Annotated in this window: 53 protein-coding genes and 2 pseudogenes (2 of these 55 cut by a window edge); 25 read left to right on the forward strand and 30 right to left on the reverse strand. The window is 70.4% G+C overall.

What is annotated here, in order from left to right; genetic code table 11:
- On the reverse strand, positions 1–463 hold the beginning of the coding sequence (locus EV668_RS21660) for a phosphoserine transaminase (RefSeq protein ID WP_133774235.1). Its footprint begins 716 nt before the window's first position; 463 of the gene's 1,179 nt are visible here — the first part of the coding sequence; the start codon lies at positions 461–463; its stop codon lies off the left edge, out of view.
- 184 nt (positions 464–647) lie between these two features.
- Here EV668_RS21660 and EV668_RS21665 point away from each other — a divergent pair, with 184 nt between their 5' ends.
- On the forward strand, positions 648–1,238 hold the full coding sequence (locus EV668_RS21665) for an NADPH-dependent FMN reductase (RefSeq protein ID WP_133774089.1): 591 nt from the start codon (positions 648–650) through the stop codon (positions 1,236–1,238).
- Positions 1,239–1,322: 84 nt separating this feature from the next.
- On the opposite strand, the gene EV668_RS21670 is transcribed toward EV668_RS21665, so the two are convergent.
- Together EV668_RS21670 and EV668_RS21675 are read right to left on the reverse strand one after the other, a co-directional pair.
- A complete protein-coding gene (locus EV668_RS21670) occupies positions 1,323–1,586 on the reverse strand; it encodes a hypothetical protein (protein WP_133774091.1) in 264 nt (87 codons plus the stop codon).
- Between the two features lie 156 nt (positions 1,587–1,742).
- Positions 1,743–2,672, reverse strand: coding sequence for an NAD(P)-dependent oxidoreductase (locus EV668_RS21675; RefSeq protein WP_133774093.1), 930 nt, complete (start codon positions 2,670–2,672; stop codon positions 1,743–1,745).
- 185 nt (positions 2,673–2,857) lie between these two features.
- On the opposite strand from EV668_RS21675, the gene EV668_RS21680 reads away from it, so the two are divergent.
- Positions 2,858–3,340 carry an MmcB family DNA repair protein gene (locus EV668_RS21680; RefSeq protein WP_133774095.1) on the forward strand — a complete coding sequence of 161 codons (483 nt, stop codon included), beginning with the start codon at positions 2,858–2,860 and terminating at the stop codon, positions 3,338–3,340.
- A gap of 89 nt (positions 3,341–3,429) precedes the next feature.
- Positions 3,430–4,308: a beta-keto acid cleavage family enzyme gene (locus tag EV668_RS21685; protein ID WP_133774097.1), complete on the forward strand. Its 879-nt coding sequence runs from the start codon at positions 3,430–3,432 to the stop codon at positions 4,306–4,308.
- A 13-nt stretch (positions 4,309–4,321) separates the two neighbouring features.
- On the opposite strand, the gene EV668_RS21690 is transcribed toward EV668_RS21685, so the two are convergent.
- The 4 genes from EV668_RS21690 to EV668_RS21705 form a co-directional block, all read right to left on the reverse strand.
- Complete coding sequence (locus EV668_RS21690) at positions 4,322–5,263, reverse strand: hydroxymethylglutaryl-CoA lyase (RefSeq protein WP_133774098.1); 942 nt, start codon at positions 5,261–5,263, stop codon at positions 4,322–4,324.
- On the reverse strand, positions 5,263–6,495 hold the full coding sequence (locus EV668_RS21695; RefSeq protein WP_133774100.1) for a CaiB/BaiF CoA transferase family protein: 1,233 nt from the start codon (positions 6,493–6,495) through the stop codon (positions 5,263–5,265). Before EV668_RS21695 ends, EV668_RS21690 begins: the two co-directional genes overlap by 1 nt.
- Position 6,496: 1 nt before the next feature.
- Positions 6,497–7,951: a sensor histidine kinase gene (locus EV668_RS21700; RefSeq protein ID WP_166652585.1), complete on the reverse strand. Its 1,455-nt coding sequence runs from the start codon at positions 7,949–7,951 to the stop codon at positions 6,497–6,499.
- 200 nt (positions 7,952–8,151) lie between these two features.
- Positions 8,152–8,622, reverse strand: coding sequence for an NUDIX domain-containing protein (locus EV668_RS21705; RefSeq protein ID WP_245513344.1), 471 nt, complete (start codon positions 8,620–8,622; stop codon positions 8,152–8,154).
- Positions 8,623–8,698: 76 nt separating this feature from the next.
- Here EV668_RS21705 and EV668_RS21710 point away from each other — a divergent pair, with 76 nt between their 5' ends.
- Positions 8,699–9,661 (forward strand): metallophosphoesterase family protein, encoded by a 963-nt coding sequence (locus tag EV668_RS21710; RefSeq protein ID WP_133774106.1) that lies wholly within the window; start codon positions 8,699–8,701, stop codon positions 9,659–9,661.
- Positions 9,662–9,757: 96 nt separating this feature from the next.
- Complete coding sequence (locus EV668_RS21715) at positions 9,758–10,150, forward strand: RidA family protein (protein ID WP_133774108.1); 393 nt, start codon at positions 9,758–9,760, stop codon at positions 10,148–10,150.
- A 127-nt stretch (positions 10,151–10,277) separates the two neighbouring features.
- On the opposite strand, the gene EV668_RS21720 is transcribed toward EV668_RS21715, so the two are convergent.
- Entirely contained in the window at positions 10,278–11,723 is a 1,446-nt protein-coding gene (locus EV668_RS21720) for an aldehyde dehydrogenase family protein (RefSeq protein ID WP_133774110.1), read from the reverse strand.
- A 344-nt stretch (positions 11,724–12,067) separates the two neighbouring features.
- Here EV668_RS21720 and crcB point away from each other — a divergent pair, with 344 nt between their 5' ends.
- Complete coding sequence (crcB, locus tag EV668_RS21725) at positions 12,068–12,499, forward strand: fluoride efflux transporter CrcB (RefSeq protein ID WP_133774112.1); 432 nt, start codon at positions 12,068–12,070, stop codon at positions 12,497–12,499.
- A 208-nt stretch (positions 12,500–12,707) separates the two neighbouring features.
- Here the strand turns inward: crcB and EV668_RS21730 are convergent, their stop codons facing one another.
- Complete coding sequence (locus EV668_RS21730) at positions 12,708–14,624, reverse strand: propionyl-CoA synthetase (protein WP_133774114.1); 1,917 nt, start codon at positions 14,622–14,624, stop codon at positions 12,708–12,710.
- A gap of 269 nt (positions 14,625–14,893) precedes the next feature.
- On the opposite strand from EV668_RS21730, the gene EV668_RS21735 reads away from it, so the two are divergent.
- A complete protein-coding gene (locus EV668_RS21735) occupies positions 14,894–15,214 on the forward strand; it encodes a hypothetical protein (protein WP_133774116.1) in 321 nt (106 codons plus the stop codon).
- Here the strand turns inward: EV668_RS21735 and mutM are convergent.
- Genes mutM through EV668_RS21750 form a run of 3 tightly spaced genes read right to left on the reverse strand, consistent with a single transcriptional unit; the run spans position 15,192 to position 17,816 of the window.
- Positions 15,192–16,103 carry a bifunctional DNA-formamidopyrimidine glycosylase/DNA-(apurinic or apyrimidinic site) lyase gene (gene mutM, locus EV668_RS21740; RefSeq protein ID WP_133774118.1) on the reverse strand — a complete coding sequence of 304 codons (912 nt, stop codon included), beginning with the start codon at positions 16,101–16,103 and terminating at the stop codon, positions 15,192–15,194. The two genes, EV668_RS21735 and mutM, sit on opposite strands and share 23 nt — an antisense overlap.
- Positions 16,096–16,815 carry a hypothetical protein gene (locus EV668_RS21745; protein WP_133774120.1) on the reverse strand — a complete coding sequence of 240 codons (720 nt, stop codon included), beginning with the start codon at positions 16,813–16,815 and terminating at the stop codon, positions 16,096–16,098. The genes mutM and EV668_RS21745 overlap by 8 nt, the downstream gene beginning before the upstream one ends.
- Positions 16,816–16,841: 26 nt before the next feature.
- On the reverse strand, positions 16,842–17,816 hold the full coding sequence (locus EV668_RS21750) for a Bug family tripartite tricarboxylate transporter substrate binding protein (protein ID WP_133774122.1): 975 nt from the start codon (positions 17,814–17,816) through the stop codon (positions 16,842–16,844).
- A 139-nt stretch (positions 17,817–17,955) separates the two neighbouring features.
- On the opposite strand from EV668_RS21750, the gene cobT reads away from it, so the two are divergent.
- From cobT to EV668_RS21785, 7 genes are all read left to right on the forward strand, one after another.
- Positions 17,956–19,002 (forward strand): nicotinate-nucleotide--dimethylbenzimidazole phosphoribosyltransferase, encoded by a 1,047-nt coding sequence (gene cobT / locus EV668_RS21755; RefSeq protein WP_133774124.1) that lies wholly within the window; start codon positions 17,956–17,958, stop codon positions 19,000–19,002.
- Positions 18,992–19,750 carry an adenosylcobinamide-GDP ribazoletransferase gene (gene cobS / locus EV668_RS21760; protein WP_133774126.1) on the forward strand — a complete coding sequence of 253 codons (759 nt, stop codon included), beginning with the start codon at positions 18,992–18,994 and terminating at the stop codon, positions 19,748–19,750. Before cobT ends, cobS begins: the two co-directional genes overlap by 11 nt.
- The gene (locus EV668_RS21765; RefSeq protein WP_133774128.1) at positions 19,747–20,250 is read left to right on the forward strand and encodes a tyrosine phosphatase family protein; all 504 of its coding nucleotides are present in this window, start codon (positions 19,747–19,749) and stop codon (positions 20,248–20,250) included. The genes cobS and EV668_RS21765 overlap by 4 nt, the downstream gene beginning before the upstream one ends.
- Before the next feature lie 97 nt (positions 20,251–20,347).
- Positions 20,348–21,394 carry a tryptophan--tRNA ligase gene (gene trpS / locus EV668_RS21770; RefSeq protein WP_133774130.1) on the forward strand — a complete coding sequence of 349 codons (1,047 nt, stop codon included), beginning with the start codon at positions 20,348–20,350 and terminating at the stop codon, positions 21,392–21,394.
- Positions 21,395–21,435: 41 nt separating this feature from the next.
- Positions 21,436–22,272, forward strand: a complete 837-nt coding sequence (locus tag EV668_RS21775) for an MBL fold metallo-hydrolase (protein WP_166652586.1) — start codon at positions 21,436–21,438, stop codon at positions 22,270–22,272.
- 12 nt (positions 22,273–22,284) lie between these two features.
- A complete protein-coding gene (locus EV668_RS21780) occupies positions 22,285–23,001 on the forward strand; it encodes an MgtC/SapB family protein (protein ID WP_133774134.1) in 717 nt (238 codons plus the stop codon).
- A gap of 70 nt (positions 23,002–23,071) precedes the next feature.
- Complete coding sequence (locus EV668_RS21785) at positions 23,072–24,343, forward strand: FAD-dependent oxidoreductase (RefSeq protein WP_245513345.1); 1,272 nt, start codon at positions 23,072–23,074, stop codon at positions 24,341–24,343.
- 49 nt (positions 24,344–24,392) lie between these two features.
- Here the strand turns inward: EV668_RS21785 and EV668_RS21790 are convergent, their stop codons facing one another.
- The 9 genes from EV668_RS21790 to exbB all read right to left on the reverse strand — a co-directional run bounded on the left by EV668_RS21790 (position 24,393) and on the right by exbB (position 33,027).
- Positions 24,393–25,304: a sugar kinase gene (locus EV668_RS21790; protein ID WP_133774136.1), complete on the reverse strand. Its 912-nt coding sequence runs from the start codon at positions 25,302–25,304 to the stop codon at positions 24,393–24,395.
- 92 nt (positions 25,305–25,396) lie between these two features.
- Entirely contained in the window at positions 25,397–25,969 is a 573-nt protein-coding gene (locus EV668_RS21795) for a Uma2 family endonuclease (RefSeq protein ID WP_133774137.1), read from the reverse strand.
- A gap of 36 nt (positions 25,970–26,005) precedes the next feature.
- Positions 26,006–27,454, reverse strand: a complete 1,449-nt coding sequence (locus tag EV668_RS21800; protein WP_133774139.1) for a homospermidine synthase — start codon at positions 27,452–27,454, stop codon at positions 26,006–26,008.
- A 333-nt stretch (positions 27,455–27,787) separates the two neighbouring features.
- Entirely contained in the window at positions 27,788–28,720 is a 933-nt protein-coding gene (locus EV668_RS21805; RefSeq protein ID WP_133774141.1) for a metallophosphoesterase, read from the reverse strand.
- A gap of 87 nt (positions 28,721–28,807) precedes the next feature.
- Positions 28,808–29,905, reverse strand: coding sequence for a TRAP transporter substrate-binding protein (locus tag EV668_RS21810; protein WP_133774143.1), 1,098 nt, complete (start codon positions 29,903–29,905; stop codon positions 28,808–28,810).
- Between the two features lie 90 nt (positions 29,906–29,995).
- Positions 29,996–30,907 carry a peptidylprolyl isomerase gene (locus EV668_RS21815; protein ID WP_133774145.1) on the reverse strand — a complete coding sequence of 304 codons (912 nt, stop codon included), beginning with the start codon at positions 30,905–30,907 and terminating at the stop codon, positions 29,996–29,998.
- A 117-nt stretch (positions 30,908–31,024) separates the two neighbouring features.
- Complete coding sequence (locus tag EV668_RS21820) at positions 31,025–31,831, reverse strand: energy transducer TonB family protein (RefSeq protein ID WP_133774147.1); 807 nt, start codon at positions 31,829–31,831, stop codon at positions 31,025–31,027.
- An 11-nt stretch (positions 31,832–31,842) separates the two neighbouring features.
- On the reverse strand, positions 31,843–32,337 hold the full coding sequence (gene exbD / locus EV668_RS21825) for a TonB system transport protein ExbD (protein WP_133774149.1): 495 nt from the start codon (positions 32,335–32,337) through the stop codon (positions 31,843–31,845).
- Between the two features lie 3 nt (positions 32,338–32,340).
- A complete protein-coding gene (gene exbB / locus EV668_RS21830; RefSeq protein WP_342636848.1) occupies positions 32,341–33,027 on the reverse strand; it encodes a tonB-system energizer ExbB in 687 nt (228 codons plus the stop codon).
- Positions 33,028–33,975: 948 nt separating this feature from the next.
- Here exbB and EV668_RS21835 point away from each other — a divergent pair.
- Positions 33,976–34,674, forward strand: a complete 699-nt coding sequence (locus EV668_RS21835; protein WP_166652587.1) for a Crp/Fnr family transcriptional regulator — start codon at positions 33,976–33,978, stop codon at positions 34,672–34,674.
- A gap of 79 nt (positions 34,675–34,753) precedes the next feature.
- Here EV668_RS21835 and EV668_RS25630 read toward each other — a convergent pair whose 3' ends face one another.
- Positions 34,754–36,685, reverse strand: a complete 1,932-nt coding sequence (locus EV668_RS25630; protein ID WP_133774153.1) for an OmpA family protein — start codon at positions 36,683–36,685, stop codon at positions 34,754–34,756.
- Positions 36,686–36,954: 269 nt separating this feature from the next.
- Here EV668_RS25630 and rfbC point away from each other — a divergent pair, with 269 nt between their 5' ends.
- The 3 genes from rfbC (at position 36,955) to rfbD (ending at position 39,684) form a co-directional block, all read left to right on the forward strand.
- Positions 36,955–37,515, forward strand: coding sequence for a dTDP-4-dehydrorhamnose 3,5-epimerase (gene rfbC / locus EV668_RS21845; RefSeq protein WP_245513346.1), 561 nt, complete (start codon positions 36,955–36,957; stop codon positions 37,513–37,515).
- 26 nt (positions 37,516–37,541) lie between these two features.
- Complete coding sequence (gene rfbB, locus EV668_RS21850; protein ID WP_133774157.1) at positions 37,542–38,609, forward strand: dTDP-glucose 4,6-dehydratase; 1,068 nt, start codon at positions 37,542–37,544, stop codon at positions 38,607–38,609.
- Between the two features lie 202 nt (positions 38,610–38,811).
- A complete protein-coding gene (gene rfbD, locus EV668_RS21855; RefSeq protein ID WP_133774159.1) occupies positions 38,812–39,684 on the forward strand; it encodes a dTDP-4-dehydrorhamnose reductase in 873 nt (290 codons plus the stop codon).
- Positions 39,685–39,703: 19 nt separating this feature from the next.
- Here the strand turns inward: rfbD and EV668_RS21860 are convergent, their stop codons facing one another.
- Positions 39,704–40,003 carry a BrnA antitoxin family protein gene (locus EV668_RS21860; RefSeq protein WP_133774161.1) on the reverse strand — a complete coding sequence of 100 codons (300 nt, stop codon included), beginning with the start codon at positions 40,001–40,003 and terminating at the stop codon, positions 39,704–39,706.
- Positions 39,990–40,268, reverse strand: coding sequence for a BrnT family toxin (locus tag EV668_RS21865; protein WP_133774163.1), 279 nt, complete (start codon positions 40,266–40,268; stop codon positions 39,990–39,992). The genes EV668_RS21860 and EV668_RS21865 overlap by 14 nt, the downstream gene beginning before the upstream one ends.
- A gap of 201 nt (positions 40,269–40,469) precedes the next feature.
- Between EV668_RS21865 and hisD the strand changes: the two genes are divergently transcribed.
- The gene (gene hisD / locus EV668_RS21870; protein WP_133774165.1) at positions 40,470–41,777 is read left to right on the forward strand and encodes a histidinol dehydrogenase; all 1,308 of its coding nucleotides are present in this window, start codon (positions 40,470–40,472) and stop codon (positions 41,775–41,777) included.
- A 100-nt stretch (positions 41,778–41,877) separates the two neighbouring features.
- Positions 41,878–42,840, forward strand: coding sequence for a GGDEF domain-containing protein (locus EV668_RS21875; RefSeq protein ID WP_245513347.1), 963 nt, complete (start codon positions 41,878–41,880; stop codon positions 42,838–42,840).
- 34 nt (positions 42,841–42,874) lie between these two features.
- Here the strand turns inward: EV668_RS21875 and EV668_RS21880 are convergent, their stop codons facing one another.
- The 6 genes from EV668_RS21880 to EV668_RS21905 form a co-directional block, all read right to left on the reverse strand.
- Positions 42,875–44,443 carry an FAD-dependent monooxygenase gene (locus EV668_RS21880; protein ID WP_133774169.1) on the reverse strand — a complete coding sequence of 523 codons (1,569 nt, stop codon included), beginning with the start codon at positions 44,441–44,443 and terminating at the stop codon, positions 42,875–42,877.
- A 33-nt stretch (positions 44,444–44,476) separates the two neighbouring features.
- Positions 44,477–45,016 (reverse strand): hypothetical protein, encoded by a 540-nt coding sequence (locus EV668_RS21885; protein ID WP_133774171.1) that lies wholly within the window; start codon positions 45,014–45,016, stop codon positions 44,477–44,479.
- A 99-nt stretch (positions 45,017–45,115) separates the two neighbouring features.
- A complete protein-coding gene (locus EV668_RS21890; RefSeq protein ID WP_245513348.1) occupies positions 45,116–45,808 on the reverse strand; it encodes a gamma-glutamylcyclotransferase in 693 nt (230 codons plus the stop codon).
- 158 nt (positions 45,809–45,966) lie between these two features.
- On the reverse strand, positions 45,967–46,746 hold the full coding sequence (locus tag EV668_RS21895; protein WP_133774173.1) for an ABC transporter ATP-binding protein: 780 nt from the start codon (positions 46,744–46,746) through the stop codon (positions 45,967–45,969).
- Entirely contained in the window at positions 46,746–47,600 is an 855-nt protein-coding gene (locus tag EV668_RS21900; protein ID WP_133774175.1) for an ABC transporter permease, read from the reverse strand. The genes EV668_RS21895 and EV668_RS21900 overlap by 1 nt, the downstream gene beginning before the upstream one ends.
- A 55-nt stretch (positions 47,601–47,655) precedes the next feature.
- Positions 47,656–48,630: an aliphatic sulfonate ABC transporter substrate-binding protein gene (locus tag EV668_RS21905; protein WP_133774176.1), complete on the reverse strand. Its 975-nt coding sequence runs from the start codon at positions 48,628–48,630 to the stop codon at positions 47,656–47,658.
- Positions 48,631–48,834: 204 nt separating this feature from the next.
- Between EV668_RS21905 and ahcY the strand changes: the two genes are divergently transcribed.
- From ahcY to addB, 5 genes and pseudogenes are all read left to right on the forward strand, one after another.
- Positions 48,835–50,265: an adenosylhomocysteinase gene (gene ahcY, locus EV668_RS21910; protein ID WP_133774178.1), complete on the forward strand. Its 1,431-nt coding sequence runs from the start codon at positions 48,835–48,837 to the stop codon at positions 50,263–50,265.
- Between the two features lie 178 nt (positions 50,266–50,443).
- Complete coding sequence (locus tag EV668_RS21915) at positions 50,444–53,047, forward strand: sensor histidine kinase (protein WP_133774180.1); 2,604 nt, start codon at positions 50,444–50,446, stop codon at positions 53,045–53,047.
- Positions 53,044–54,597 (forward strand): annotated as a pseudogene (gene tsaE / locus EV668_RS25440) (tRNA (adenosine(37)-N6)-threonylcarbamoyltransferase complex ATPase subunit type 1 TsaE); the annotation flags it as partial. The gene EV668_RS21915 and the pseudogene tsaE, both read left to right, overlap by 4 nt.
- 45 nt (positions 54,598–54,642) lie before the next feature.
- Positions 54,643–55,365 (forward strand): annotated as a pseudogene (locus EV668_RS25445) (nucleotidyltransferase family protein); the annotation flags it as partial.
- A gap of 144 nt (positions 55,366–55,509) precedes the next feature.
- A protein-coding gene (gene addB / locus EV668_RS25450; protein ID WP_133774184.1) for a double-strand break repair protein AddB crosses the window boundary here: on the forward strand, positions 55,510–55,817 show its start. It continues 2,998 nt past the right edge of the window; 308 of the gene's 3,306 nt are visible here — the first part of the coding sequence; it begins with the start codon at positions 55,510–55,512; its stop codon lies beyond the right edge, outside the window.

Here is a 55,817-nt window from a genome sequence, read left to right on the forward strand (position 1 = left end):
TCGGGACGCGCACGCCCGAGGTGGTGCCGTTCCACGTGAAGACCACGTCGCGCGTCCGGGTGTCGACCGCGGCGAGATCGGGCAGGGCGCCGTATTCGGCCTTGGTGATCTTCGCATCCGCGAGCTTGAGCTGCTTGACGACATCCGTCACCCAGCCTTCGCCGAAGCTTTCCCAGGCCAGCATCTCGACCGGGCGGGCGCCGAGCAGCGACCAGAGCGCCATCTCGACCGCGCCGGTATCGGAAGCCGGCACGATGCCGATGCGGTAATCCGCCGGCACCTGCAGCACCTCGCGCGTCAGGTCGATGGCGAGCTTCAGCTTCGCCTTGCCGACCTTGGCGCGGTGGGAGCGGCCGAGCGGCGCGTCCGTCAGAGCTTCGGGGGACCAGCCTGGGCGCTTGGCGCAAGGGCCGGACGAGAAATGGGGAACGTTCGGCCGCGAGGCGGGCCGGTTCAAAGGCATCATGGCCATCTGTAATCCATCCTTCCAGATGGGCGCCCTTCGGTGGGGAAGGGTCTCCCGCCGCGGCCTATGCGCCCGCGGCAGGCGGCTGGTCAAGTGCGAACGTGACGCGGCGGGGAACCATCGGTGCCCCATCCGTGATATCGGCGGTGGCCGCCTTGTCGCGCGGCATGGAGAGCACGGCATGGCGAACCGCATCCTCGTCTTCTACGGCTCCTACCGCTCCGACCGGATGGGAATCCGCCTCGCGCAATTCGTCACGCGCCGGCTCGTGGAGGCCGGGGACGAGGCCGAGCTCATCGACGCGAAGGCCGTCGGCCTGCCCATGCTCGACCGGATGTACAAGGAATACCCGAAGGGCGAGGCGCCGGAGGCGCTCGAGACGCTGGCCGGGAAGATCAGGGCGGCGGACGGCTTCGTCTTCGTCACGGGCGAATACAATTGGGGCATCCAGCCGGGCCTCAAGAACCTCACCGACCACTTCCTCGAGGAATGGTTCTGGCGCCCGGCCGCCATCGCCAGCTACTCGGCCGGCCGCATGGCCGGGGCACGCGCCGCCCTCGCCTGGCACGGCACGCTGTCCGAGATGGGCATGGTGGTCATTTCGAGCGCTCTCTCGGTCGGTCCGATCGGGCAGGCCCTGTCGGAGACCGGGGAGCCGACGGGCGAAGCCGGCGCGCGCCTCGCGAAAGGCTTCCCGCGCTTTGCGGACGATCTGCGCTGGTGGGTCGAGGCGGCGCAGGCGCAACGGGCCAAGCGCGCACCGCCCTATTGAACGGAGCTAAGCCCAATCGCCGTTGCCGAAGAGATCGAAGAACCCAACGGTCAGTCGAGACCGACCCTCATCCCTGCAATCCAGTCATCCGGCCATCATCTTCACCAGCACGCCGGTGGCGGCGATCGCAGCCACGATCAAGCCGCCGATACGCACGAGGATTTGGTGAGCGTGGAGCTCGAGGGTGGTGGCGATATGCTTTTCGAACGTCGCCAGGTCCTGTTTCGTGACGAGTTCCGCCATGATGAACTCCCGCGCAGCATCCGCATGCGCCTCGGCCTGCTCTTGCGGAATCCCCGCGTCTCGCAGGGTGCGGGCGTAGCCGAGGGTGTCGAATGCGTAGGCCATCGACCATCTCTTTAGCACGAATCAGGTGGGACGAGATCGAATTCTCGGCAAGGTCTTCGTCCTGCCGATCCCAGCAAGTCAGCTTGGGACGCAATTCAGGCCTGGTACCGGCCCAAAGCCGCGGCCTGAGCCCGAAAGCCTGCCGCGCGGTCGCCCTTATTCCTGCAGGACCTCGCGCACGGCCTCCGCGACGACCTGACTGATGCGATAGGCCGATTCCCGCGTGATCCCGGCGAGGTGCGGCGAGAGGATGAGGTTCGGCACGTCGCGGAAGACGTTGCCCGGCGGCAGCGGCTCCTGCGCGAAGACGTCGAGCGCGGCACCGCCGAGCTGGCCCGAGCGCAGGGCCTCGACAACGGCCGCCTCCTCGACCACGCCGCCGCGGGCCGAGTTGATGAGGAGGGCGCCCTTCGGCAGCCGCGCGATGGCCGCGGCGCCGATCAACCCGGCCGTCTCCGGGCTGAGCGGGACATGGATCGAGAGCACCTCGCTCGTCTCGAGCAGATCGTCGAGCGGGCGCGAGATCACCCCGTACTCGGCCCAGGCGACATCCTCCGCCGCGATATGCGGATCGAAGGCCTGGACATGCATCCCCATCGCCCGCGCGCGGATGGCGAGCGTGCGCCCCGTGAGCCCGAACCCGACGAGGCCCAGCGTCCGGCCCGAGATCTCGCGGCCCGGCGAGAGGCGCGTCCGCGGCCAGCGGCCCTCGGCCACCGCGGACGAGGCGAAGAAGAGCGGCCGCGACAGGAGCACCATCGCCCCGATGACGTATTCGGCGACGGAGACGTGGTTCGTGCCGATGGCGGAGCGCACCTCGACGCCGCGTTCGCGGCAGGCGTCGAGGTCGATATTGTCGAGCCCGACCCCGAGCCTGCCGACGACGCGCAGCCGAGGTGCCGAATCGAGGAGGTCGGCGTCGACCCGGGTGAGGTTGCGCACGAGCAGGGCCCGGCAATCGAAGAGAAGGCGCTTCAGCTCCTCGCGCCGCTCGACGAGGGAGGGGTCGTAGACGCCGCCGATGGCGCGGGTCAGCTCCTCGGCGATCTCGGGGTCCATGAACTCCGTGATGACGATCCTCGGCATGTCGTCTCCCCGATCCCGCGCATGTCCCGCACGGCGTTATCCGGGTCCTACAAGGCCCGCGGCGTCGGCGCCACAACCCTTTGCGGCCGCCTCTCCGCGACGCGCGGCCGGAGCGGCGGGATCGCCGGGAGGGGTGACAAGACGGCGCGGCTGAGCCATCCTGCGCAGGAAACGAACCGTGAACGATGCTCCAGGCCAAGCCCCTTCCCATCCGTCCGGACGGCCGGCAGTCGCCGACGGCGCTTTCCGTCGCGACCGGCGCGCGCCGGCTCCTCGCCGCGAGGGGCTGCGCCACCGTGACCGAACTCACCCTCGCCTCCGGCCGGCGGGCCGACGTGATCGCCCTGACCCCGGATGGCTGCCTCTGGATCGTCGAGGTGAAATCCTGCCTCGCCGATTTCCGGGCCGACGCGAAATGGCGCGCCTATCGTGATTTCTGCGACCGCTTCTTCTTCGCCGTTCCGCCGGATTTCCGGACCGAGGTCCTGCCGGACGAGACCGGGCTGATCCTCGCCGACGGGTTCGGGGCCGAGTTCGTGCGCGAGGCCCCCGAGCACAAGCTGGCCGGCGCGCGGCGGAAGGCCGTCACGCTCCGCTTCGCGCATGTCGCGGCGAATCGCCATCACGCGTTGTTCGACCCCCAGGGAGCGGCGGGTCTGCTCGACTGACGGCGGCGGCGAAGACGGCCCAAGGAAGACGGCCGAAGCAAGCGGCCCAAGCAAACGGCCCAAGCAAACGGCCACGGAGAGGGAACAGGATGGCGGTCTGGATCGAAGCGGCGCTCAACGGGCCCTGGACGCGCGCGCGCCAGCCTCTCATCCCGATCACGGTGGAGGAAATCGTCGCGGAGGGCATCGCCTGCGCTGAGGCGGGCGCGGCGATCATCCATCTCCACGCCTTCGATCCTGCGACCGGCCGCCAGCGGGACGATGCCGACATCTATGCCGCGATCATCGAGGGCATCCGCCAGAAGGTCGACGCCATCGTCTATCCGACGCTGCCCTTCGTGCAATCGGCCGAGGCCTTCGCGCCCGGAGCGGCCGAGGCGCGCTACCGCGCCGTCGAGGGGCTGGGCGAACGGGGCCTCCTCGAATGGGGCGTCGTCGATCCCGGCACGATCAACCTCGCGACCTTCGGCGAGATCGCGGAGGGCGGGCTCGGTTCGGTCTATGCCAATCCGGGCGCGCATATCCGGCGCGGCCTCGATCTCGCGGCGCTCCACGGCTACGTGCCGAGCTACGCGATCTACGAGCCGGGCTTCCTGCGCCTCGGCGCCGCGATGGCGAAGGCGGTTCCGGGCTGTCCCGCCCCGCTCTACCGCTTCATGTTCTCGGACGTCTTCACCTACGGCTTCCCGCCCGCGCCCTATGCGCTCGACGCCTATCTCGCGCTGCTGGCCGACGCGGCGCCCGGCGCGCCGTGGATGGCGGCGGGGCTCGGCGTCGATATCCGGCCCTTGATCCCGGACATCGTCGCGCGCGGCGGCCATGTCCGGGTCGGGCTCGAGGACGCGCCCTTCGGGACGACCACGGGAAACGTCGCCCGGGTCGAGGAGGCGGTCCGCCTCGTCGGAGCCGCCGGAGGCCGGATCGCCGGTCCGGCCGAGGTGCGGGAGGCGCTGCGGGCCGCCGGCTGAGTGGCGGCAGCCCTCACGCCGCGCGGGCGTAATCCGGCGGCTGATGAAGCGTCATCGGGCGGCCGGCGGCGCGGACCTGGCCCGGCACGTCGTGGCCGATCATGCCCGGCAGGTCCTTCGAGACGGCGAGCAGCGCGTCGAGATCGACGCCCGTCGAGACGCCCATCTCCTCGAACATGCTGACGACGTCCTCGGAGCAGACATTGCCCGTCGCGCCCGGCGCGAAGGGGCAGCCGCCGAGGCCGCCGAGCGCGGCATCGAACCGCGTCGCGCCCGCCTGCCACCCGGCCATGACGTTGGCGAGGCCGACCCCGCGTGTGTTGTGGAAATGGAGCGTCAGGACGAGGCCCGGATGGCGCGCCAGCACGGCCTCGGTCAGCTCGGCGACCTGGCGCGGATTGGCCATGCCCGTCGTGTCCGCGAGCGTGACGGCGACGCAGCCCTCGTCGAGGAGGCGCTGCACCTGGTCCAGCACGACGTTCGGATCGACCCGCCCCTCGAAGGGGCAGCCGAACGAGGTCGCGACGCTGGAGGTGAGGTCGACGCCCGAGCCTTCGAGCGCCCGCCGGATGTCGGCGAGGGCCGCGAAGGAGCCGGAGCGGGGCATGCGCAGGTTCGAGCGGTTATGGGTCTCGGAGGCCGAGATGACGACGTTGACCTCGTCGGGCTTCGCCTGCGCCGCCCGCTCCGCGCCCTTGGCGTTCGGGATGAGGGCGGCGTAGCGCACGCCCGGCCGGCGCCGGATGCCGCGCAGCACCGCCTCGCCGTCGGCGAGGGCCGGCACATGCTTCGGCGAGACGAAGGAGGTCGCCTCGATCTTGGCGATTCCGGTCTCGGAGAGGCGGTCGATCCAGGCGATCTTCTGCTCGGTCGGCACGAAGACCGGCTCGATCTGGAGCCCGTCGCGCGGGGCGACCTCGTGAAGCTGGACGCGGTTCGGCCCTGCCAGTGCCATCAGACGATTCCTCTCTGTCGCATCGTTGCGATCTCGTCCTGCGCATAGCCGAGATCGGCCAGGACTTCATCCGTATGCGCGCCGAGGCTGGGGCCGAGCGAACGCATGACGCCGGGTGTCTCCGAGAGCTTCGGCGCGATGCCGGGGACGGGCATCGAGGTGCCGTCGGGCAAGGCCGTGTCGAACACCATCCCGCGAGCCCGGTAATGAGGGTCCGCGACGATGTCGGCGGCGTTGTAGATGCGCCCGCCCGGGACCGAGGCGTCGTTCATCGTGTCGATCACCTCGGCGATCGTGCGCGTTCGCGTCCATGCGCCGATGGCGCCGTCGATCTCATCGACGGCGGCCGCGCGGCCGTCGTTCCGTGCGAGGCGCGGATCGGCGGCGAGATCCTCTCGTCCGATCGTGCTCATGAGGCGCTTGAAGATCGAGTCCCCGTTGCCGGCGATGAGGACGAAGCCGTCGCTGCAGGGATAGGCGTCGGTCGGCACGATGCCGGGCAGCGCCCCGCCTGAGCGCTCGCGGATGACGCCCGCGACGCCGTATTCCGGGACGAGGCTCTCCATCACCGACAGGACGCTCTCCGTCAGGGCGACGTCGACGACCTGGCCCTTGCCCCCGTTCTTGACGACATGGATCACGCTCATGAGGGCGCCCATCACGCCGTAGAGGCTGGAGAGCGTGTCGCCGATCGAGATGCCGGTCCGGGCCGGCGCCCGGTCGGGCGAGCCCGTGGTGTAGCGGATGCCGCCCATCGCCTCGCCGATCACGCCGAAGCCCGGCCGCTGCGAATAGGGGCCGGTCTGGCCGTAACCCGAGATGCGCACCATCACGAGCTTCGGGTTGATGGCCGAGAGAGCCTCGAAGCCGAGGCCCCATTTCTCCATGGCGCCCGGCCGGAAGTTCTCGATCAGGATGTCGGCCTCGCCCGCGAGGCGGCGCACGATCTCCTGGCCCTCGGGCGTCCTGAGATCGGCCGTGACCGAGCGCTTGTTGCGCGCCTGGAGGTACCACCAGAGCGAGGTTCCGTCCCGCATGACGCGCCAGGTGCGCAGCGGATCGCCGATCCCCGGCGGCTCGATCTTGACCACATCCGCGCCGAACTCGGCGAGGAGGCGACCCGCATAGGGCCCGGCGATGAGCTGGCCCAGTTCCACGACCTTGATCCCGGCCAGCGGTCCTTGCGCGGCGCGGCCCGAGGCCGCTCCTTCTCCCTCGACAACCTGAGTCATTTCATCCCTTTGACGGCATTCCCGCGGTTCCCTCCGGCAGCCGGAAGGAGACCTGGACCCGAAGGCCTGCCGGGTCATAGTCGATTCCGACCTCCGCGTGCATCTGCGCCGTGAGCACCCGCTCGAGAAGCCGGGTGCCGAATCCCTGCCTCGTCGGCGGCGAGACGGGCGGCCCGTCCTGTTCCGTCCAGGCGACCCGCACGCGCGGCGGCCGGTCCGTCTCGTCGACGGTCCAGTCGATCGAGACGGTGCCGGCGCCATTGGCCAGCGCGCCATATTTGGCCGCGTTCGTCGCCAGTTCGTGGAAGGCCATGCCGAGCGGCACGGCGAAGCCGGACGGCAATTCCAGCGGCGGGCCGTTCACGCGCACGCGCTCGTTGCCGTGGTCGTAGAGATCGAGCTCCTTGGCGAGGAGTTCGTGCAGCGAGGCGCGTTGCCAGAGTTCCTCCGTCAACACCGTGTGGGTGTTGGCGAGCGAGATCACGCGGCCGGTGAAGTCGCGGTAGAACTGGTCGATCGAGGTCGCTCCGCGGGCCGTCGCCCCGACGATGGCCTGCACGGTCGAGAGCGTGTTCTTCACCCGGTGATGGAGTTCGCGCATCAGGAAGTGCTGGCGGTCCTCCGCCGCCTTGCGCTCGGTGATGTCGAGGCAGAGCCCGACCATGCCCGTCGCCTCTCCGTTCTCGTAGGTCGCGCGGCCGCGGATCTCGGCCCAGCGCTGACCGGGCGACGGCACGGCGATCCGGCATTCGATGTCGTAGTCGGTATGGCCGTCGATGGCCTGCTGGGCGAGATCGAGCAGCTTCTGCCGGTCCTCGGGATGGACGATGTCGAGAAGCCCGTCATAGGTCAGGTCTTCGTCGGGAGGCAGGCCGAGATTGACCTTGCAGAGGTCCGAGGCGACGAGCCGGCGCTCGGGGAAGGACAGCTCCCAGAAGCCGAGCTTCGCCGCGGCAATGGCGAATTTCAGGCGCTCGTCGCTGCGCACGCTTGCGGCGCGGCTCGCCTCCAGGGAGGCCACGCGCTCGCGGAACTCGGTATCCCGTCGCCGTCCGGCGAGCGCCGCGCGAGCCAGGCCGGCGAGGGTCGCCGGATGGGGCGGCCAGTCGAGCACCATGACCTCGGCGAGGCCGGCGAGCCGCCGTTCCGCCCGTTCGAGGCGCGCCTGCAGACGCGGCCTGCTGGACAGGATGATGACGGGATAATCCGCCATGGTCGTCTCCGCCGCGAGGACCGTGGCGATATGGTCGAGGTCGTCCCCGTCGAGCGCCTTCTCGACGACGATCGCGAGACCGCAGCGCCGGAGATCGTGGGCGAGGTCGGCGGTCGCGGACCAGGGCAACGGCACGGAAAGCGGGGCGATGCCGGCGAGATGGAGCGCTGCTGCGATGGGGGCCGGATCGAGACCGGGCGGCAGGACGAGAGCGGCGAGTCGCGGCACGACGGGGGCATTCATGCCGCGCCCCGCCGATCGCGTCGTGTGGCCGGCCAGGAGCCGACGGTCCGGTTCTCGTGCCCCATGCCCGCCATGTCCGGCGTCCGATCGTCCGTCACCCGCCGGGAAAGCGCACGCTTCCTTGGCAATCGGCATCCTTCCGCCGGGCGTTCATCTCCTAGCATTCTCCGTCCAGGGAGGCGAGAAGTCAGGCCGCCCGCCTACCACCGCGCCGCCGTCGCCCGGCCGGCCTCGATCTCGGCGAGCCGCGCGCGCGTTCCCGCGGTCGTCCCCTCGGGCAGGGCGTCGAGCGGGAAGAAGGCGGCCTCGGCGATCTCGCGATCGGGCTGCTTCGGCGCCGATTGGCGGAAGGCCCGCACCTCGTAGACGAGGACGTGATCGCGCCGCGAGACATGGCCGTTATGGGCGATGCCGTGCAGGATCGGCGGGCCGGTCATCTCGACATTCGCTTCCTCGGCGAGTTCGCGCGTCAGGGCGTCGAGGGCGGTCTCGCCCCGCTCGACGCCCCCGCCCGGCAGATGCCAGCCCTTCACGTAGGTATGCCGGATGAGAAGGACGCGGCCCTCCGCGTCGATCACGGCGCCGCGAACGCCGAGCGTCAGCCCGCGCGAGAGGAGGAACCACAGGTGGAGCGCGCGCACGAAGAGCGAGGGCTTGCGGCGTTCGGTCACGAGGCGTCCTGCGTCAAACGGGCCGGAGGACACCAGCTTGACGCGGCCGCCGCAAGGGCGTGAGGGTCGCACGGGCATGTTCCGGTTCGCCCATCTCACCGATCCGCATGTCGGACCGCTGCCGCGTCCGGCTCTGCGCCATCTCCTCGGCAAGCGGCTCACGGGCTACGTCAACTGGCGGCGCGGCCGCAGCAGCGCGCATTGCATGGAGGTGCTGGCCGCGCTCGTCGCCGACCTGCGCGAGCAGGATCCCGACCACATCGTCTGCACCGGCGACATCTGCAATCTCGGCCTGTCGAGCGAATGGCCGGGCTCGCGCATCTTCCTCGACGGCCTCGGCAGCCCCGAGGATGTGAGCTTCGTGCCGGGCAATCACGATGCCTATGTCCGCGGCTCGCTGCGTGGCCTCCTCGCCGCGATCGATCCCTTCGCGCAGGGCGACGAGCCGACCGTCAAGCGCTTTCCCTATGTGCGGCGGCGCGGCCCCGTCGCCTTCGTCGGCCTGTCCTCGGCCGTGCCGACCGCGCCCTTCGTCGCGAGCGGACGGCTCGGCCGGTCCCAGATCAAGCGCGCCGAGGAATGCCTCGCCGCCCTCGCTACGGAAAAGCTCGCGCGCGTCGTCATGGTGCACCACCCGCCGCATGTCGGCGGAGCGCCGGCCGGTCGCAACCTCGTCGACGCCCATCGCTTCGAGCGGATGATCGCGAAGGTCGGCGCCGATCTCGTCATCCACGGCCACAACCACGTCTCGTCCGTGGCGATCCTCGAAGGCCCCGGCGGGCCGGTCCCGGTTGTGGGCGCCCCCTCGGCCTCGGCGCGGGGCGGGGTCGTGGTGCACCGGGCCGGCTATCTCCTCTTCCGCGTCGAGGACGGGGCGGGCGGCTACGCGATCAGCGCCGAGCTGCGCGGCCTCGACGCCTCCGGCGAGTTCGTCTCGCAGGGCGCTTTCGACATCTCGAAGAGCGGCAAGCGCGGCCGTACGGTCCTCGCGGCTCCGACCCCCACCGCACCGATCCCGCAGGCGCCGCCGGCAGGATGACGTCCCCGGCCGAAGCGTCGGGTGGCGCGTGGCGAGGTATATCAGTTCATGCCGTCGCCGAACCGGCGGCCAGCCGATCCACGAGAGGAGGGTCCCATGTCCAAGCGCGATGCCGTGTTTCCCGCCGGCCGGCACAGCCTCTATTCGTCCCACGCCTATTCCGCAGCGATCAGGTCGGGAGATCTCCTGTTCGTGTCGGGTCAGGTCGGCAGCCGCGGCGACGGCTCGCCGGAGCCGGATTTCGAGGCCCAGGTGCGGCTGGCCTTCGCCAATCTCGAAGCGACGCTGAAAGCCGGCGGATGCGGGCTCGACGACATCGTCGACGTGACGACGTTCCACACCGATCCCGAGCGCCAGTTCGATACGGTCATGGCCGTCAAGAACGACGTCTTTCCTGAGGCGCCCTATCCGAACTGGACGGCGGTCGGCGTCAACTGGCTCGCGGGGTTCGACTTCGAGATCAAGGTCATCGCCCGCATCCCCAGTTGACGATCGGGCGCGAGCGGCCGGGTCTTCCTTGCCGCCGCACCGAACCCTGAGGATCCGCCGCCATCTCGTGCGGCGGATCCGTCACGTCCGGGCGATCGTCGTCGCTTTGACTGGGTCAGGGTCCGGGTCAGACGCTCCAGGCGGAAATCTGCTTGGAATCCATGAACTCCTCGAGCCCCCAGACGCCGCCCTCGCGGGCACGGCCGGACGCCTTGACGCCGCCGAAGGGCGCTCCCCGTCCGAGCGACTCGCCGTTCATCTCGACCATCCCCGCGCGGAGCTGCCGGGCCAGCCGGTTGCGCCGCTCGCCGTCCTGCGACTGCACGTAGTTCGTCAAGCCGTAGACGGTGTCGTTGGCGATCGCCACGGCCTCGTCCTCGGTGTCGAACGGGATGATCGACAGGACCGGGCCGAAGATCTCCTGCCGCGCGATCGTCATGTCGTTGTCGACATCGGCGAAGACCGTCGGACGGACGAAATAGCCGCGGTTGACGCCTTCGGGCAGGCCCGTGCCGCCGGCGACCAGCCGCGCGCCCTCGTCGATCCCCTGCTGGATCAGGCCCTGGATCTTGTCCCACTGCGTCTTGCTGACGACGGGGCCGATATGGTTCCCCGCTTGGTGGCCTGGCGCGACGGCCGTCTCGCGCGCGACCCGGGCAGCCGTCTCGACGGCGTCGGCATAGGCCGAGCGCTCGACGAGCATCCGGGTCGGGGCGTTGCAGGATTGGCCGCTGTTGTAGAAGCAGTGCCGCGCCCCGCGCTCGACCGCCTTCGCGTCCGCATCCGCGAAGACCAGGTTCGCACCCTTTCCGCCGAGTTCGAGCGCGACCTTCTTCAGCGAGTCGGCCGCCGCCTTGGTGATGGCGATGCCGGCACGGGTCGAGCCGGTGAAGCTGATCATCTCGACGTCGGGATGGACCGAGAGCTGGGTGCCCACCCCGGTTCCGTCGCCGTTGACGAGGTTGAAGACGCCCTTCGGAAGCCCGGCCTCGGCCACGATCTCGGCGAACAGCATCGAGGAGAGGGGGGCGATCTCGGACGGCTTGAGGACGGCCGTGTTGCCCGCAAGCAGGGCCGGGAGCACCTTCAGGGTGACCTGGTTCATCGGCCAGTTCCAGGGGGTGATCAGGCCGACGACACCGATCGGCTCCCAGGCCACCATGGCGGTCGGCGCATGCGGGCCGAGCGGCCGCACGAACTCGAACTTCTTGAAGGCCCGGATGAAGTTCTCGATGTGGAAGATGCCGACGCCGGTCTGGGCCGACAGGGCCATGTCCTTCGGCGCGCCCATCTCGTCGGTGATCGCATCCGCCATCTCGGCGGCCCGGCGCTTGTAGATCGCGAGGATCGCCTCGGCATAGGCGAGCCGGTCGGCCGGCGCGGTCTTCGACCAGGCCGGGAAGGCCGCCTTGGCGGCCGCGACCGCGCGGTCGGTATCGGCTTGATCTCCGAGGCTGATGACCGCGACCGCCTCTTCGGTCGAGGGGTCGATCACCTCCAGATCCCGCGGGGCGACGGGATCGACCCAGGCGCCGTCGATGTAGAACTTCCGCTTGTCCTCGAGCTCGGCCATGCCGTCCTCCGCGTCCTTGCTTCACATCGTCCGCTCCGACGCTCAGCGGGAGCCCGGGCGATATCGACCACCGTCCCCGATCCGATCGAGGCTCGGAAGACCCCATTCATGAAGAGCCGGCCCGCCGCGTCAACCGCCCATGAGCGGATTGGGCCTGCGTGCCGCAGGTCCCGCCTCTGGCGCGCTCGGACCACCGCAGGGCTCACAGGGGCAGGCTGCCCCGACCACGACGCCGGGCCGCATGGCCTCGCTTCGCGGGCGGTATATCGTTGATGTAGAATCGGATGGCGCCACCCGAAGCGGTGGGAATGGGCCCTTCCTTGTTCGAAGCCTGAGCGAGCGCGATGACCTTCGCCAATTGCCTGCTCGTGATGCTGGGGGGCGCCCTCGGGACGCTCGCGCGCTACCTTCTGTCGCTCGCGGCGCTGCCGATCAGCCGCGAATTGCCCTGGGGCACGATCCTCGTGAACGTGTCCGGATCCTTCGTGATCGGCCTCTTCGGGACGCTGACCCTGGCGCAAGGGCGCTATCCCGCGCCCGAGAGCGTCCGGCTCTTCGTCATGATCGGCCTGTGCGGCGGCTATACGACCTTCTCCTCCTTCAGCCTGCAGACCCTCGACCTCCTGCGCAGCGGTGCCATGGGGCGGGCCGCGATCAACATCGCGGCCTCCGTCATCCTCTGCGTCGCGGCCGTGGCCGCCGGCCATGCCCTCGCCTCGCATCTCAACGGCGGGGCGCGCCAGATCGCCCAGGCGGAGATCGAAGAGGAGGGCTGAGTCCGCGCCGGACGCGAGCCTGTCCGTCCTTGACCCTCCCCTGGAGGGGGAGGGTCGGACCGCAGGTCCGGGGAGGGGTGACGCGCCGTCGCCGTCTCGAAGCCGCTGGCGATGAGGAGAGGTGGTTCTCACCCCACCCCGCCGGCTTCGCCGTCGACCCTCCCCCTCCAGGGGAGGGTGGCGCGGTCGATCGAATGTCCGGTTCTGCCTATTCCGGCAGCCCGCGCGTCTTCAGCGACGCGGCGATCTCGTCGAGCACAGCCGCGTCCTCGATCGTCGCCGGCATCGCCCATTCGTCGCCGTCGGCGATCTTCTTCATCGTGCCGCGCAGGATCTTGCCGGAGCGCGTCTTCGGCAGGCGCCCGACCGCGATGGCGAGCTTGAAGGCGGCGACAGGCCCGATCTTGTCGCGCACATGGCGAACGAGATCGGCCTCGACCTCGCTGCCCGCGCCGTCCTGCCCCGCCTTCAGCACCACGAAACCGGCCGGGACCTCGCCCTTGAGGGCATCCTTGACGCCGATCACCGCGCATTCGGCGACGGCGGGATGGGAGGCGAGGACCTCCTCCATCGAGCCCGTCGAGAGCCGGTGGCCGGCGACGTTGATGACGTCGTCGGTGCGCCCCATCACGAAGACGTAGCCATCCTCGTCGATGAAGCCGGCATCGGAGGTCGTGTAGTAGCCGGGGAAGGTCGTGAGATAGCTGTCGCGGAAGCGCACGTCGTCGCGCCAGAGCGTCGGCAGGTTCGCCGGCGGCAGGGGCAGGCGGATCGCGATGGTGCCCATCGTGCCGGGAGCAACGGGCTTGCCGCCCTCGTCCAGCACTTCGAGCCGGTAGCCCGGCATCGGCACCGTCGGCGAGCCGTGCTTCACCGGCAGAAGCCCGAGCCCGACCGGATTGCCGGCGATGGGCCAGCCGGTCTCCGTCTGCCACCAATGGTCGATGACGGGCACGCCGAAGACGCGCTCCGCCCAGGCGACGGTATCGGGATCGGCCCGCTCGCCGGCGAGGAACAGCGCGCGGAACTTCGAGAGGTCGCGTTTCGCCACGAGGGCGCCCTCGGGATCCTCCTTGCGGATCGCGCGCAACGCCGTCGGGGCGGTGAAGAGCGTGACGACGCCGTGCTCCTCGCAGACGCGCCAGAAGGTGCCGGCATCGGGCGTCCCGACCGGCTTGCCCTCGAACAGGACCGTCGTCGCGCCGCAGATGAGCGGCGCGTAGACGATGTAGGAATGGCCGACGACCCAGCCGATATCGGAGGCGGTCCAGAACACCTCGCCGGGGCGGATCCCGTAGAGGTTCGGCAGGGACCAGGCGAGCGCGACCATGTGGCCGCCGCTGTCGCGCACGACGCCCTTCGGCCGCCCCGTCGTGCCGGAGGTGTAGAGGATGTAGAGCGGATCGGTCGCCGCCACGGGAACGCAATCGGCCGCGACGCCGCGCGTCCTCGCCTCCGTCACCGCCTCGGCCCAGTCGCGGTCCCGGCCGGCGACGAGATCGGCCTTCGCCTGCGGCCGCTGCAGCACGAGACAGGCGGAGGGCTTGTGCCGCGACTGCTCGATCGCACCGTCGAGAAGCGGCTTGTAGGGCACGATCCGGCTCGCCTCTATGCCGCAGGAGGCGGCGAGGACGATCTTCGGCTCCGCATCCTCGATCCTCGCGGCGAGTTCCCGCGCCGCGAAGCCGCCGAAGACGACCGAATGCACCGCCCCGATCCGCGCCGAGGCCAGCATCGCGACCAGCGCCTCGGGGATCATCGGCATGTAGATGAGGACGCGATCGCCCTTGCCGACGCCGAGTTCCGTCAGGAGGCCGGCCAGCAGCCGCACCTCGTCCAGCATCTCGCCATAGGCGATGCGCCGCGTCGTGCCCGTGACGGGGCTGTCGTAGATGATCGCGGTCTGGTCGCCTCGCCCCGCGGCCACATGCCGGTCGAGCGCGTTGTGACAGGTATTGCCGACGGCATCGGGGAACCAGCGGCCGTAGATGCCGGCCTCGGGATCGAAGGCGCGGCTCGGCGCGGTGGTCCAGTCGATCGCCTTCGCCGCCTCGAGCCAGAAGGCCTCCGGATCGGCCGAAGCGGCCTCGTAGACCTCGCGATAGCGGCTCGCCGACGCGCCCATCGTCCCCTCCCGTTTGTTGTCTCTCCCGAGTCAGTGCCGCGCGGCAGCCCGGTCCGCAAGCCCGCATGGCTCGACTTTGTCGCTCCGGCGCAACACCGCCGAAACCGACGGCGTGCCAAGCTCGGGACCGCGCGAGACGCGACGACGACCGATATGCCCTCGAACCCGCGAGACATGCGGAAGTCCAGGCAAGGAGAGCCGCGCGTGAGAGGCCGGAGAACCTCCGGGCGATCACGGCGTTGCTTGGACGAGACAGGTTTTGGACGATGATGGACGAGGACGATCAGACACGGCGAGACGGGGCGGCCCTGCCCCGCGACATCCAGGAGCATCTGGGGCGCCGTCTGCGCACGGAACTGCATACCGAGGCCGAAAAGCCAGCCTTTCTTGGCGAATCGGCCGTGCCGCCGCAATTCGAGCCGCTGGTGCGCAAGCTTGAGGCGAGCGAGCGTGGCGAGCGCCAGGGCTACGAGGCCGTGAAGCGGGCCATCATCGATGGCGGCGAGGCTGCGCCGCCACCTACGGGGCCGGTCGTCGCTCCGGAGCCGGCCGGTCCGATCCTCAGGCCTAAGATTCCGCAGCGGCCTTGAGGGGCCGGATCGGCTGGCATTGCGGGCAATAGAAGGTCGAGCGCCCGGACTGCACCAGCCGCCGCACGATGCCGCGGCATCCGGGTGTCACGCAGGGCTCGGCCTCGCGGTCATAGACGCGGAAGCGCTCCTGGAAGGCCCCCTGGCTGCCATCGACCTGGGCATGGTCGCGCAGGGTGGAGCCACCGACGGCCACCGCTTCCTCGAGGACGGCGCGGATCGATGCGGCGAGCAGCTTGGCCGATGCCTTCGGTCTCCCGGTCGGCGTCGCGACCGACCCGGCCGGCGCCTCCGGGGAGAGCCGCGCCCGGAACAGCGCCTCGCACACATAGATGTTGCCGAGCCCCGCCACGAGCCGCTGGTCGAGCAGGGCCGCCTTGAGCGGCGTCCGCCGTCCCGCGAAGAGCGCGGCGAGGCGGGCGCCGTCGAGTTCGGGCCCCAGCGGCTCGATCCCCATCCCGGCGAAGGGGGGCGAGGCCTCGAGCCGATCGAGCGGCAGCAGCGTCATGAAGCCGAAGCGGCGCACGTCGTTATAGGTGACGGTCGGGCCGGCCTCCATCTCGAAGACGACGTGGTCGTGGGCGGGGTGCGGCGGCACCTCGTGGTAGAAGCCGCCCGGCTCCTCGGCATCGACCGGCGTCTCGACCCGGAAGCGCCCCGTCATGCCGAGATGCAGCACCAGCGCCTCGCCGCTGGACAGATCGGCGATCATGTATTTCGCGCGCCGCCGCAGGGCCTCGACGCGGGCGCCCGTCAGGCGCTTTGCGAAGCGGGCGGGGAAGGGAAAGCGCAGGTCGGGCCGCCGCAGGGTCACGCGCGCGAACCGCCGCCCGACGAGGGCCGGCGCGAGGCCGCGGCGGACCGTCTCGACCTCGGGAAGTTCAGGCATCGCGATGATCCGGTGAATGGCCCGGCGTCTTTGCCGCGACGGCCCGTTCCCGCCAGGCCGTCATCAAGTCGGCGAGAGCGGCATGCGGCAGGCCGTAATTGTCGGGCAGCGCGCCGTTTCGGCCCGTGATGCCGGCATTGATCCCGGCGAGCGCACCTCCGGCGCGCGTCGCGTCGTCGAAGACGACGAGTTCGGTCATGCTCGGGGGAATGCGGGACGCGGCGAATCCGGTCGCCGCTTGCCAGGGGACGGACCAGCGCCGCCAGCCCTGCGAGACGACGAACCGGCCCGCTTCGAGCCGCAGCCACGAGCCGCGCAGCAGCGTGATCGCGAGGACCGGGATGCCGAGGGCGATGAAGGCGAGCCCGATCCAGAGCGCGACGGCGGCGACCCAGCCGAGGGGCGCCGTGAGCAGCAGCCACAGGGAGCAGCCGCCGAAGACGAGAAGCCCGACGAGCAGGAAGACGATCTTGCGCGTGTTCATCCGCAACTCGACCGGCCCGGGATACCGGGCCAGCATCTCCTCGACGGTGAGGGCGGGCGGAGCCTCCAGCCACTGCGGCCAGAGCTGCCAGACGAAGACCGCGGTGCAGAAGCTGAAGAAGACGGCGACGAGCCACCCGTCCTTCGCTCCCGCCGCGACCATGCCGATACCGGCGACGGTGAAGAGGAGACCGATCGCAAGGAGGACGTAGAGGACGGGGCGGGGCATGATCGGCTCTTGGAGGGCCGTCCTTATCAGCCGTCGGCCGAGATGCCGAGGTCCTTGATCACCTTCTGCCAGCGGGCGAGGTCGGCCTCCATGAAGCTGCGGAAGGCGGCGGGGGGCGAGCCGATGGTCTCGATGCCGAGGACCGCGACCCTGTCCTGGAAATCCTTCTGCGCGACGACCTCCGCGAGGGCCGCCTGGACGCGCTCGGCCATGCCCGCCGGCGCCTTGGCCGGCAGGAAGAGGCCGAACCAGGCCGAATAGTCGTAGCCGGGCACGGTCTCCCCGACGGGCGGCACGTCCGGGGCGAGCGGAGAGCGTTTCGGCGTCGTGATGCCGAGGGCCTTCAGCTTGCCGTCCTGCACCAGCGCGCGGACCGAGGGCAGCGCGTCGGCGATCATGTCGATCCGCCCGCCGAGGAGATCGCCGACCGCGAGCTGCGCGCCCTTGTAGGGGACGTGCCTGACCTCGATCCCCGCCATCTTGTTGAACAGCTCGGCGGCGAGATGCAGGCCGCTGCCGATTCCGGCAGAGGCGTAGGTGAAGGCGCCGGGCTTCGCCTTCGCCTCGGCGATGAAATCCTTCAGGCTCGTGGCCGCCACGGACGGGCCGACGCAGATGAGGCTCGGCGTGATCCCGACCTCGCTGATCGGCGTCAGGTCGCGCAGAGGATCGTAGCCCTTGCTCGGATAGAGATAGGGCATGGTGGCGATGGCCGAGGAGGTCAGCAGCATCGTCGAGCCGTCCGCGGGCGCGCGGATCGCGGCGAGATAGCCGATCGAGCCGCCTCCGCCCGGCCGGTTCTCGACGACGAAGCGGCATTTCAGGGCCGCGGCGAGCCGGTCCGCGACCACCCGGGCGACCACATCCGTCCCGCCGCCCGGCGGGAAGGGAACGAGCAGCGTGATGGTGCGTCCCTCGGGCCAGGCCTGTGCCCTGACGGCAGGGGCGGCGAGGATGGCTGCCGCGGCCCCGAGAAGGTTTCGGCGATCGATGACGGTCATGGGCACCTCCGCGCTGCGGCCCCGGGACCGACTTTACCCGACCGCGCGGCGCTGTGAAGCGGCCCTGCGCCGGCCCGGCCCGGCTCGCGGATCTCGTGCCGCGTTTGACGCTCCGCGCCGCAGGCGACACTAAGCCCGCATGGATGCGACGGCGCGTTTGTCTTTCACGATTCCCTCGGCCGAGCCCGCGCTGGCGGCCCGGTTGAGGGCGGCCGTCGACGGCAAGGCGAAGCCGCCGGGCTCGCTCGGCCGTCTCGAAGACCTCGCCGTCAGGCTCGGCACGATCCGGAACACGGAGGCGCCGCGCGCGGACAAGGCGGTGCTGCTCCTCTTCGCGGGGGATCACGGGCTCTGCGAGGAGGGCGTCTCGGCCTATCCGTCGGCCGTGACGGCGGCGATGGTCGCGACCCTCCTCGCCGGCCGGGCTGCCGCGAGCGTGTTCGCGCGGAGCGTCGGGGCCGAGATCCGCGTCGTCGATGCCGGCGTCACGGCGGACCTGTCGGACCACGCGGGGCTCGTCCATGCCAAGGTGAGGTCCGGCACGCGCAACGCCGCCCGCGAGGCCGCGCTGACGCCGGCTGAGGTGGGCGAGGCGCTCGAACGCGGCGCCGCCGAGGCTGCCCGCGCCGTCGGCGACGGCGCGGACGTCGTGCTGATCGGCGAGATGGGGATCGGCAACACGGCGGCGGCCGCGCTCCTGATGCACCGTCTGCTGCCTGCCCCGCTGGAGCGGTGCATCGGCCTCGGCGCCGGCCATGACGAAGCCGGGATCGCCCGCAAGCGCGACGCCCTGGCGCGGGCGGCCGCGCGCACGGGCGCGACGGAGACCTTCGAGGTCCTGGCCGAGTTCGGCGGCCTCGAGATCCTGATGATGGCGGGGGCTGCGCTCGGCGCCGCGGCGGCGCGCCGGCCGGTCGTCGTCGACGGCTTCATCGCGACCGTCGCCGCCCTCGTCGCCGTGCGCATCCGCCCCGAGGCCCGCGACAGCCTGATCTTCGCGCATCGGTCGGCCGAAGCCGGTCATGCGCTGCTGCTCGAGACCCTCGGGGCCTCCCCGCTTCTCGATCTCGGCCTCCGCCTCGGCGAGGGGACCGGCGGCCTCCTCGCCCTGCCGCTGCTGCGGGCGGCGGCCGCCATGCTCTCGGACATGGCGACGCTGGAGGAGGTCCTGGCCGGTGCGGCCTGATCCAGCCCGCGAGGCGCGGCTTCTCGCGGCCGCCGTCACGACGCTGACGCGGCTGCCGCTGCCGCACGGGGTGCTTTCCGCCGACTGGCTGGCGCGGTCGGCGAAGTACTACCCGCTCGTCGGCGCGGCGATCGGGGCCGCGATGGGCTGCGTCCTCGTCGGCGCATCCTTCCTCTATCCGGCGCCCGTGCCGGCGATCCTCGCGCTCGGCGTCGGTCTCCTGCTCACCGGTGCGCTGCACGAGGACGGCCTGGCCGATACCGCCGATGGGCTCGGCGCGCGCGGGCGCACGGCGAGGCTCGCCGCGATGAAGGACCCTCGGCTGGGGCCTTTCGGCGTCCTGGCCCTCCTGGTGGCGCTGTCGCTGAAGGTCGCGCTGCTGTCGCGCCTGCCCGTCGCCGAAGCGGCGGCGGCGCTCGTCGCCTCCTGCGCGGTCGGCCGGCTCTGGGCCGATCTGGTGATGAACCGCACGAGCTATGCGGGGGACCGCGACGTCGCCAAGCTCGATCATGGCATCGAGGGGCCGCGGCCGGCGGAGCTCGTCCTCGCCCTCGTCTTCGCACTGCTGCCCCTGCTGCTCCTGCCCGAGCATCGCGCCTTGGCGGGGCTCGCAGGCTCCGCCCTCGCCGCGACGCTCGTCGCCGTCCCGGTCTGCCGCTCGCTCGGCGGCCATACGGGCGACGTCCTCGGCGCTGTCATCGTCGCGGGCGAGGTCGGGTTCCTGCTCGGGGCGGCCGCCGGGCCGTGAGCGTGATCCTCGTCTGCCCCGATGCCGAGGCCTGCGCCGTCGCGGCGGAGCATGCACCCTCGCATGTCGTCTCGCTGGCCTCGCCCGGAACGCCGCCACCGATCGTGGCGAATCTGCGCCGGCTCGCGCTCGTCTTCCACGACATCGCCGAGCCGCGCGAGGGTCTCGTCGCGCCGGAGGCCGCCTCCGTCGAACGGCTCGTCGCGTTCGGGAGCGCCTGGTCGGGCGAGAAGCCGCTGCTCGTCCATTGCCGCATGGGGATCAGCCGTTCGACGGCGGCGGCGATCATCCTGGCCGCCGCCCGCCGCCCGTCCCGTCCGGAGGTCGAGATCGCGCAAGCCCTGCGGGACGCCGCGCCCTGCGCGACGCCGAACCCGCTCATGATCGCGCTCGCCGATCGCCTTCTCGGCCGCGGGGGGCGCCTGATCGAGGCCGTGCGGGCGATCGGGCGCGGCGCGGATTATCGGCCCTACCGGCTCGCCGCCCTCGACGCTGATTGAGGGCTTCCGAGACATCCCTTCGGGACGCGTGACCTCGGCATCACTTGCCAGCGGCCCGGCCGGTCCGTAGAGCCGCCGCGAAAGACAGGAATCCATCGTGAGCGAATTCAAGGAGCTGGTCTTCTCGGGCGTGCAGCCGACCGGGAATCTCCATCTCGGCAACTATCTCGGCGCCGTGCGCCGCTTCGTGGCGCTGCAGGAGACGCATGACTGCATCTATTGCGTCGTCGACCTGCATGCGATCACCGCGACGCTGAGCCAGCCGGACCTCGCGGCGCAGACGCGCGAGGTGACGGCGGCCTTCATCGCCTCCGGGATCGACCCCGCTCGCCACATCGTCTTCAACCAGAGCCAGGTCGCGGGCCATGCCGAGCTTGCCTGGATCTTCAACTGCGTCGCCCGGCTCGGCTGGCTGAACCGCATGACGCAGTTCAAGGAGAAGGCGGGCAAGGACCGGGAGAACGCCTCGGTCGGCCTCTACGCCTATCCGGCGCTGATGGCGGCCGACATCCTCCTCTACAAGGCGACCCATGTTCCGGTCGGCGAGGACCAGAAGCAGCATCTCGAACTGACGCGCGACATCGCCATCAAGTTCAACAACGATTTCTCGGAGCAGATCGCGGCTCGCGGCTACGGCGTCGGCGAGACGGGCTATTTCCCCATCACCGAGCCGCTGATCGGCGGCCCGGCGGCGCGGGTGATGTCGCTGCGCGACGGCACCAAGAAGATGTCGAAATCGGATCCGTCCGACTATTCGCGCATCAACCTCACCGACGATGCCGACGGTATCGCCCAGAAGGTGCGCAAGGCGAAGACCGACCCCGAGCCCCTGCCCTCCGAGGAGGCCGGGCTCGAGAAGCGCGCCGAGGCGCAGAACCTCGTCGGCATCTATGCGGGGCTCTCCGACACGACCCCGGCGGAGGTGCTGCGCCAGTTCGGCGGTGCCCAGTTCTCCGGCTTCAAGGCCTCGCTCGTCGACCTCGCGGTCGAGAAGCTCGGGCCGATCGGGGCCGAGATGGCGCGGCTGATGAAGGATCCCGGCCATATCGATGCCGTCCTGGCGGACGGCGCGAGCCGCGCCTCGGCCATCGCCGAGCGCACGATCGCCGAGGTGAAGGACATTGTCGGCCTGATCCGGCGCTGAGACGGGCGCCGCGCGCGCCGAGGCCGATGGGGGAGAGAGGCATGACGGGTTCCGCTTCGTTCCGACGCCTCGCGGTGGGCGAGATCGAGGTCTTCGTCCTGCCGGACGGCGTGCTTGATCTGCCGCTGGCGCTCTTCCCCGCGGCGTCCGAGCCCGGCGCCGATGCGGGCTTCGGTCCCGGCCCCTTCCCCACGGCGATCAACTGCTTCGCGATCAGGACGGCGGGCCGGCTCTATCTCGTCGATGCCGGTGCGGGGCCCTGGCGCGGCCCGGCGACCGGCAATCTGGTGTCCGCCATGGCGGCGGCCGGCCTCGATCCGGAAGCCGTCGACGCCGTGCTGATGACGCATCTCCACGGCGACCATGCCGGCGGTCTCTTCACCGAGACGGGCGCGGCCTTTCCCAAGGCCGAGCTGATGCTCGCGGAGGCCGAGGCGGCGTTCTGGAGCGATCCGGACCTGCCCTCCCGCATTCCCGAGCGCATGACGGCGACCCTGGCGACCGCGACCAAGGCGCTCGCCGCCTATGCGGGCCGCACCACGACCTTCGCTGCGGGACGCGAGGTGGCGCCCGGCGTGACGGCGATCGCCCTGCCGGGCCATACGCCCGGCCAGACCGGATACCGGATCGAGAGCGGCGGCGAGCATCTCTTCATCTGGGCCGACATCGTCCATGTCGCCGCCGTGCAGTTTCCGCATCCCGACTGGACCATCGCCTTCGATACCGACGGCGAGGAGGCGGCGCGGACGCGCGGGCGCGTCTTCGCCGAATGCGCGGCCGAGGGGACGCGGATCGCCGGGATGCATCTCGCCTTCCCCGCGACGGGGCGGGTGGTGCGGCACGGACCGGCTTATGCCTGGGCGGCCGATCCCATCTGAGGGACGACGACGATGGCAGCGATCCAGGCTTTCGACGCGCTCCAGCTCCTCGACACCTTCATCAGCCTCCTGACGGCTTTCGTGCTCGGCACCATCGTCGGAGCCGAGCGGCAGTACCGGGAACGGGCGGCGGGTCTGCGCACCACGGTTCTCGTCTGTGTCGGCGCGGCGGCCTTCGTCGACCTCGCCATGCTCCTCACCGGTCCGGATGGCGCGGTCAGGGTCATCTCCTACGTCGTGTCGGGCGTCGGCTTCCTCGGGGCCGGCGTCATCATGAAGGACGGCACCAATATCCGCGGCCTCAACACCGCGGCGACGCTCTGGGGCTCGGCGGCCATCGGAGCCTGCGCCGGGGCCGACCGTCTCGCCGATGCGGCCCTCGTCGCGCTCTTCATCCTGGCCGGAAACACCCTGCTCAGGCCGCTCGTCAACGCGATCAACCGGGCGCCGCTGGCCGGGGCCTTCGCGGAAGCGACCTACGAGGTGCGGGCGACGGTCGCGGCCGATTTCGTCGAGCCCCTGCGCGAGACGCTCGCCCGGACCTTGGCGAGGGCGGATTACCCGGTGCGCGAGATCAAGGTCGAACGCGAGACGGAGGAGGATGCGGAGCTCGTCGCCACCCTCGTCAGCACCTCCGCCGTCGCGAGCGAACTCGACACCGTCACGCGGATCATGCGGCACGAGCAGGGTGTGACGCATGCGAGCTGGGCGGCGCGGGTCTTGAGCTGACAGCCGCGTCGCGGCCGATCCTCGTCCGCAGGGCGGAATCGGTCTATGCGGGTCCGATGACGCCCCGCCCGTGCCCGCTCCGCTTCTCGCGGCCCGACGCCCCGCCTTCGGTCCGGTCGCGCCGCGTCTGATCATGCGCCGCTACGAGATCGCCGTCGCCGGCTGTGGGCCGGCAGGCCTGTCGGCCGCCCTGATGCTCGCGCGCGACGGCCATCGCGTCACGCTCTTCGAGCGCTTCGATGTCCCGCGGCCGATCGGCTCGGGCCTCATGATCCAGCCGACGGGCCTCGCGGTCCTGCGGACGATGGGGCTGGCCGAGCCGGTCCTCGCGGCCGGGGCGCGGATCGAGCGCCTGATCGGGGAGGCGCGGCCGTCGGGCCGCACGGTCCTCGACGTGCGCTACAGCGCCCTTGGCCCGAAGGCGGGCGCCGGGCTCGGCATCCACCGGGCGGCCCTGTTCTCGATCCTGCACGAGGCCGTCCTGGCGGGAGCGATCCCGATCGAGACGGGACGCACCATCGTCGCGGCCGAGCCGGGGAGCGACGGCCGCAGGCGGCTCCGGTTCGCGGACGGCACCGGCGCGGGGCCTTTCGATCTCGTCGTCGACGCGCTCGGCAGCAACACGCCGCTCGCGCCGAAGACGGGCGCGGCCCTGGCCTATGGCGCGCTCTGGGCGAGCCTCGACTGGCCTGACGGCGCCGGCTTCGATCCGGCGGCGCTCGCCCAGCGCTATGTGCGGGCGAGCGTCATGGTCGGCGTCCTGCCGATCGGGCGGCCTCCGGGAGCGGAAGGCGCGCAGGCCGCCTTCTTCTGGTCGATCCGGCTCGACCGGCTCGAGGCCTGGCGCCGGGCCGGGCTCGAGGCCTGGAAGGCCGAGGTCCTGACCCTCTGGCCCGAGACCGGCGCGCTGCTGGACCAGATCGCCGGGCCCGACCAACTCACCCCGGCGCGCTATCACCACCGCACGGTGGCGGCTCCGGCGCAGCCGGGCCTGATCCATCTCGGCGATGCGTGGCATTCGGCGAGCCCGCAGCTCGGCCAGGGCGCGAACATGGCGCTGATGGACGCCTTCGCGCTCGCCAAGGGGCTGCGCGAGACGGATGCCGTCGCGGATGGGCTCGAGCGGGCGGTGAGCGCGCGGCGCCGCCACGTGCGCCTGTACCAGGCGATGACGGCCCTGTTCACGCCCGTCTACCAGTCCGACAGCCGGGTGCTGCCGCTGCTGCGCGATCGCGTCGTCGGCCCGGCCTCCCGTCTCTGGCCGGCGACCGTGATCCAGGCCGCCATGGTGAGCGGGCTCGTCGGCTCGCCCCTGAAGCCGCTGGGGCTGGATCCCGGGTAGCCCCCTTCTCCACGCTGGACCCTGGCCTGGGCCGGGGTGAGCGGCAGGGTCAGGCCGCCTGCCGAACCTTTTCGGCGAAGCTGTCTCGCGCGCGCTCCACATCCGCGAGGCTCGGAATGCTCGCCTCGTTGCCGAGATGCTGGATGGCATGGCTCGAAGCGCCGCGGGCGAAGGCGAAATGCTCCGACCAGGGCAGTTCGGGACGCGCCATGGCGGAATACATGTAGGAGCCGTGGAAGATGTCGCCGGCCCCGTTCGTGTCGACCACGCGGCCCGCCGGCACGTCGAGGGCGGGCTGGTGCCGGCGCGTTCCGGTCTCGTCGTACCAGACCATCCCGTCGACCCCGAGCGTCACGCCGCCGATGGCGCAGCCCCGGCCGCGCAGATAGTCCAGCATCTCGGCCGGGGTCAGCTCCATCTGCTCGCAGAGCCGCTCCGCGACCACGGCGACGTCGATGAAGGCGAGGAGGTCGTGCGTGTTGGCGCGGAGGCCGCCGCCGTCGAGGGAGGTCAGGATGCCGGCCTCCCGGCAGGCCCGCGCGTAATGCATCGCGGCGTCGGGCTGGTGGCCGTCGAGATGGAGCCCCCGGCAGCCTTCGAGGTGGAGCGGGGGGACCGGATGCAGATACTCGTCGTCGCGGCAGCGCACGATGGCGCGCCGGCCGCCTTTCGGCATGATGAAGGAGAGCGAGGATTCCCGCACCTTCCGGTGATGGACCGAGATCCCGTATTTCGCCGCCATGTCGACGAACATGCGGCCCAGCCAATCGTCGGCGACCGAGGCGAGGAGATCCGGAGCGATGCCGAGCTTCGCGCAGCAGAACGCCGCCGTGACCGCGTTGCCGCCGAAGGAGATCGCATAATCCTGCGCGACCACCTTCTCGTCGCCGACGGGCAACGGCTCTTCGCCCGTGAGGAAGGTCACGTCGATATAGCTCTGGCCGATGAAGAGTGCGTCCATTCCATCCCTCGCTGATCCCTCCCTTTATGCCGGAGGGGGCGTTGGAAGGCCACGCCGGAGCGGGATGGGAGACGCGCCGAAGCCGCAGAACGTCAGATGAGCGGCCCGATGCCCTCGTAGATGTCGGCGAGGCGCAAGTCGCCGCCGAGTTCGGGCAGGGGCAGGATCGCCGCCGGGTCCTTGAGCACGGCATGGCGCCAGTCTGCCCCTTCACGCTGCCAGGCCTCGATCCTCGCCTCGTCCTGATAGACGACGAGGATCGTGCGCAGCGACGCGATGGTGCGGTAGAAATCGAGCTTGCGGCCGCGGTCGTTGCTCATGGTCGAGGGCGACAGCACCTCGGCGAGGAGGACCGGGTCCTTCGCATAGCCGCCCTCCACAGGCGGCCCGCACCGCACGACCACGTCGGGGATCGGCGCGTAATCGTCGATGTTCTCGTTGAGGAGGCCGAGGCCAGGCAGGACGCGGCATCCTCTCCGGGCGGCCAGCCCGTCGATCCGTCGCAGAAGATTCATGACCACCGTCTGATGGCGCTCCGTCTGCGGCGCCATCAGGACGGGCTCGCCGTCGAGCAACTCCCACCGCTCCTCGTCCGGGAACGGCCGGATCATCTCGATGAAATCGGCGACCGAGAGATGCGGTCGCTTGGCGAGGGCCTGGGACATGAGCTCAGCTCCGCCCAGACCCTAGCACGGAAGGGCCTAGACCCGCACCAGCGTGTTGCGGAGGGCCCAGGGCTCGTTCGGATCGATGTCCTCGGGGAAGAAGCCCGGCCGGTCGGTCAGCGGCGTCCAGTCCGTGTACTGGCCGATGACGGGGCCGAGATAGGGCATCTGCACCTCGAGGCAGCGGCGATAGTCGATATCGTCCGCCTCGACGATGCCGGCATCCGGGTTCTCGAGAGCCCAGACCATCCCGGCGAGCACGGCCGAGGTGACCTGGAGACCGGTTGCGTTCTGATAGGGTGCGATGCGCCGCGTCTCCTCGATCGAGAGCTGCGAGCCGTACCAATAGGCGTTCCGGTCGTGCCCGTAGAGCAGGACGCCGAGCTCATCGATGCCGTCGACGATCTCGTCCTCCTCGAGGATGTGCCAGGTCGGCTGCTGCACGCCCGCCTGGCCGAACATCTCGTGCAGCGACAGCACGGCGTCGTTGCAGGGATGATAGGCGTAATGGCAGGTCGGCCGGTAGGCGACGGTCCCGTCCTCGCCCCGCACCGTGAAGTAGTCGGAGATCGAGATCGATTCGTTGTGCGTGACGAGGAAGGCGTGCTGGGCCTTCGCGGTCGGCGTCCAGGAGCGGACGCGGGTGTCGGCGCCCGGCTGAAGCAGGAAGATCCCGGCCCCGCAGCCCTCCTTATGGCCGCGCGCATTCTCCGGCATCCACGGCTCGAAGGTGCCCCAGCCCATTTCCGCCGGCTGCAATCCTTCGGAGACGAAGCCCTCGACCGACCAGGTGTTCACGAAGACCTGCTGCGGCTTCGGGGTCTTGGCCCGCTGGGTGTCCCGCTCGGCGATGTGGATGCCCTTGACGCCGGCCTTCCGCATCAGGGCGGCCCAGCCTTCGCGGTCCGTCGGCTCGGGGCCGTCGATCCCGAGATCGGCCTTGAGGTTCACGAGCGCCTGCTTGACCAGCCAGGAGACCATGCCCGGATTGGCGCCGCAGCAATTGATCGCCGTCGTGCCGCCGGGATTGCGGCGCCGCGCGGCGAGCAGCGTCTCGCGCAGGGCGTAGTTGGTCCGCGCCTCGGGGCCGGCCGACTTGTCGAAGTAGAAGCCGAGCCAGGGCTCCATGACCGTGTCGACATAGAGCGAGCCGATCTCGCGGCAGAGCTCCATGATCGCGAGCGAGGAGACGTCGACCGAGAGGTTGACGCAGAAGCCCTGGCCGCCGCCGGCCGTCAGGAGGGGAGTCAGGAGCTCGCGGTAATTGTCGGGCGTCAGGCCCGCCTGGATGAAGCGAATGCCGCGCTCGTCGAGCAGCTTGCGGTTTGCATCGGACGGATCGATGACGACGAGGCGATCCTTGTCGTACTCGAAGTGCCGCTCGATCAGGGGCAACGTTCCGCGGCCGATCGATCCGAAGCCGATCATCACGATCGGACCGCTGATCTTGCCGTGCAAAGGCCAATCCCGCTGGCTTTGGCTCATTCTGGGTGACACTCCTGGGTCGGGAGGGGAAGAGGGCGCAAGGTCGCGCCGGACGCATGCTCTGCCGAAGCGAGCGTTGTGCGTCCCCGTCTCATGGGATCGCGCGCGCGCCGGGTCAACTCCCGCCCTTGCCGCAGGGGTGGGAGCGCGACGATGTCCGCGCAAGAAAAGGCCGGCGACGGAGAACCCGCGCCGGCCAAGAGGCATCCAGAAACTGACGACAGGAAACCTCAGCGCGGCGGCGCTGTCGAGCGCAAGGTTCACAGGTGGTTAACGCCTGAGCCGGCGTGCGAGCGGCAGCACCCGATCCCGCGCTGCGGGCACGAGCTGCCATCAGGCGCCCGCGCGAAGCTTGAAGCTGCGCGATTCCTCGCGGCCGAAACCCTTGAGGTCGAGCCGATCGCCCTGGATCTCGACGATCGAGAAGGCCGTCGTGTCGGGCGTCTCGACCATGCCCTTGAGGTTCACGAAGTGGATGCCGGCCCGCTCGCCGTAATTGCCGACGTGGTTGTGGCCGCAGAAATAGGCGAGCACGTTGTCGTGGCCCGCCAGAAGCTCGACGAAGTCCTGCCAGCCCCACATATTGTGCTCGTTCGCCGGATAGACCGGGTAATGGCCGAACACGACGACCCGTTCGCCCTTGGTCTTGGCATCGGCGAGCGTCGTCTTGAGATAGGTGATCTGCTCTTCGCTCATGCCGCCGTTCCAGCGCTTGGCGTTGATCGCGCCGTCGCGGGTGAGGCGGTCGAGCGTCTCCTGGGCCAGCTTGTGCTTGTCCGAACCGGGTGCGTTGGCGAAGAGCGAGACGTCGTTCCCGTCGACGACGATGAAGCGGAGCCCGCCGGCCGCGAAGTCGTAATACGGCTTCTTCAGCCCCGTCGCGCGATGCACGGAGCCCAGCCAGTCGGCGCCGACCTCGTAGTCGTGGTTGCCGAGCACGAGCACGTTCGGGTGCCGCAGCCGGTCATAGATCGGCAGGATGTGCGAGAAGCTTTCCCAGTGCCGGTCGATGATGTCGCCGAGCGTGACGCAGAATTGCAGATCGGCCTTGTTCAGCTCGGCGATGGCGGCGTCGAGCTTCCAGAGCGAATTGCCGTAGAACCGCGTCCGGCGCGGGGCGACCGGGGCGTATTGCGGGTCGGCGATCGCGCCGAAGCGGACGGCCGGCGCGCCGCTCGTCTGCGCCCGCGCCGTCCCGAACCCCATCAACGGCGCGACCAGGGCCGCCCCGGCCGCACCTTGCATCAGACCCCGCCGCGTCGCCATCGCATCGCTCCCGCCGTGTCGTCACGGCGGGAGTTAGTGCGTCCATGCGACAGGGGCATGTCGGCGAAGGGCTGCGCCGCCCGTCCCTCAGCGGCCGGAGGTCGCGACCCGCGAGCGGATCATGTAGTTGTCGAAGGTGTATTCGGCGACCTGGAACCAGAGATATTCCTCGTTCCGGAAGGAGCGCAGGCTGTCGTACATCTTCTTGAAGTCGGGGTTCTTCGCCGAGAGATCGTCGTAGATCTCGTTCGAGGCCTTGAAGGCCGCGTCCAGGATCTCCTGGCTGAAGGGGCGCAACTGCGCACCGGCCGCCACCAGCCGACGAAGGGCCGCGGGGTTGCGGGCGTCGTATTTCGCCGTCAGCTCCATGCCCGCATGCGAGGCGGCGACCTTGGCGATTTCCTTGTAGCTCTTCGGCAGGGCTTCCCACTTCTCCTTGCCGATCCAGAAATGGACGTTCGGTGCGCCCTCCCAGAAGCCCGGATAATAGTAGAACGGCGCGACCTTGGCGAAGCCGAGCTTCTCGTCGTCATAGGGCCCGACCCATTCGGCCGCGTCGATCGTGCCGCGCTCCAGGGCCGGATAGATGTCGCCGCCCGGAATCTGCGTCGGCACCGCGCCGAGCTTGGCGAGGACCTGCCCGGCGAGGCCGGCGATGCGGAATTTCAGGCCCTGGAGGTCCTGGAGCGTCTTGATCTCCTTGCGGAACCAGCCGCCCATCTGCGTGCCGGTATTGCCGCCGGGGATCGTGTAGACGTTGAACTTCGCGACGTAGTCGTTGATCAGGTCCTGGCCGCCGCCGACATGCATCCAGGCGAGGCGCTGGCGGACATTCATCATGAAGGGAACGTCGGCCATGAGGGCGAGGGTCGGATCCTTGCCGACATAGTAGTAGCCGGGGCCGTGGATCATCTCGACGGTGCCGTTCGAGACGGCGTCGAGCGCCTGCGGCATCCCGACGATCTCACCCGCCGCGAAGGGCTGGATCTGGAACTTGCCGTCCGTCGTCTCGGACACGATGCGGGCGAAGGTTTCGGAGGCGCCGTAGAGGGTGTCGAGTGATTTCGGGAAGGTCGAGGACAGTCGCCAGCGGATTTCCGGCGAGGATTGCGCAATGGCCGGAGCGGCGACCGCGCTCGCGGCCAGCCCCAGCGCCCCGGCTTTCAGGACGTGACGACGTTCCATGGACGTTCCCTCGTTTCGCCCCGGCTTTTCCGGGGTCCGACGAGAGGCTGTTGCATGAAACGACGTCCGCGCGAAGATGTCGCCGTCTGATTACTTCGGCTGAGACGGTGCGGGCGGTGTGCCGCCTGCCGGCTTGTCGAGGCGCTCGATCTTGCCGCTCTTGCGCAGGCCGAGGACCACGTCCTGCTGGGCCCGGCGGGTGAGATACTGGTCGATCTGCTCGCGCATCTCCTCGAAGGTCGGAACGGGCTTGGTCCGCCGCTCCAGGACCTGGATGACGTGCCAGCCGAACTGGCTCTTCACCGGCTCGGAGATCTCGTTGGGCTTCATCTTGAAGGCTGCTTCGGCGAAGGGCGCGACCATGCGTTCCTTCGTGAAGAAGCCGAGATCGCCGCCATCCTTCTTGGAGCCGGGATCCGTCGACAGCTCGTCGGCCACCTTGGCGAAATCCTCGCCGCCCTTGACGCGGGCATAGGCCTTCTTCGCCTCGTCCTCGTCCTCGACCAGGATGTGGCGGGCGCGCACCTCCTCCTCGGGCTTCATCTGCTTGGCGGTCTCTTCGTAGAGCTTGCGCGCGGCCTCGGGCGTCGCCGCGGCTTTCGTCTGATCCTCGATGTAATCGTCGACCAGCAGCTTCTGGCGCAGATAGGCGAGGCGCTTCTTGAACGCATCCGTCTCGCCGATCTTCTTCGCCTCGGCGGCCTTGGCGCCGAGCTTCAGATCGATCACGTAGCCGATGAGGATCTCGCGCTTCTGGGCCGGATCTGTGCCGGGCAGGGCGAGGGCGGGATCCTCGGCCGCGATGGCGAGATCGCCCTCGGTCACGGGCTCTCCGTCGACCCGCGCGATCACCGTGTTCGGATCGACCTTGGCCGGCGCTGCGGCGGGGGCCGGCGCCGCGGCCGGGGCCTTGGCCGGCGACTGCGCCGAGACGGGGCCGGCGAGCGCGGCGGCGAGCGCGACGAGGCCGGCGCGCGACAGGAGGGACAGGCTGAGAGACATCCGTGAGGTCCTGGGAAGAGGGCCGGTCGGAGCCCGGCGATCAGGCCCCACTGCCGCAGCCGCAGCCGAACTGCAAGCGGAGCCGCGGCCGCGGCGGGAAATGCCGCGCGCTGCCGATCAGCCCCTGGCGCCCTTGAAGTGGACCGGCAGGGTGAAGGTCAGGCCCTCGTCGGCCATGACCGGGGGAGGCGCCGGCAGCGGGTCGGCGCGGCGCAGCATCGCGAGGGCGGCCTCGTCGAAGGCGGCCTCTCCGGAGCTCTTCACGACGCTCGAGGTGATGAGCTTGCCGGTGCGGTCGATCGTGAAGGAGACCGTGACCTCCTGCAGGCTGTGCTTGGCGCCGCCCGGATAGCGCTTGTTGCGGTCGAGATGGCGGCTCAGCCGCCGATGCCAGGTGGCGACGACACGGCTCGTGCTGGATCCGGTTCCCTGGACGGGCGCGGTGGATTTCGGCGCCTCGGACGCCTTGTCGATCGTGGGCGGGGCGGTGGCCTCGGCGGCGACCGATTCCTGCGAGGCGGTCGAGGGGCGCGCCGTCGGGGTCGGCTCCTCCTCCTCCTTCGGCTTCTCCGGCGTGTCGGTCGTCACGACGCGGTCCGGGTCGTCGCTTTCGACCGGGGTGTCCTGCGGCAGGTTGGTCTTCTCGGTCACGGCCGTCTGCTCGACCTGGGCCGTCGAGGCTTCCGAGGCCTCCGATTCCGGCCCCGGCGGCAGGTCCGTCTGGTCGTTCCGGGTCGAGGTCAGCTCGATGCCGATCTCGATGGCCGGCGCACCGTCCTCGTCGTCCGCCTCGACCGAGTTCATGTCGCGGACGGCGGCGGCGATGGCGGCGGCGTGGATACCGAGCGCCAGCAGGAAGGCTCCGGCCCAGAGGACAGCGGTCCGGCTGCGGCGCCGATTATAGGCGGTGGATGGCTCGGCCATGGGGTCGACCCTCAGGGAGCGGGTTTCGCGGCAGGCGGCGACGCGGGGGGCGCGGCGCCTGCCGGCGTCGCGGCGGCTTCGGGCACGCCTTCCAGCGCGACCAGAGCGACCTTCAGATAGCCTCCCGCACGCAGGACTTCGAGGACGCTCATGAGCTCGCCGTAGGGCACCGCCTTGTCGGCACGCAGGAAGATGCGACGATCTTTCGCGCCGGTGCCCGAGCGGTCGAGGTCCCGCACGAGGTCGACCCGCTTCACCGGGGTCTCGCCGAGATGGACCGCGAGATCGGACTTGATGCTGACGTAGATCGGCTTGTCCGGCTTCTTCGTCGGCTGCGCTGTCGAGGTCGGCAGGTCGATCGGCAGGTCGACCGTCGAGAGCGGCGCGGCGACCATGAAGATGATCAGGAGCACCAGCATGACGTCGATGAACGGCGTCACGTTGATCTCGTGGGCTTCGGCGAAATCGTCGTCGTCGCCGGAGCCTTCGCCGAGGGACGCGCCCATGCCCTACTCCGCCGCGTGGGCGCGTGAGGACTGCGCCCCCCGAGCCCGGTCGAGATCGCGCGACAGGATGCGGCCGACGGCTCCGGCCGCCCGGCCGACCCCGTCGAGATAGCCCTTCGTCGAGCGGGCGAAGTGGTTGTAGACGATCACCGCCGGAATGGCCGCGACGAGGCCGATCGCGGTCGCGAGCAGGGCCTCGGCGATGCCGGGCGCGACGACCGCGAGATTGGTCGTCTGCGACTTCGCGATGCCGATGAAGCTGTTCATGATGCCCCAGACCGTGCCGAACAGGCCGACGAAGGGCGAGGTCGAGCCGATCGTGGCGAGCAGGCCCATGCCGCGGCGGATGAGCCGGCCTTCCGTCTTCTGGACCTCGCCGAAGCGGGAGGCGACGCGCTCCTTGAGCCCCGCCTCGCCCTGGACGTCGGAGGAGAGCCGCACCTCCTGCGCCGCCTGCTGGACGAGGATCGCGGTCACGTCGCGCCGCTTGCCCATCATGAGCTGGGCTTCGGGCAGCGTCCTGCACTCCTCGAGGCCTTTGATCGCCTTTTTCAGCCGCGCCTGGGCGAGGGCGAGCTCCGCCAACTTGCCGAGGAAGATCGTCCAGGTCAGCACCGAGGCGAAGGCGAGGCCGACCATGACCGCCTTCACGACGATGTCGGCATCCATGAACATGGACCAGGCCGACAATTCGCCTGAATGCTTCGTGGGCGCGATCGGCCGCGCCGCTTCGGAGGCGGGTGCCGCTGCGGCCGGTGCCGCAGGCTCCGCAGGGCTCGCCGGCGCCGCTACCGACGGCTCGGCTGCGGGCGGAGAGGAGGGCGCGGGCGAACCCTGTGCGGATCCGCCGCCGAGGGGCGCCGCTGCCGGCTGCGGAGCCGCGTCAGGGGCGGAGGGGAGCGGTGCGGCAGGATAAGGTGTCGCGGGAGACGGCGCGGCGGGCGTGGGTGCGGCCGTGCCGGCGGGCGCCCCTGCGGGATCGGGCGAGGCCGGTGCCTGCGCCATGGCCGAGGAGGCCGCGAGCCAGAGGCCCGCTGCAACGAGCGAGGAGAGAACAGAGATCAGGCGGCGTTTGGGGACTGTCGGCAAGCGACCGGTCGCGGGACGAGCGCGCGGCCCGCTGCAGTTTCGGATGTCGGTCGATGATGGAGGCAACTCGCTCATAGTCCCGCCTGATGCGCCGCGCCAATCCGCAGCCATCGCATTCGTGAGCCCAAGGGCGCGACTTACTCTCTCCACAATACTTGCGTCAAATCCGATTGTGCGCCGCGCCAAAGGCTCGCAGTGCGGCTCAACTATTGTTTGGAACAAGTTTAAACTGGAAAATAGCCACCCGGACTTGCGCTAATGCGCCGATGACCTGGGCCTCGTTGGCCCGGCGGCGAGCCGGCGCGCACTCCCCGTCGCGGGCGGTCCATGATGCATCCGCCCGCATCCTCGCGGCACGTCGTCGATGGGCTCGAGGGGCGTCGGCAGCATCCGCCATTCGGACGGGAACCTCGGCCCTCCGGCCTCGTTCGTATCCGCCCGGCGCTCGGTCGAACGTCTTCTGTGCCAATGCGTTGGAAACTTAACAAAGTTGAGGGCTCAGGCATGCCGACATCCCTATCCAACGGCCCCTTGGGTACGGATTCCGACATGGCCGAGCTACACGTGCGCAATCAGCTTCTCGCCGCTCTCGCACGGGAGGAGCGGGACGGCCTGCTCGCCGCGTCGAACCTCGTCCATTTCGGTTCTGGCGAAGTGCTGCACGAGTCCGGCCGACCGATCGAGCAGGTCTATTTCGTGGAGAGCAGCCTCCTCTCCTGCCTGTCGGGCCGGGCGGGACGCGATCAGATCGAGGTTGCCATGATCGGACGTGACGGCATGGCTGGCATCTCCGTCGCGCTGGGGGTGGCCGAGACGCCGTTCCGCATCGTCGCCCAGCGCTCCGGAGCGGCCTATCGCTGCCCGGCGCAGGCGTTCATCCGCATCCTCGACGAGAGCGCATCCGTCCGGATGACGATCCTGCGTTATGCGCAGATCTTCACGGCCCAGATCGCCGAGACCGGGCGCGCCAATGCGCGCCAGACGGTCGAGGCGCGCCTCGCACGCTGGCTGCTGATGGCGCATGACCGGATCGACGGCAACGAGATCATGCTGACCCACGAGAGCCTCGCGCACATGCTCGGCGTCCGCCGCCCGGGCGTCACGGTCGCGCTTCACGTGTTGGAGGGGGGCCGCATGATCCGCTCGCGCCGGGGGTCGATCGAGATCCTGGATCGCGCCAAGCTGGAAGATGCGGCCCAGGGTTCCTACGGCGTTCCCGAGGCCGAGTATCGGCGCCTGATCGGCTGACCGGTCCGCGCCCCGAACGAGGGCGCGGTCCGTTCCATCGATGCCGGCCGGGCGCCTCGAGGGGCGCCCGACCGGTCGTTCAGCGGCGCGGCGCCGGAGCCGGAGCCGGCGCGCCGCCGCCCTCCAGCAGGGGCGTGATGCGACGGAGCGTGACGCGGCGGTTGGCGCGCTCGGCTCCGCCCGTCTGGACCTTGAGCTGCTGGCTGCCATAGCCCTGGGTGGTCAGGTTCTCCGGCGGGACGCCGAACTGGTCCTGCAGGGCGACCGCGACCGATTCCGCCCTGCGATCCGAGAGCGAGAGGTTGTCCTCGTCGCTGCCGACCGCGTCGGTATGTCCCTCGACCAGGAACACCTCCTTCGGATCACGCTGGATCGCCGCCTTCAGCGCGCGGGCGATGACCTCGAGGCGAGCGACCTCGTTGGGGCCGAGCTGCCAGGAGCCGGTCTCGAAGGTCACCGTGTCGACGTCGACGCGCGGCATCCGCGCCCGGACGTCCGGGCTGTAGCGAACCTCGTCCAGCGTATAGCGCCGCTGCAGCCGCTCGACGGGAGGCGCGGTCAGGGCGCCGTAGACGTCGTCGTAGCCCGCTCCTTCCATGTCGACGATGTAGCGCTCGCGCGGGATCGACATGACCGGCGGCGGCAGCGGCACGAAATAGCCGCCGGGCCGCGCCGGGCCGCGCGGACGGTTGTCGATGATGATCACCTCGCGGCCGTCCGGCCCCCGGCGGGAGCGCCGGATGAGCCGCCCGCTGTCATCCACATAGGTCACGATCGAATAGCCGCCCGGCCGCTGCGTGTAATAGACCGTCTCGCGGCCGCGCCGCTCGAAACGGTCGCCGGGTCCCCGCCGGAAGCGGTCGTAATCGTCGTTGCGGATGATGGTCCGGCCACCCTCGCGGATGATGGTCCGGCCTCCCGGCTCCCGGATGATGGTGCGGTCTCCCTCCCGGCTCTCGCGCCGGTCGCGCCGCAGATCGTCGATGCCGCGCGGCGCGGGCCGCGTGTCGCGCGCATCGCGGTCACGCGGATCACGGTCCCTTGGATCACGGTCCCTCGGATCGCGGTCACGGCCATCGCGGTCCCGCGGGTCGCGGTCACGGCCGTCACGGTCGCGCGGATCACGGTCGCGGGGGTCGCGGTCGCGGGGATCGCGCCGGTCGCGATCCGTCTCGGGCCGTGTGTCCCGAGGATCGCGTGTCTCGGGCCGGCGGTCGCGGTCGTCCCTCGCACCCGGACGGCCGTCCCGATCGTCCCGCGTCCCGGGGCGGGGATCCCGGCGGTCATCCGTCCCGCGGACAGGCGGCGCCTCGGGCTTCTGGGTCGGCGGGGCCGGTCGCGTGTCGGGCCGGTCGGGCTGCGTCCCGCGGACAGGCGGCGCCTCGGGCTTCTGCGTCGGTGCGACCGGTCGGGTCTCGGGCCGCTCGGGCTGAGCGCCGCCACGGGCAGGTGGTGCCTCGGGCTTCGCTCCCGGCGATGTCGGGCGCGGCTCGGGCCGCTCGGGTCGCTCGGGTTGCGTCGCGCGCGGCGGGGTCTCCGGCTTCTGGGTCGGTGCCGTCGGGCGCGGTTGAGGCCGTTCGGGCTGAGCTGCCCGGGGGGGCGCTTCGGGCTTCTGCACGGGCGGCGTCTGACGGGGCTCCGGCCGTTCGGGCTGAGGGCGGGTGGGCGCCTGGCGAGGTTCGGGCCTCTCCGGCTGCGCCGCGCGGGCAGCCGGCGCCTCCGGGCGGGGGGCGCGCGGCTCGGGCCGCGGTTCGGGACGTTGGGCGGGCGCTGCCCGGGGTTCCGCCCGCTCGGGCTGGGCGGCGCGGGGCGGGGCGTCGGGACGCTGCGCGGGGGCCTGGCGCGGCTCCGGACGTTCGCGGCGCGGCTCGGGGCGATCCTCGCCCGCGCGGGGCGCCGGCTGCGCGAAAGCGGGCATCGCGGCCAGGACCATGGCGGGCAGGACGCTGCCGGCCAGCAGGCTGCGCCGGAGGTTCGAGCGGATGGTCGACGGGAGTCGGTTCGTGATCATGGTCTCGCTTTCTGCTTCGCGGACCCCTCGACACGGCCATGCGGAGATGTCGAAGACGTCCGGAAGGGTTGGCCGATCGGACGGGATCCTAGGAAACCTCGATGAACCTCGGCTGTCCGGAACGTTCGGGGTTCCGTTCGGTTTCAGCTTGGCCGTTGCGGCACCCGCTCGGGGCCTGCGGGCCGCCGCACCGGAGGCGCGACGCCAAGGCCCCCTTGGCGGAGCCTTGTGCTTCGCCTAGACCTCCGCGCATCGCGGAGATCGCTCGATTGTCGTCAGTCGTCCTGCTGAAGCCCCGCCGGTTCGCCGATCCACGCGGCTGGTTCATGGAAACCTATAGCCGGCGCGCCCTCGCCGAACGCGGCATCGACGTCGAGTTCGTGCAGGACAACCATTCGCTGTCGCGGCCTGCGGGGACCCTGCGGGGACTGCATTTCCAGACCCCCCCGCACGCGCAGGGCAAGCTCGTGCGCTGCACCGCCGGGCGGATCATGGATTACGCGCTCGACGTCCGGCAGGGCTCGCCGACCTATGGCCGCTTCCTCGCCGCCGAGCTCTCGGCCGAGAACGGGCACCAGCTCTGGGTCCCGGCGGGCTTCGCCCATGCCTTCGTCACGCTCGAGGCCGACAGCGAGGTCGTCTACAAGGTGACCGATTACTACGCGCCCGATTGCGACGGCGGCATCCGCTTCGAGGGCGCCGGGATCGACTGGCCTTTGCCGGGTGTCGATCCCGTCCTGTCGGACAAGGACCGCGCGCTGCCGACGCTCGCGGATTTCGACAGCCCCTTCCCCTATGACGGGCATCCGCTGCCCGACCGGCTCGATTGAAACCGGCCGACCGGTAAGGAGACCGCATGACGTCCCGTATCCTCGTCACCGGCGGCGCCGGCTTCATCGGCTCGGCCCTCGTGCGCCACCTCGTCCGGGAGAGCTCCTATCGGGTGCTGAACCTCGACAAGCTGACCTATGCCGGCACGCTCACCTCCGTCGAGGAGGTCTCGGGCGATCCGCGCTATTCCTTCGTGCAGGCCGATATCTGCGATGCCGACGCGCTGGCGCGGATCTTCGGCGAATTCGATCCGGACATCGTCGTCCATCTCGCCGCCGAGAGCCATGTCGACCGCTCGATCGACGGGCCGGACGCCTTCATCGAGACCAACATCGTCGGCACCTACCGCATGCTGCGGGCCGCGACGGCGCATTGGAAGACGCTCAGCCCCGAGCGCCGCGACGCCTTCCGCTTCCACCACGTCTCGACCGACGAGGTCTTCGGCTCGCTGGGCGCCGAGGGCTTCTTCGTCGAGACGACGCCCTACGACCCGCGCTCGCCCTATTCGGCCTCGAAGGCGGGCTCCGACCATCTCGTGCGGGCCTGGCACCACACATATGGCCTGCCGGTCGTCGCGACGAACTGCTCGAACAATTACGGGCCGTATCATTTCCCCGAGAAGCTGATCCCGCTGGTGATCCTGAAGGCGCTGGCCGGCGAGACCCTGCCCGTCTACGGCACCGGCGAGAACGTCCGCGACTGGCTCTTCGTCGAGGACCATGTCCGCGCCATCCGCCGGGTCTTCGAGGCCGGAAAGCCGGGCGAGACCTACAATGTCGGCGGCAATGCCGAGCGCACCAATCTCGAGGTCGTCAAGACCCTCTGCGCCGTGCTCGACGAGCTCCGCCCGCGCGCCGGCGGCGGCTCCTATGCCGAGCAGATCGGCTTCGTCGCCGACCGGCCGGGCCACGACCTGCGCTACGCCATCGACGCGACGAAGCTGCGCGACGAACTCGGCTGGGAGCCGCGCGAGAGCTTCGACACCGGAATCCGCAAGACGGTCGCGTGGTATCTCGCCAACGAACCCTGGTGGCGCGCCATCCAGGCCGGCCAGTACGGCGGCGAGCGCCTCGGCCTCAAGGCCGCCGGCTGAGACGGCCCACCCTCCCCTGGAGGGGGAGGGTCGGACCGCAGGTCCGGGGTGGGGTGATGCGGGGTCTCCGCATCAAAGACGATGGCGATGAGGACAGGTGGCTTCACCCACCCCGCCGGCTTCGCCGTCGCCCCCCTCCAGGAGAGGGTGAGGAGCCGGGCCTGCCACGATGTGTGACCCGATCGAACAGAGGGGCTTGACCATGGACATCCTGGTGACGGGCGGAACGGGGCAGGTCGGGATCGAGTTGCTGCGGCAATCCTGGCCCGACGGCGTGCGGCTTCACGCGCCCGGCCGCGACGAACTCGACCTCGCCGATCCGACTTCCGTGGCGCGCGTCGCGGCGGCACGCCCCTGGGCGGCGATCATCTCGTCCGGAGCCTACACGGCGGTCGACAAGGCGGAGAGCGACGTCGCGGCCGCCTGGGCGGCGAACGCCCTCGCCCCGGCCATCCTCGCCAAGGCGGCGGCCGAGGCCGGCGCGCCGATCCTGCACCTGTCGACCGACTACGTCTTCGCGGGCGACAAGCCGGAGCCCTATGTCGAGGACGATCCGGTGGGGCCGATCAGCGTCTACGGAGCCTCGAAGGAGGGCGGCGAGCAGGCCGTGCGGACGGCCAATCCGCGACACGCGATCCTGCGGACGGCCTGGGTCGTCTCCCCGCACCGCAGCAACTTCCTGCGCACCATGCTGCGCCTCGCGGGCGACCGTGACGAGCTCCGCGTCGTCGCCGACCAGCAGGGCTGCCCGACCTTCGCGGCCGATCTCGCGGCGGCGAGCCGCACCATCGTCCTGCGCCAGATCGCCGAGCCGGACGCGCCCTCCGGCACCTTCCACTTCGTGGGCGAGGGCGATGCGACCTGGGCCGGCTTCGCCGAGGCCATCATGGCCGCCTCCGCGGCCCGCGGCGGCCCCTCCGCCCGGATCGTGCCGATCACCACGGCCGAATACCCGACGCCGGCCCGCCGCCCCGCCAATTCCCGCCTGTCGACGGAGAAGCTGCGCGCGGCCTACGGGATCGTGCCGCCGCCATGGCGGGACTCGCTGGAGGTCGCGATCGCAGCGCTGGGGTGAGACCGTCGCGGCCGGCCGTTTAGAGACCTGCCGCCTTGCGCAGGATGTCGTCGACGCGTGTCTGCCAACCGCGGCCCGACTTGCGGTAGTGCTCGGCGACGTCGGCCGACAGGCGGATGCCGACGGCGACTTTCGTGGGCGCCTTCTGCTTGCCCCGCGTCCGCCTGATCGAGGCGGCTAGATCCGGGAAGACCTCGGCGAAGGGCTTGGCCGCGGCGAAATCCTCGGCCGTCCATTCGGGGCTGTCTTCGACCTCGGCGAGGTCTTCGTCCGTGTAGCCTTGCGCCTTGTCGGGGGCAGCCTTCTCAGCGTTGCTCATAGAGAGCCCTTTCTTTCGTACTCGCGGGCCGGACGCTGACGAGGCCGATGGCCTCGCTGCCCAGCGGCGAGAACACGACCACGACGATACCGTGGGCCGCCATCGGGCCGATCGCCATGATCCGGACACGGCCGGTGACGCGGCTCGGATAGGTCGGGACGATCAGCGCCGCATCGAAGTCGAAATCCGTCGCCACATCGTTCTGGTCGATGTGGTGGCGCGCGAGGTTCGCGAGCCGCTTGGGTTCGTCGATCACGAAGATCATTCGTATCGTCTATACGATAAGCGTGCAACGTCAACCTGGCGCCTCGATTGCCAAGCTCCGGGCGGCGTCGAAATCCTCCGCTCCATTCACGGCCGGCGCGACCGACAGCGACTGCTGTAACCTCGTCGCCCGCCTTCACGCCTCGCCCGCCCCAATGCTAGAGCGACGTGAACCGGCCCGCGGGCCGAACGGGAGGATCGAATGGCGCGTTGGCTGAAGCGGGGACGCGAGGCGGCCGTGGTGGCGGAGCAGGATGCCGCCGTCCGGGCGACGGTCGAGGGCATCCTCGACGATATCGTCAAGCGCGGCGACGAGGCCGTGCGCGAGTACTCGGCGAAGTTCGACCGCTGGGAGCGGGACGATTACCGCCTCTCGCGCGACGAGATCGACGCCTGCGTCGCGCAGCTCTCGAAGCGGGACCTCGAGGACATCAGGTTCGCCCAGGCCCAGGTGCGGAACTTCGCCCAGGTCCAGAAGGACGCCCTGCGCGACGTCGAGGTGGAGACGCTGCCGGGGATCGTCCTCGGCCACAAGAACATCCCCGTGAACGCGGTCGGCTGCTACGTGCCGGGCGGCAAGTACCCGCTCCTCGCCTCGGCCCACATGTCGGTCGTGACCGCCAAGGTCGCGGGGGTGAAGCGGATCGTGACCTGCGCGCCGCCCTTCGAGGGCAAGCCCGCGGCCGCCATCGTCGCGGCCCAGCACCTCGCCGGCGCGGACGAGATCTACTGCATGGGCGGCGTGCAGGCCGTCGGCGCCATGGCGCTCGGCACGGCCTCGATCGCGCCCGTGGACATGCTGGTCGGGCCCGGCAACGCCTATGTGGCGGAAGCGAAGCGCCAGCTCTTCGGCCGGGTCGGGATCGACCTCCTTGCCGGCCCGACCGAGACGCTCGTGATCGCCGACGATTCGGTCGACGGCGAGATCTGCGCGACCGACCTTCTCGGCCAGGCCGAACACGGCCCGACCTCGCCCGCGATCCTGCTGACGAATTCCGAGAGCCTCGCCCGCGACACGATGGCCGAGATCGAGCGCCTGCTCGGCATCCTGCCGACCGCAGCCGTCGCGCGGAAGGCGTGGGAGGATTGCGGCGAGGTGATCGTCTGCGAGGACCAGGACGAGATGGTGCGCGAGGCCGACCGCATCGCCTCCGAGCACGTCCAGGTCATGACCCGCCACCCGGATTACTTCCTCGACCGGATGACGAATTACGGCGCGCTGTTCCTCGGCCCGCGCACCAACGTCTCCTACGGCGACAAGGTCATCGGCACGAACCACACCCTGCCGACGCAGAAGGGCGCGCGCTATACCGGCGGCCTCTGGGTCGGCAAGTTCCTGAAGACCTGCACCTACCAGCGCGTCCTGACCGACGAGGCCTCGGCGAAGATCGGCGAGGTCTGCTCGCGGCTGTGCATGCTGGAGGGCTTCGTCGGCCATGCCGAACAGGCCAATGTCCGCGTGCGCCGCTACGGCCGCAAGAACGTGCCCTACGGGGCGGCGGCGGAATAGGGGACCCGCAGATCGAGCGTGCGGCGGAAACGTCGGGTTAGGAGATGGGCACATAGACACGCGGCATGCGCCTCACGTTCCAAGAGCCGATCGAGACCCCGTGACGTCCGGTGGCGATCCCGCTTCCGCGGAGCGGCGCGCATCCCTCTACGACCGGGCGTCGCGGCTCGCCCGTTTCGGTGCGTGGGAATGCGATCTCGCCACCGAGCGGCTGACATGGACGGCGGGCGTCCATGCCATCTTCGATTACCCCACCGACCTGCCGCTCGAGCGGCGGGCGACCCTCGGCTTCTATCTCGACGAATCCCGGCGGGACATGGAGCGCATGCGCGCCGAGGCGATCCGGAGCGGCCAGGGCTTCGTCATCGACGCTCGGATCAGGACCTATCGCGGCGAGGATCGCTGGATGCGGCTCTCGGTCGAGGCGGAGATCGAGGGCGGCCGGGTCGTCCGCATCTTCGGCGGCAAGCAGGACATCACGGCGGATCGGGCGGCGCTGGAGCGCTTCAAGGCGATGGCGGAGCGCGACGCTCTGACCGGCCTGCCCAATCGCGCGGTCTTCGATGCGCGCTACAAGGCCGTCGTGGACGACACGCTCCATCACGGCTTCGTCTCAGCGCTCCTCCTGATCGATCTCGACCGTTTCAAGCCGATCAACGACAGGTTCGGGCATCTCGCCGGCGATGCGTGCCTGTGCGAGACCGCGATGCGGCTTCGCCGCGTGCTGGGCGGCGTGCCGGGAGGGGCGTCGCTCATCGCGCGCATCGGCGGCGACGAATTTGCCGTCCTGCTGCCGGCGCCGCTCGGGCGCGCCCGGATCGGACGCATCCTCGATCGGGCGGCGGCCGAGTTGCGGCGTCCCTTCGTCTGGAACGGGATCCGCCTCGATATGGCCTGCTCGATCGGCGTGACGCTCGTTTCCCCCCTGGCCGGCCGCCGGGCCACGGCGCTGTTCGCGGAGGCGGATTCGGCGCTCTACGCGGCGAAGGCGGCGGGCCCGAACAGCATTGCCTTCTTCGGAGAAGAGGCGACCCCACTCCGGGATCGCCTGCGCGCCGGCTGAGACGCGCCGCACCGCCAGCGGGCGGCGCTCGCGATCAGTCCGCCGGCATCGCTCGGGCCCGAATTCCCTCATCGCGCCAGGAGCGCCCTCGCCAGGCGATGTGCCCGTCGGGACGGATCAGGTAGGCCGCGCGCCCGCTGCCATAGGCGGACGCGAAGGCGCCGCCGGCATCCGACACGAAGAGGGGCTCGGGCCGGAGCGAGGGCGTGACGACGACGATGCGGACGGCCCGGCCCCGCTCCGCCTCGGCGGCCCAGGCGACGATCTCGTCGTGCTCGGCTGCCGCGACATCCGCTCCCGTCTGCACCAGCACGACGTCGTCCGTGCCGCGCAGGAGGTCGAAGAGCCGGAGCGGGAAGCCGATGCCGTGGCGCCGGAGTCCGCCGGCATCGGGCGCGCGGTCGCCGGCCCGGGGGCCGGGCGCATCCGGATCGCCCTCGTCCGACACGAAGGGCGTGCCGCGATAGGTGATGTCGACCTGCGAATCGGCGGCTCGGCTCGGCGATCCGCCGCCTTCGCGGCCATAGGATTCGCTCGCCGCCTGGGTCCGCGCGACGACGGCGGCCCCGACCGGCCGGCGCTCGGCCTCGTAGCTGTCGAGCAGGGCGGCCGGCGCCTCGCCGCGGAGGACGCGGGCGAGCTTCCAGGCGAGGTTGTAGGCGTCGCCGATCCCCGTATTCATCCCCTGCCCGCCGGTCGGCGGGTGGATATGCGCCGCGTCGCCCGCGATGAAGGCGCGGCCGACGCGGTAGTTTGCGGCGAGCCTCATGCTGATCCGGTAGAGCGAGGACCAGCGCAGGTCCGACAGGCGCGGCCTCTCGGGAACGAGATCGTCGGCCACGGCCTGGAGGTCGGTGAGGGACGGGCCCGGCAGCTCGTCCTGGATGCCGTGATCGGAGCCGCCCGAAGCGGAGCCCGCGGGCGCCAGCATCGAGACGCGGTAGCGGCCCTTCTCCGGCAGCGGGATGGCGATGAACATGTCGGGCGGGCCGCCTTCGACGAGCCGCAGCGCGCGCAGGGCCATTCCGTAGGGCAGGTCCCAGTCGATCCGCACATCGCCCAGCATGAAGGGCCAGGGATAGGCCTCGCCTTCGAAACCGATGGAGAGCGCGTGGCGCACGGCGCTGTGAGCCCCGTCGCAGCCGACGACATAGCGGAACCGGGCGGTCTCGCTCGCGCCCTCCGGTCCCGACAGCGTGACCGAGACCCCCTCGTCGTCCTGGCGAAGCCCGGACAGCGCCACGCCGCGCTCGACGGCGATGCCGAGCCGCGCGAGGTGGCGCGTCAGGATCCGCTCGGTCTCGTATTGCGGCAGCCCGAGTTCGGCATAGGGGAGGCCGAGATCGGGCTTCATCGCGTCGCGGGCCGCACCGCCGACGATCGAGCGCAGGCCCGTCAGCCACAGCCCGGCCTCCGTCATGTCGCGCGCGACGCCCATGTCCTCGAAGATCTCGAGCGTGCGCGGGGTGACGCCGATGGCGCGGCAATAGGGCGAGGGGCTCGGCGCCCGGTCTATGATCCGCGGGCGCGCGCCGTGCCGGGCGAGTTCCGCGGCGAGGGTCAGCCCCACGGGGCCGGCGCCGACGACGAGCACCTCGGACATGTTCCCCTCCTTACGGAGCCGCCGCGCTCCTGCTCAGGGCCGCGGCTCCCGCGATGCGCGCATCGTGTATTTGTAGGCCCAGACCAGCGCGAGCACGGTCGCGACGATGTCGAGCCGCTGTGGGATCTGCGGCAGGTAGATCATCGCGGCATCGGCCGCGACGAGGACGGCGAAGGCGGCGGCCCAGACGAGGGTGATGCGCCGGTTCGTCTCCATGAAGCCGGCCGATTGCCACCGCTCGGCGGGCACGCTCTCGCGGGCATATTGGAGCGTGAAGGGCTGTCCGATCGCGAGCGAGGCCAGCACGATCGCGAGAAGACCGCCATCGACGACGAGGCGCACCGCCGGGATGGTCCAAACCGTCCCCGTCGCGGCCGTGTACAGCGCGAGCGCGCCGAACAGCAGCATCGTGCCGAGTTCGAGGATCTTGAGGGACCGGCCGAGGATCAGGCGGTCGCGCAAGATGAGCAGGCAGGCCGCCGCCGCGCCGGCCCACATCCCCGCCTGGGGATAGCCGACATGGAGAAGGACGGCGAAGACGGCGAAGGGGGAGAAGCTGACGAGGAGGTTCACGGGCAGGTTTCTCCCGAATACGCGCTGCCGAGGCCCGGGCGGTATCGCATCCGGTCCTTCGCACGGACCGGCCCGGCGTGGGAGAGCCTTCTCGCCGGCTCAGTCGCGCGTGATCGCGCGCGCGATCCGCTCCAGGGCGGCGTCGCGGAGGCCGAAGGCCTGGAGCGAGGCGACCGTCCGGTCGAAGTAATCGAGGCAGGAGCCGAGTTCGCCGCTCGCACGGCGGATGCGCTCGGCCGCCTCGGCCTCGTCCATGAAGCCGATATAGCGGGCATGGTCCGGGTTCACGACGAAGGTGACGGCCCGCACGGGACCCGCCTCGGTCGCCACCCTGACCCAGCGCGCGAGATAGGAGCCGGACAGCATCTCGCGCCGCCAGACCAGACGGAGCTCGTCGCGCGCCTGCTGGGCGGCGATCCGGAAGGCCATGCCGCGGCAGGCTCCCCCGCGATCGAGGGCGAGCATGAGGCCCGGGCAATCGGGCGAGCCCCGCCCGCGCGTCAGGTTCAGGCAGAAGCGGCGGTGCCAGCCCCGGATCGTGCCGAGCCGCTGCTCGTCGTAGAGGAAGGCGGGGTTCCACATCAGCGAGCCGTACCCGAACACCCAGAGATCCTCGCCCTGAGCATGGCCCGCGAGGGCCTCGTCCAGGGAGGCCTCGATCTCCTCGTCGGAGCGGATCGGGAAGTCGGGTGCGGCGCGCTTGCGGATCGCCGCGAGATGGGCGCCGCTGAGCAGCCGCTCGCGCGTGATCACGAATCCCTCGCGCCCCGTCTGCGATCCGCCGTCGCTCACGCTGCCCGCTCCCTCTGCCGCCTGCGCGCCATACATGTCCCGCGCCAAGAATAATCTTCTATGGGCGCGGGGGCGGGCGAATGCGAGGCTTAAGACCCGCGTGCGGGGCGGATCGGCCGTGAGGCGGGGTCAGGGCCGGCGGCGGGAGCGGCGCGGGCTCACCACCAGAGGGCGGCCCCGGTCGCATCCTGCGCGGCCGCCTCGGGCGCCTTGAGCGAGCGGTCGAGACTCGCCAGCAGGCGCCGGGTCGCGTCCTCGAAGGCATGGGACGAGCGCTCCCGCGGCCGGGCGAGGCCGAGCGGCACCTCGTCGTCGATCCGGCCCGGTTTCGGCCGCATCACGAAGGCCCGGTCGGCGAGCGCCGCGGCCTCGCCGACATCGTGCGTCACGAGGACGACCATCGGCCGGCTCTCCGCCCACAGGCCGAGCAGATGCTCGTGCAGGCTGGCGCGCGTGAAGGCGTCGAGCGCCGAGAAGGGCTCGTCGAGGAGGAGCAGCTTCGGTTCGGTGACGAAGGCGCGGGCGATCGCGACGCGCTGCTGCTGGCCGCCGGACAGCTCCTTCGGCCAGCGTGCCGCATGGCCGGCGAGCCCGACCTTCTCGAGGGCATGGGCGATCCGCCCCTTCGCCTCGGCCGAGCTCCGGTCCGCGAGGCCGAAGCCGACATTCTGCGCCACGGTGAGCCAGGGCAGGAGGCGCGGCTCCTGGAAGACGATGCCGACGCTCGGGTGCGGCTCGGTGATCGGCACCCCGTCGAGGGTGATGCCGCCGCGGCTCGCGACGTCGAGTCCGGCGAGGAGCCGCAGGAGGGTCGTCTTGCCGCAGCCCGATCCGCCGATCAGCGCCACGATCTCGGATTCGGCCACGGTGAGCGTGATGTCGGAGAGCGCGACGGTGCCGTCGGCATAGGTCTTCGACAGGCGATCGAGAGAGAGCATCAGAGGCGGTCCCGATGCGTGTCCTGCCAGCGCACGAGCGGGCCGGTGAGCGCCACGAGCACCGAATCGGCGAGCTTGCCGAGCAGCGCGAAGGCGATGATGGCGGCCAGGATCTGGTCCGGCTTGCCGAGCTGCTGGCCGTCGACCAGGAGGTAGCCGAGGCCTTCGGAGGCGCCCATGAACTCGGCCGCCACCACGAACATGAAGCCGAGCCCGAGGCCCGAGCGCAGGGCGGTGACGAGTTCCGGCAGGACGGCGGGCAGGAGAATGCGCCGGGCGAGGGCCGGCGGCGACAGCCGGAAGACGCGGCCGACCTCGACGAGCTTGCGGTCGACCGACAGGATGCCCCCCATCACGCCGAGATAGACCGGGAAGAAGACGCCGACCGCGATCAGCGCCACCTTCGACGCCTCGAAGATGCCGAACCAGAGGATGAAGAGCGGCACCCAGGCGATCGAGGGGATGGCCCGAAGGGCCTGCAGGGTCGGATCGCCGAGGCGACGGACGAGCGGGCTCGCGCCCGACAGGACCCCGAGGACGATTCCCGCCGCCGCGCCGAGCCCGAAGCCGACGGCGACGCGCCAGCCGGTGGCCCAGACATGCGTCCAGAGTTCGCCGCTGGCGGCCAGCGCCCAGAGGGTGGCGAGGATCCGGCTCGGCGGCGGCATCAGCCTCCCGCTCGCGAGGCCGAGGCTCACCGCCGCTTCCCAGCCGAGCGCGAGCAGGAGGGGGAGCACGAGGCCGATCGGCCAGAGCAACCGACGCGTCGGGGCGACGCGCCGGGTCCTCGGCGGGTCGGCCGCGGGCGCGGCTCCAGCGGCGAGTGCAACTCCCTGTTCCAACACCGTCGTCATCCCGAGATGGCTCGGGCCGCCGGTGTCCGAGGACGCTCCGGCGGCCGGGCGGGCATCAATTCGTCGTCGTCGCGGCGAGGTAGCTCGGATCGATCAGCGCATCGACGGTCGCCTTCACGTCCACCTTGGCGTCGACGACGCCCGCGGCCTGGAGGGCGATGCCGGCCGCGAGGATCGAGTCGCGCTGCGGGGCGCCGATGACGCTGTGGGTGAGCTCGGTGCGCTGGTCGATCTGGCGGTCGACCACCGGGGCCGGCAGCTTGGTGACGCTGGCGAAGATGCGCTTCAGCTCGGCCGGATGGTCGAGCGACCAGCGCCGCGCCTCCTCGTAGACGCCCAGCACCTTGCGCACGATCTCGGGGTTCGCCTTGGCGAAGTCCTCCCGCACGTTGAGGATGCCCCAGGTATTGGCCTCGGGCTTGCGGAAGAACAGCACCGCGCCGCCTTCGACCTCCGCCGCGGCCATCATCGGGTCGAGGCCCGCCCAGGCATCGACATCGCCGCGCTCGAGCGCGAGGCGCCCGTCCGCGTGCTGGAGGAGGACCAGCCTGACGTCCTTCTCGGTCAGCTTCGCGTCGGCGAGGGCGCGCACGAGGAAGATGTGCGGATCGGTGCCGCGGGTGACGGCGACCCGCTTGCCCTTGAGGTCCTCGACCTTGGTGACCCCCGTGTCCTTGCGCGTGACGAGCGCGGTCCATTCGGGGCGCGAATAGACGTAGATCGACTTGATCGGGTTGCCGTTGATCTTCGCCACCAGGGCGGCCGATCCGGCCGTCGAGCCGAAATCGATCGAGCCTGCATTCAGGAATTCCAGCGCCTTGTTGGAGCCGGCCGCCTGCACCCAGCGGATGGTGATGCCGTCCTTCTCGAAGGCCTTCTCCAGGAGCTTCTGGTCCTTGAGGACGAGGCTGACCGGGTTATAGGTCGCGAAATCGATCCGGATTTCCTTCGGGGCCTGCGCGACGGCCGAGCCGCCCGCCATGGCGAGGCCGGCGGCAATCCACAAAACAGAACGGCGTATTAGGGTCATCGCACAATCTCCTGCCGGGAATTTCATCCCCGACAAAGAACAGATCGTTCGTTTTGTCAAACGCTCCTGCCGCGCGACGGGCTGCCGATTAGAACACATAAAGACATCTTTATATGTTGATTGCCTCGGCCCTGGGCCGGTGCTATAGGCCGCGCGTCTTTCACCGGGCGCATGTCATGGCGCGCCCGCAACAGGAAAGCCCACATGTCGCAGGCAGTGCAGAAGGCCGACGAGGCCTTCACCGACTACATCGTGGCCGATATCGGCCTCGCCGATTGGGGCCGCAAGGAGCTCTCGATCGCCGAGACCGAGATGCCCGGCCTCATGGCCAGCCGCGAGGAATACGGCCCCGCCCAGCCTCTCAAGGGCGCGCGCATCGCGGGCTCCCTCCACATGACGATCCAGACGGGCGTTCTCATCGAGACGCTGAAGGCGCTCGGCGCCGATATCCGCTGGGTGTCCTGCAACATCTACTCGACCCAGGACCACGCCGCCGCCGCCATCGCGGCCGCCGGCATCCCGGTCTTCGCCGTCAAGGGCGAGACGCTGAAGGATTACTGGGACTACACCGCCAAGCTGTTCGAGTGGCACGGCGGCGGCCATCCCAACATGATCCTCGACGACGGGGGCGATGCCACGATGTACGTCCATCTCGGCCTGCGCGCCGAGAACGGCGACACCGCCTTCCTCGACAAGCCCGGCTCCGAGGAGGAGGAGATCTTCTTCGCGCTGCTCAAGAAGCAGCTCGCCGAGAAGCCGAAGGGCTATTTCAAGGCCATCGCCGACAGCATCAAGGGCGTCTCGGAAGAGACCACGACCGGTGTCCACCGCCTCTACGAGATGCAGAAGGCCGGCAAGCTCCTGTGGCCGGCGATCAACGTCAACGACGCCGTCACGAAGTCCAAGTTCGACAACCTCTACGGCTGCCGTGAATCGCTCGTCGACGGCATCCGCCGCGGCACCGACGTCATGATGGCCGGCAAGATCGCGATGGTCGCGGGCTTCGGCGACGTCGGCAAGGGCTCGGCCGCCTCGCTGCGCCAGGCCGGCTGCCGCGTCCTCGTCTCCGAGATCGACCCGATCTGCGCCCTGCAGGCGGCGATGGAGGGCTACGAGGTCGTCACGATGGAGGACGCCGCTCCGCGCGCCGACATCTTCGTGACCGCCACCGGCAACAAGGACGTGATCACCATCGAGCACATGCGCGCGATGAAGGACCGGGCGATCGTCTGCAACATCGGCCACTTCGACAACGAGATTCAGGTCGCGACCCTGAAGAACCTGAAGTGGGACAACATCAAGCCGCAGGTGGACGAGATCACCTTCCCCGACGGCAAGCGGATGATCCTGCTCTCGGAAGGTCGGCTCGTGAATCTCGGCAACGCGATGGGACACCCGTCCTTCGTGATGTCGGCCTCCTTCACCAACCAGACGCTGGCCCAGATCGAGCTTTGGACCAATCCGGGCAAGTACGAGAAGAAGGTCTACACGCTGCCCAAGCACCTCGACGAGAAGGTCGCGGCGCTCCATCTCGATAAGGTCGGCGCCAAGCTCTCGAAGCTCCGTCCGGACCAGGCCTCCTATATCGGCGTCGCCGAAACCGGACCGTTCAAGCCCGATCACTATCGGTATTGACCGGAACGAATCGAGGCCTGTGGCAGTCCTGTCACGCTTGCCGGGGATGGTTGGACCATTCCCGGCAAGGTCTCGTTAACGACTTTCTCACCGAGTCCTCGGCACATTACACTGCATCGATTCGTGCGGCGCGGCTGTAAGTTTCCGCTCTCGCGCATCCCGCCAACGATCAGTCGTGATGAGCCGCCCGACGACCTCGATTCCTGTCCCAGCCTTGTGCGCCGAGACCGCACGGCGCGCCGAGGGTGTGCGCTGCGGCCTCGTCCGGCGTCTCGCCCGGGGCGTGAGCGTCGCCGCCCTCGTCTCGGCCGCCGATGCCGCGCTGGCGCAGCACGCGGCGGCGCCCCAGAGCCTCGTCCTCGGCCTCCAGAGCGTCTTCGGTTCGGCGCTCGTCATGGGGCTCCTCGTCTTCACGACGACGCTCGCCATCTTCTCCGTGCGGGACAGGCGGGTCTGGAGCGACCGTGACCGCGAATCCGCGGTCGAGATCGCGCGGCTGCGCGAGGTCGAGGATCGCACCAAGATCCTGCTCGGCTCCGAGCGCCAGGTGCTCGTCCTGTGGAACGAGGCCGATGCGCCTCCCTCCGTCGAGGGCGATCCCACCTTGCTCGACGAGAGCGGGAATGCGCGCCGCGTCCTGGCGTTCGGGTCCTGGCTGAAGCCGGCGGATGCCTCGCGCATCGAAGCCTTGATCGCCCGGCTGCGCGAGCGCGGCGAGGGTTTCCGCATCTCCCTGCGCACCGCCAAGGACCGCTTCATCGAGGCCGAGGGCCGGGCCGTGGGCGGACGCGCCGTGCTGCGGCTGCGCGATGTGTCGGACGACCGGGCGGCGCTGCTTCGGGTCGAGGCCGAGGCCGCCGCGACGCGGCGGGAGCGGGACGCGCTCCGGTGCCTGCTCGAATCGATCAGCCAGCCGGTCTGGCTGCGCGACGGCGAGGGCCGGCTCGCCTGGGTGAACGCCGCGTACCGCGCGGCGGTCGAAGCGGGCGCGCCGCAGGCCAAGGGCGAGGGGACGGACGCGCTGGCCGAACTGCTCGATCGCCCCGATCGCGACGAGGCGGCGTCCAACCGGCGCCAGGGCAAACCCTACCGCAACCGCGTCACGGCCGTCATGGCCGGAAGCCGCCGCACGCTCGAAGTGGCCGAAATGCCGCTCTCCGACCTCGCCGATCCCGCCGCGATCCGGACGGGCGGGATCGTCCGCGACGTGTCCGAGGCCGAGACCATGCGCGCCGAACTCGCGCGTCAGGCCGAGGCACATCGGCGGGTGCTGGACGACATGCCCATCGCGGTCGCGAGTTTCGACGGCCGCCAGCGGCTCGTGTTCCACAACGCGGCCTATCGCCAGCTCTGGTCGCTGCCGCACGCCTTCCTCGATTCGACCCCGAGCGAGGGCGAGATCCTCGATCGGCTGCGCGCCGAGGGTCGTCTGCCGGAACAGGCCGATTTCCGCAAATGGAAGGAGAGCCTGCTCGAAGCCTATCGCAGCGCCGAATCGAGCGAGACCTGGTGGCATCTGCCCGACCGGCGCACCCTGCGCGTCGTCACGAGCCCCAATCCGCAGGGTGGCATCACCTATCTCTTCGACGACGTCTCCGACCGCATGGATCTCGAATCGCGCGTCAACGCGCTGATCAGCACCCAGCGCGAGACGCTCGACACCCTGGCCGAGGGCGTCGCGCTGTTCGGGCAGGATGGCCGCCTCAAGCTCTCGAACCGCGCCTTCGCCGAACTCTGGCGGCTGACGCCGGAGATCGTGGAGCGGAGCCCCCATATCGACATCGTCGTCGAGCTCGGCCGCCGGCTCGCGCCCGAGGACGGTCCCTGGGACGACATCACCTCGGCCGTCTCCGGCCTCAGCGACCGCCGCGAGCGGCAGGCGATGCGGATGGCTCGCGTCGACGACAAGGTCATCGACGCGGCCGTCGAGCCGCTGCCGGGCGGCGCCACGCTCGTCACCTGCGCGGACGTCACCGCCCAGGCGAACCAGGAGCGCGTCCTGAAGGAGCGCAACGAGGCCCTGGAACTCGCCGCGCGCCTGCGCAACGGCTTCGTGCACCACGTCTCCTACGAGCTGCGCTCGCCCCTGACGAACATCATCGGCTTCACCGAGCTGCTCGGCGAGGAGACGGTCGGCCCGCTGAACGAGCGCCAGCGCGAATATGCGGGCCACATCATGCGTTCCTCCGGAACGCTGCTCGCCATCATCAACGACATCCTCGACCTCGCCTCGATCGATACCGAGACGATCGAGCTCGACCGCGAGCGGGTCGATATCCGCGAGACGATCGAGACCGCCGCCGAGGGCATCAAGGACCGGCTGGTCGAGAGCGACCTGCGCCTCGAGATCGACGTCCCCGCCAGCATCGGCGGCTTCATCGGCGACCGGAAGCGCGTCCGGCAGGTGATCTACAACCTCCTCTCGAACGCAGCGGGCTTCTCCTCGCCCGGCCAGACGATCCGGGTCGCCGCCCGGAAGGACGACGGCAGCGTCGTCGTCAGCGTGGTCGACCAGGGTCGCGGCATCCCGCCGGAGGTCCAAGACCGCGTCTTCGACCGGTTCGAGACCGACTCGGCCGGCACGAAGCATCGCGGCGTCGGCCTAGGCCTCTCGATCGTGCGCTCCTTCGTCGAGCTCCATGGCGGCCATGTCGAACTCGTCTCGGAGAAGGATGCCGGCACGACCGTGACCTGCTACTTCCCGGCCGATCAGGGCGAGCCGACGAAGCAGCTCGCCGCCTCCATTCCCACCATCGACGACAGCGAGACGGATCCCTCTTGAGCGAGGCTCCCCCTAAAGAGGCCGGCGGTCCGGGCCGCGAGATCGTCCCCCTTCCGGACGAGGCCGCCACCCTCCGGCTCGGCCACCGCATCGGATCGGAATTGCAGCCCGGCGACATCGTCGCCCTGCACGGGCCGATCGGCGCGGGCAAGACGACGCTCGCGCGCGCCATCCTGCGGGCGCATCTCGGCGACCCCGAGCTGGAGGCGCCGAGCCCGACCTTCACCCTGGTCCAGAGCTATGACGGCCCGGCAGGGCCGGTCGTCCATGCCGACCTCTACCGGATCGCGGGCGAGGGCGAGTTGGTCGAACTCGGCTTCGAGGACCTCCAGACCACGGCCCTGATCGTCGAGTGGCCGGAGCGCTCGCCGAGCCTCCTCGCCCGGCCGCGCCTCGACGTCGCGCTGAGCCTCGACACGGCGACGGGACGCCGCGAGGCGGTCCTGTCCGGCGAGGGCGCGCTGCGCGGCAGGATGGCCAGGACGATCGCCCTCGAGGCGATGGTGGCGGAAGCCGGCTGGGGCGATGCGCGCCGCCTGCCCATGAGCGGGGATGCCTCGACGCGTCTCTATCAGCGCCTGGAGAAGCCCTCCGGCGAGACGGCGATCCTGATGATCTCGCCGCCGCGTCCGGACGGCCCGCCCGTCCGCCGCGGCAAGCCGTATAGCGCCATCGCGAGGCTCGCCGAGACCGTCGACGCCTTCGTCGCGGTCGATCGGGGCCTCCTCGCGCAGGGGTTCAGCGCGCCGCGCATCCATGCCGAGGACCTCGATGTCGGCCTGCTCCTGATCGAGGATCTCGGTCCCGGCCTCGTGGTCGATGCGGATGGCCCGATCCCCGACCGCTATGCCGAGGCGACGCGCTGCCTCGCGGACCTTCACGGCCGCTCGCTGCCGACGAGCCTTCCGGTCGCGGAGGGGCGCAGCCACACGATCCCGCCCTACGATCTCGACGCGATGCTGATCGAGGTCGATCTCCTGCTCGACTGGTATCTGCCGCATGTCGCGGGCCGCGACCCGTCGGGTTCGGTCCGGGCCGAGTTCGCCCATGCCTGGCGCGAGGCCCTGGAGGGCCCCCTGACCGGTCCTCAGACCTGGGCCCTGCGCGACTATCATTCGCCGAACCTGATCTGGCTGCCGGAGCGGGACGGGCTCGCGCGGGTCGGCATGATCGACTTCCAGGACGCGGTGATGGGCCCGCCGGCCTACGACGTCGCGTCGCTCCTCCAGGATGCGCGCGTGACCGTGCCGCCGGAACTCGAGCTGCGTCTCCTCGGCATCTATGCCTCGGCGCGCCGCGCCGCCGATCCCGAATTCGACACGGCGAGCTTCGCCGCCCATTACGCGATCATGGCCGCCCAGCGCGCGACCAAGATCCTCGGCATCTTCGCCCGGCTCGACCGCAGGGACGGCAAGCCGCATTACCTGCGCCACCTCCCGCGCATCTCGGATTATCTCCTGCGCAACCTCGACCACCCGGCCCTCGCGCGGCTGAAGAGCTGGTTCGCGGAGGCGGTGCCGGACCTCTTCCCGCAGCCGGTGGGCGAGCCGACGGAGGAGGCCGCCGGAGCCGTCATCGACACCGCGATGGTGCTGGCGGCCGGGCTCGGCCAGCGCATGCGGCCGATCACCGACACGCTGCCGAAGCCGCTCGTGCGGATCGGCGGGCGGACGATGCTCGATCACGCCCTCGGGCGCCTGCGCGACGCCGGCATTCCCAGCGCCGTCGTCAACGTCCACCACCTCGCCGACCAGATCGAGGCGCGGATCGAGGAGCATGCGGCGGAGATCGGCGAGCCCGCCGTCACGATCTCGGACGAGCGCGACGCCCTGCTGGAGACCGGCGGCGGCGTGAAGCGCGCGCTGCCGCTTCTGGGCGAGACCTTCCTCGCCATGAATTCCGATTCGCTCTGGACCGAGAGCGGCGGCAGCAACCTCGCCCGCCTGATCGAGGCCTGGCGGCCGGACGAGATGGACGCTCTCCTCCTCCTCGCCGACCGGGACAGCCTCGGCTATGACGGCGCGGGCGATTTCCGCCGCGACGAGGCGGGCCGCCTCGCGCGCCGCGGCGAGGACGACACCGCGCCCTACGTCTATGCGGGCGTCGGGATCTTCCGGCGCGGGAGTTTCGAGGAGACGCCGGACGGGGCCTTCTCGCTGAACCTCATCTTCGACCGTGCCATCGCCGCAGGCCGCCTCTATGGTGTCGTCCTCGACGGCGAGTGGCTGCATGTCGGGACGCCCGAGGCGATCCCGCAGGCTGAGGAGCGGCTCGCCGGCGGGGAGGCTGCGTCGGGCCTCCGTCCCTCCTCATCCTGAGGTGCCCGGCAAAGCCGGGCCTCGAAGGATCGGCACACGGTTGAGCGTGCTTCGAGGCCGGCCTCCGGCCGGCACCTCAGCATGAGGAAGGCGGGGAGCTCGATCGTCGCCTGAGCCGAGACGATCTTTCCGCAGAGGCCCCGCTTGCGCGATCCCCGCGTCTTCACGATCCCGCCCGGAACGCCGTTTCTCCCGACGCTCGCCGACGCGCTCCTCGACGGGCGCCTGACGGGCGGCTGGCCCGAGGGAGCCGAGCTCCCCGATGCGACGCTGTACCTGCCGACGCGCCGCGCCGGCCGCGCCCTCGCCGCGCTGCTGGCGGAACGGTCGGAGCGTCGGGCGGTGCTGCTGCCGCGGATCGTGCCGCTGGGCGACGCGGACGAGGACCTGTTCGAGCCCGGCCGCGACGGGCCGCCGCCCATCCCGTCCGGAGAGCGCCGCCTGATCCTGGC

Origin of the sequence: Enterovirga rhinocerotis, assembly GCF_004363955.1 — a bacterium.
Taxonomy (GTDB): Bacteria; Pseudomonadota; Alphaproteobacteria; order Rhizobiales; family Beijerinckiaceae; genus Enterovirga; species Enterovirga rhinocerotis.

What these genes read in the sequence shown, in the direction of transcription:
- EV668_RS21835 (WP_166652587.1), top strand. Translation starts at nt 33,976, where the DNA reads ATGGCCGAGCTACACGTGCGCAATCAGCTTCTCGCCGCTCTCGCACGG.
- EV668_RS21795 (WP_133774137.1), bottom strand. Translation starts at nt 25,969, where the DNA reads ATGTCCCAGGCCCTCGCCAAGCGACCGCATCTCTCGGTCGCCGATTTC.
- EV668_RS21695 (WP_133774100.1), bottom strand. Translation starts at nt 6,495, where the DNA reads ATGACTCAGGTTGTCGAGGGAGAAGGAGCGGCCTCGGGCCGCGCCGCG.
- EV668_RS21680 (WP_133774095.1), top strand. Translation starts at nt 2,858, where the DNA reads ATGCTCCAGGCCAAGCCCCTTCCCATCCGTCCGGACGGCCGGCAGTCG.
- EV668_RS21780 (WP_133774134.1), top strand. Translation starts at nt 22,285, where the DNA reads ATGGCAGCGATCCAGGCTTTCGACGCGCTCCAGCTCCTCGACACCTTC.
- EV668_RS21720 (WP_133774110.1), bottom strand. Translation starts at nt 11,723, where the DNA reads ATGGCCGAGCTCGAGGACAAGCGGAAGTTCTACATCGACGGCGCCTGG.
- EV668_RS21775 (WP_166652586.1), top strand. Translation starts at nt 21,436, where the DNA reads ATGACGGGTTCCGCTTCGTTCCGACGCCTCGCGGTGGGCGAGATCGAG.
- EV668_RS21700 (WP_166652585.1), bottom strand. Translation starts at nt 7,951, where the DNA reads ATGAATGCCCCCGTCGTGCCGCGACTCGCCGCTCTCGTCCTGCCGCCC.
- EV668_RS21730 (WP_133774114.1), bottom strand. Translation starts at nt 14,624, where the DNA reads ATGGGCGCGTCGGCGAGCCGCTATCGCGAGGTCTACGAGGCCGCTTCG.
- EV668_RS21710 (WP_133774106.1), top strand. Translation starts at nt 8,699, where the DNA reads ATGTTCCGGTTCGCCCATCTCACCGATCCGCATGTCGGACCGCTGCCG.
- EV668_RS21895 (WP_133774173.1), bottom strand. Translation starts at nt 46,746, where the DNA reads ATGCTCTCTCTCGATCGCCTGTCGAAGACCTATGCCGACGGCACCGTC.
- EV668_RS21820 (WP_133774147.1), bottom strand. Translation starts at nt 31,831, where the DNA reads ATGGCCGAGCCATCCACCGCCTATAATCGGCGCCGCAGCCGGACCGCT.
- EV668_RS21915 (WP_133774180.1), top strand. Translation starts at nt 50,444, where the DNA reads ATGAGCCGCCCGACGACCTCGATTCCTGTCCCAGCCTTGTGCGCCGAG.
- EV668_RS21750 (WP_133774122.1), bottom strand. Translation starts at nt 17,816, where the DNA reads ATGACCGTCATCGATCGCCGAAACCTTCTCGGGGCCGCGGCAGCCATC.
- EV668_RS21860 (WP_133774161.1), bottom strand. Translation starts at nt 40,003, where the DNA reads ATGAGCAACGCTGAGAAGGCTGCCCCCGACAAGGCGCAAGGCTACACG.
- exbD (WP_133774149.1), bottom strand. Translation starts at nt 32,337, where the DNA reads ATGGGCGCGTCCCTCGGCGAAGGCTCCGGCGACGACGACGATTTCGCC.
- EV668_RS21675 (WP_133774093.1), bottom strand. Translation starts at nt 2,672, where the DNA reads ATGCCGAGGATCGTCATCACGGAGTTCATGGACCCCGAGATCGCCGAG.
- EV668_RS25630 (WP_133774153.1), bottom strand. Translation starts at nt 36,685, where the DNA reads ATGATCACGAACCGACTCCCGTCGACCATCCGCTCGAACCTCCGGCGC.
- cobT (WP_133774124.1), top strand. Translation starts at nt 17,956, where the DNA reads ATGGATGCGACGGCGCGTTTGTCTTTCACGATTCCCTCGGCCGAGCCC.
- EV668_RS21810 (WP_133774143.1), bottom strand. Translation starts at nt 29,905, where the DNA reads ATGGAACGTCGTCACGTCCTGAAAGCCGGGGCGCTGGGGCTGGCCGCG.
- EV668_RS21800 (WP_133774139.1), bottom strand. Translation starts at nt 27,454, where the DNA reads ATGAGCCAAAGCCAGCGGGATTGGCCTTTGCACGGCAAGATCAGCGGT.
- crcB (WP_133774112.1), top strand. Translation starts at nt 12,068, where the DNA reads ATGACCTTCGCCAATTGCCTGCTCGTGATGCTGGGGGGCGCCCTCGGG.
- EV668_RS21865 (WP_133774163.1), bottom strand. Translation starts at nt 40,268, where the DNA reads ATGATCTTCGTGATCGACGAACCCAAGCGGCTCGCGAACCTCGCGCGC.
- EV668_RS21685 (WP_133774097.1), top strand. Translation starts at nt 3,430, where the DNA reads ATGGCGGTCTGGATCGAAGCGGCGCTCAACGGGCCCTGGACGCGCGCG.
- ahcY (WP_133774178.1), top strand. Translation starts at nt 48,835, where the DNA reads ATGTCGCAGGCAGTGCAGAAGGCCGACGAGGCCTTCACCGACTACATC.
- EV668_RS21880 (WP_133774169.1), bottom strand. Translation starts at nt 44,443, where the DNA reads ATGTCCGAGGTGCTCGTCGTCGGCGCCGGCCCCGTGGGGCTGACCCTC.
- EV668_RS21735 (WP_133774116.1), top strand. Translation starts at nt 14,894, where the DNA reads ATGGACGAGGACGATCAGACACGGCGAGACGGGGCGGCCCTGCCCCGC.
- EV668_RS21805 (WP_133774141.1), bottom strand. Translation starts at nt 28,720, where the DNA reads ATGGCGACGCGGCGGGGTCTGATGCAAGGTGCGGCCGGGGCGGCCCTG.
- EV668_RS21670 (WP_133774091.1), bottom strand. Translation starts at nt 1,586, where the DNA reads ATGGCCTACGCATTCGACACCCTCGGCTACGCCCGCACCCTGCGAGAC.
- EV668_RS21790 (WP_133774136.1), bottom strand. Translation starts at nt 25,304, where the DNA reads ATGGACGCACTCTTCATCGGCCAGAGCTATATCGACGTGACCTTCCTC.
- EV668_RS21900 (WP_133774175.1), bottom strand. Translation starts at nt 47,600, where the DNA reads ATGACGACGGTGTTGGAACAGGGAGTTGCACTCGCCGCTGGAGCCGCG.
- EV668_RS21715 (WP_133774108.1), top strand. Translation starts at nt 9,758, where the DNA reads ATGTCCAAGCGCGATGCCGTGTTTCCCGCCGGCCGGCACAGCCTCTAT.
- EV668_RS21815 (WP_133774145.1), bottom strand. Translation starts at nt 30,907, where the DNA reads ATGTCTCTCAGCCTGTCCCTCCTGTCGCGCGCCGGCCTCGTCGCGCTC.
- EV668_RS21905 (WP_133774176.1), bottom strand. Translation starts at nt 48,630, where the DNA reads ATGACCCTAATACGCCGTTCTGTTTTGTGGATTGCCGCCGGCCTCGCC.
- hisD (WP_133774165.1), top strand. Translation starts at nt 40,470, where the DNA reads ATGGCGCGTTGGCTGAAGCGGGGACGCGAGGCGGCCGTGGTGGCGGAG.
- EV668_RS21690 (WP_133774098.1), bottom strand. Translation starts at nt 5,263, where the DNA reads ATGGCACTGGCAGGGCCGAACCGCGTCCAGCTTCACGAGGTCGCCCCG.
- mutM (WP_133774118.1), bottom strand. Translation starts at nt 16,103, where the DNA reads ATGCCTGAACTTCCCGAGGTCGAGACGGTCCGCCGCGGCCTCGCGCCG.
- EV668_RS21665 (WP_133774089.1), top strand. Translation starts at nt 648, where the DNA reads ATGGCGAACCGCATCCTCGTCTTCTACGGCTCCTACCGCTCCGACCGG.
- rfbB (WP_133774157.1), top strand. Translation starts at nt 37,542, where the DNA reads ATGACGTCCCGTATCCTCGTCACCGGCGGCGCCGGCTTCATCGGCTCG.
- rfbD (WP_133774159.1), top strand. Translation starts at nt 38,812, where the DNA reads ATGGACATCCTGGTGACGGGCGGAACGGGGCAGGTCGGGATCGAGTTG.
- EV668_RS21745 (WP_133774120.1), bottom strand. Translation starts at nt 16,815, where the DNA reads ATGCCCCGCCCCGTCCTCTACGTCCTCCTTGCGATCGGTCTCCTCTTC.